Origin of the sequence: Streptomyces dioscori (genome assembly GCF_003024195.1) — a bacterium.
Classification (GTDB): domain Bacteria; phylum Actinomycetota; class Actinomycetes; order Streptomycetales; family Streptomycetaceae; genus Streptomyces; species Streptomyces dioscori.
Genome location: NZ_KZ679039.1, coordinates 344,098 through 401,768, shown reverse-complemented (window position 1 = coordinate 401,768; position 57,671 = coordinate 344,098). Strand labels below are relative to the sequence as shown.

At 70.3% G+C, this 57,671-nt stretch carries 44 protein-coding genes, 1 tRNA gene and 1 pseudogene (2 of these 46 only partly in view); 24 read left to right on the top strand and 22 right to left on the bottom strand.

Annotation, left to right across the window (positions count from 1 at the left end):
* Together C6Y14_RS06415 and C6Y14_RS06410 are read left to right on the top strand one after the other, a co-directional pair.
* Positions 1 to 1,022 carry the 3' portion of a M6 family metalloprotease domain-containing protein gene (locus C6Y14_RS06415; protein WP_107015517.1) on the top strand. The gene continues 268 nt to the left of window position 1, outside the view, so 1,022 of the gene's 1,290 nt are visible here — the last part of the coding sequence; the start codon falls outside the window, past its left edge; it ends in the stop codon at positions 1,020 to 1,022.
* Positions 1,023 to 1,253: 231 nt separating this feature from the next.
* A complete protein-coding gene (locus tag C6Y14_RS06410) occupies positions 1,254 to 2,921 on the top strand; it encodes an IclR family transcriptional regulator domain-containing protein (RefSeq protein ID WP_225890933.1) in 1,668 nt (555 codons plus the stop codon).
* A 212-nt stretch (positions 2,922 to 3,133) separates the two neighbouring features.
* Here C6Y14_RS06410 and C6Y14_RS06405 read toward each other — a convergent pair whose 3' ends face one another.
* The 3 genes from C6Y14_RS06405 to C6Y14_RS06395 all read right to left on the bottom strand — a co-directional run bounded on the left by C6Y14_RS06405 (position 3,134) and on the right by C6Y14_RS06395 (position 6,189).
* Entirely contained in the window at positions 3,134 to 3,832 is a 699-nt protein-coding gene (locus C6Y14_RS06405) for a ScbR family autoregulator-binding transcription factor (protein WP_159074183.1), read from the bottom strand.
* Between the two features lie 70 nt (positions 3,833 to 3,902).
* Positions 3,903 to 5,255, bottom strand: coding sequence for a cytochrome P450 family protein (locus C6Y14_RS06400; protein WP_107015515.1), 1,353 nt, complete (start codon positions 5,253 to 5,255; stop codon positions 3,903 to 3,905).
* 157 nt (positions 5,256 to 5,412) lie between these two features.
* Positions 5,413 to 6,189, bottom strand: a complete 777-nt coding sequence (locus tag C6Y14_RS06395; protein WP_107015514.1) for a ScbR family autoregulator-binding transcription factor — start codon at positions 6,187 to 6,189, stop codon at positions 5,413 to 5,415.
* A gap of 311 nt (positions 6,190 to 6,500) precedes the next feature.
* On the opposite strand from C6Y14_RS06395, the gene C6Y14_RS06390 reads away from it, so the two are divergent.
* Positions 6,501 to 8,378 (top strand): acyl-CoA dehydrogenase family protein, encoded by a 1,878-nt coding sequence (locus C6Y14_RS06390; RefSeq protein ID WP_107015513.1) that lies wholly within the window; start codon positions 6,501 to 6,503, stop codon positions 8,376 to 8,378.
* Between the two features lie 582 nt (positions 8,379 to 8,960).
* On the opposite strand, the gene C6Y14_RS06385 is transcribed toward C6Y14_RS06390, so the two are convergent.
* The 3 genes from C6Y14_RS06385 to C6Y14_RS06375 form a co-directional block, all read right to left on the bottom strand.
* Positions 8,961 to 10,289 carry an enolase C-terminal domain-like protein gene (locus C6Y14_RS06385; protein ID WP_107015512.1) on the bottom strand — a complete coding sequence of 443 codons (1,329 nt, stop codon included), beginning with the start codon at positions 10,287 to 10,289 and terminating at the stop codon, positions 8,961 to 8,963.
* Positions 10,290 to 10,413: 124 nt separating this feature from the next.
* Positions 10,414 to 11,751: a gluconate:H+ symporter gene (locus C6Y14_RS06380; protein ID WP_107015511.1), complete on the bottom strand. Its 1,338-nt coding sequence runs from the start codon at positions 11,749 to 11,751 to the stop codon at positions 10,414 to 10,416.
* Between the two features lie 60 nt (positions 11,752 to 11,811).
* The gene (locus tag C6Y14_RS06375; protein ID WP_107015510.1) at positions 11,812 to 12,822 is read right to left on the bottom strand and encodes a 5-dehydro-4-deoxyglucarate dehydratase; all 1,011 of its coding nucleotides are present in this window, start codon (positions 12,820 to 12,822) and stop codon (positions 11,812 to 11,814) included.
* Between the two features lie 192 nt (positions 12,823 to 13,014).
* On the opposite strand from C6Y14_RS06375, the gene C6Y14_RS06370 reads away from it, so the two are divergent.
* Complete coding sequence (locus C6Y14_RS06370; RefSeq protein ID WP_225890960.1) at positions 13,015 to 13,776, top strand: IclR family transcriptional regulator; 762 nt, start codon at positions 13,015 to 13,017, stop codon at positions 13,774 to 13,776.
* Between the two features lie 291 nt (positions 13,777 to 14,067).
* A tRNA-Arg gene (locus C6Y14_RS06365) sits at positions 14,068 to 14,143 on the top strand.
* Between the two features lie 55 nt (positions 14,144 to 14,198).
* On the opposite strand, the pseudogene C6Y14_RS06360 reads toward C6Y14_RS06365, so the two are convergent.
* Positions 14,199 to 14,396 (bottom strand): annotated as a pseudogene (locus C6Y14_RS06360) (tyrosine-type recombinase/integrase); the annotation flags it as partial.
* Between the two features lie 531 nt (positions 14,397 to 14,927).
* Between C6Y14_RS06360 and C6Y14_RS06355 the strand changes: the two are divergent.
* The 4 genes from C6Y14_RS06355 to C6Y14_RS06340 all read left to right on the top strand — a co-directional run bounded on the left by C6Y14_RS06355 (position 14,928) and on the right by C6Y14_RS06340 (position 20,276).
* Complete coding sequence (locus tag C6Y14_RS06355; RefSeq protein ID WP_107015508.1) at positions 14,928 to 17,567, top strand: NB-ARC domain-containing protein; 2,640 nt, start codon at positions 14,928 to 14,930, stop codon at positions 17,565 to 17,567.
* Positions 17,568 to 17,760: 193 nt separating this feature from the next.
* Positions 17,761 to 18,030 (top strand): hypothetical protein, encoded by a 270-nt coding sequence (locus C6Y14_RS06350; protein ID WP_107015507.1) that lies wholly within the window; start codon positions 17,761 to 17,763, stop codon positions 18,028 to 18,030.
* A 95-nt stretch (positions 18,031 to 18,125) separates the two neighbouring features.
* Positions 18,126 to 18,473 carry a hypothetical protein gene (locus tag C6Y14_RS06345; RefSeq protein ID WP_225890931.1) on the top strand — a complete coding sequence of 116 codons (348 nt, stop codon included), beginning with the start codon at positions 18,126 to 18,128 and terminating at the stop codon, positions 18,471 to 18,473.
* 378 nt (positions 18,474 to 18,851) lie between these two features.
* Positions 18,852 to 20,276 (top strand): FG-GAP-like repeat-containing protein, encoded by a 1,425-nt coding sequence (locus C6Y14_RS06340; RefSeq protein WP_107015505.1) that lies wholly within the window; start codon positions 18,852 to 18,854, stop codon positions 20,274 to 20,276.
* 119 nt (positions 20,277 to 20,395) lie between these two features.
* Here the strand turns inward: C6Y14_RS06340 and C6Y14_RS06335 are convergent, their stop codons facing one another.
* A complete protein-coding gene (locus C6Y14_RS06335; protein ID WP_107015504.1) occupies positions 20,396 to 20,836 on the bottom strand; it encodes a VOC family protein in 441 nt (146 codons plus the stop codon).
* 354 nt (positions 20,837 to 21,190) lie between these two features.
* Between C6Y14_RS06335 and C6Y14_RS06330 the strand changes: the two genes are divergently transcribed.
* Both C6Y14_RS06330 and C6Y14_RS06325 read left to right on the top strand, forming a co-directional pair.
* Positions 21,191 to 22,087: a prohibitin family protein gene (locus tag C6Y14_RS06330; protein WP_107015503.1), complete on the top strand. Its 897-nt coding sequence runs from the start codon at positions 21,191 to 21,193 to the stop codon at positions 22,085 to 22,087.
* 233 nt (positions 22,088 to 22,320) lie between these two features.
* Positions 22,321 to 22,686: a PH domain-containing protein gene (locus C6Y14_RS06325; protein ID WP_107015502.1), complete on the top strand. Its 366-nt coding sequence runs from the start codon at positions 22,321 to 22,323 to the stop codon at positions 22,684 to 22,686.
* Here C6Y14_RS06325 and C6Y14_RS06320 read toward each other — a convergent pair.
* Entirely contained in the window at positions 22,664 to 23,896 is a 1,233-nt protein-coding gene (locus C6Y14_RS06320; protein ID WP_107015501.1) for an MFS transporter, read from the bottom strand. The two genes, C6Y14_RS06325 and C6Y14_RS06320, sit on opposite strands and share 23 nt — an antisense overlap.
* Before the next feature lie 84 nt (positions 23,897 to 23,980).
* Between C6Y14_RS06320 and C6Y14_RS06315 the strand changes: the two genes are divergently transcribed.
* Entirely contained in the window at positions 23,981 to 25,072 is a 1,092-nt protein-coding gene (locus C6Y14_RS06315; protein ID WP_107015500.1) for an ArsR/SmtB family transcription factor, read from the top strand.
* A 9-nt stretch (positions 25,073 to 25,081) separates the two neighbouring features.
* A complete protein-coding gene (locus tag C6Y14_RS06310) occupies positions 25,082 to 25,615 on the top strand; it encodes a glutathione peroxidase (RefSeq protein WP_107015499.1) in 534 nt (177 codons plus the stop codon).
* 159 nt (positions 25,616 to 25,774) lie between these two features.
* On the opposite strand, the gene C6Y14_RS06305 is transcribed toward C6Y14_RS06310, so the two are convergent.
* Together C6Y14_RS06305 and C6Y14_RS06300 are read right to left on the bottom strand one after the other, a co-directional pair.
* Complete coding sequence (locus tag C6Y14_RS06305) at positions 25,775 to 28,117, bottom strand: MFS transporter (protein ID WP_225890930.1); 2,343 nt, start codon at positions 28,115 to 28,117, stop codon at positions 25,775 to 25,777.
* 220 nt (positions 28,118 to 28,337) lie between these two features.
* A complete protein-coding gene (locus tag C6Y14_RS06300; RefSeq protein ID WP_225890929.1) occupies positions 28,338 to 31,586 on the bottom strand; it encodes a D-alanyl-D-alanine carboxypeptidase in 3,249 nt (1,082 codons plus the stop codon).
* A 240-nt stretch (positions 31,587 to 31,826) separates the two neighbouring features.
* Between C6Y14_RS06300 and C6Y14_RS06295 the strand changes: the two genes are divergently transcribed.
* From C6Y14_RS06295 to C6Y14_RS06280, 4 genes are all read left to right on the top strand, one after another.
* Positions 31,827 to 32,582, top strand: a complete 756-nt coding sequence (locus C6Y14_RS06295; RefSeq protein ID WP_107015497.1) for a GOLPH3/VPS74 family protein — start codon at positions 31,827 to 31,829, stop codon at positions 32,580 to 32,582.
* Positions 32,583 to 33,101: 519 nt separating this feature from the next.
* Entirely contained in the window at positions 33,102 to 33,959 is an 858-nt protein-coding gene (locus C6Y14_RS06290; RefSeq protein WP_107015496.1) for a helix-turn-helix domain-containing protein, read from the top strand.
* 240 nt (positions 33,960 to 34,199) lie between these two features.
* The gene (locus C6Y14_RS06285; RefSeq protein ID WP_107015495.1) at positions 34,200 to 34,400 is read left to right on the top strand and encodes a DUF397 domain-containing protein; all 201 of its coding nucleotides are present in this window, start codon (positions 34,200 to 34,202) and stop codon (positions 34,398 to 34,400) included.
* A gap of 457 nt (positions 34,401 to 34,857) precedes the next feature.
* A complete protein-coding gene (locus C6Y14_RS06280) occupies positions 34,858 to 36,033 on the top strand; it encodes an ADP-ribosylglycohydrolase family protein (RefSeq protein WP_107015494.1) in 1,176 nt (391 codons plus the stop codon).
* Between the two features lie 179 nt (positions 36,034 to 36,212).
* Here the strand turns inward: C6Y14_RS06280 and C6Y14_RS06275 are convergent, their stop codons facing one another.
* Entirely contained in the window at positions 36,213 to 37,778 is a 1,566-nt protein-coding gene (locus C6Y14_RS06275) for a sodium:solute symporter family protein (protein WP_107015493.1), read from the bottom strand.
* A gap of 173 nt (positions 37,779 to 37,951) precedes the next feature.
* Positions 37,952 to 38,737 carry an SDR family oxidoreductase gene (locus C6Y14_RS06270; RefSeq protein WP_107015492.1) on the bottom strand — a complete coding sequence of 262 codons (786 nt, stop codon included), beginning with the start codon at positions 38,735 to 38,737 and terminating at the stop codon, positions 37,952 to 37,954.
* Between the two features lie 100 nt (positions 38,738 to 38,837).
* On the opposite strand from C6Y14_RS06270, the gene C6Y14_RS06265 reads away from it, so the two are divergent.
* Together C6Y14_RS06265 and C6Y14_RS06260 are read left to right on the top strand one after the other, a co-directional pair.
* Positions 38,838 to 39,677, top strand: a complete 840-nt coding sequence (locus C6Y14_RS06265) for a hypothetical protein (protein WP_107015491.1) — start codon at positions 38,838 to 38,840, stop codon at positions 39,675 to 39,677.
* 107 nt (positions 39,678 to 39,784) lie between these two features.
* Positions 39,785 to 40,291, top strand: coding sequence for a DUF2165 domain-containing protein (locus tag C6Y14_RS06260; RefSeq protein WP_107015490.1), 507 nt, complete (start codon positions 39,785 to 39,787; stop codon positions 40,289 to 40,291).
* A gap of 298 nt (positions 40,292 to 40,589) precedes the next feature.
* On the opposite strand, the gene C6Y14_RS06255 is transcribed toward C6Y14_RS06260, so the two are convergent.
* Positions 40,590 to 44,057: a tetratricopeptide repeat protein gene (locus C6Y14_RS06255; RefSeq protein WP_107015489.1), complete on the bottom strand. Its 3,468-nt coding sequence runs from the start codon at positions 44,055 to 44,057 to the stop codon at positions 40,590 to 40,592.
* A gap of 209 nt (positions 44,058 to 44,266) precedes the next feature.
* Here C6Y14_RS06255 and C6Y14_RS06250 point away from each other — a divergent pair, with 209 nt between their 5' ends.
* The 4 genes from C6Y14_RS06250 to sigJ all read left to right on the top strand — a co-directional run bounded on the left by C6Y14_RS06250 (position 44,267) and on the right by sigJ (position 47,022).
* The gene (locus C6Y14_RS06250; protein WP_318658051.1) at positions 44,267 to 44,728 is read left to right on the top strand and encodes an ATP-binding protein; all 462 of its coding nucleotides are present in this window, start codon (positions 44,267 to 44,269) and stop codon (positions 44,726 to 44,728) included.
* A 76-nt stretch (positions 44,729 to 44,804) separates the two neighbouring features.
* Positions 44,805 to 45,275, top strand: coding sequence for a hypothetical protein (locus C6Y14_RS06245; protein ID WP_107015487.1), 471 nt, complete (start codon positions 44,805 to 44,807; stop codon positions 45,273 to 45,275).
* Positions 45,275 to 46,075, top strand: coding sequence for an SDR family oxidoreductase (locus tag C6Y14_RS06240; RefSeq protein WP_107015486.1), 801 nt, complete (start codon positions 45,275 to 45,277; stop codon positions 46,073 to 46,075). The genes C6Y14_RS06245 and C6Y14_RS06240 overlap by 1 nt, the downstream gene beginning before the upstream one ends.
* Positions 46,076 to 46,113: 38 nt before the next feature.
* Positions 46,114 to 47,022 carry an RNA polymerase sigma factor SigJ gene (sigJ, locus tag C6Y14_RS06235; protein ID WP_107015826.1) on the top strand — a complete coding sequence of 303 codons (909 nt, stop codon included), beginning with the start codon at positions 46,114 to 46,116 and terminating at the stop codon, positions 47,020 to 47,022.
* A gap of 95 nt (positions 47,023 to 47,117) precedes the next feature.
* Here sigJ and C6Y14_RS06230 read toward each other — a convergent pair whose 3' ends face one another.
* The 3 genes from C6Y14_RS06230 to C6Y14_RS06220 all read right to left on the bottom strand — a co-directional run bounded on the left by C6Y14_RS06230 (position 47,118) and on the right by C6Y14_RS06220 (position 51,368).
* The gene (locus tag C6Y14_RS06230) at positions 47,118 to 47,693 is read right to left on the bottom strand and encodes a hypothetical protein (RefSeq protein ID WP_107015485.1); all 576 of its coding nucleotides are present in this window, start codon (positions 47,691 to 47,693) and stop codon (positions 47,118 to 47,120) included.
* Positions 47,694 to 47,812: 119 nt separating this feature from the next.
* Positions 47,813 to 50,398, bottom strand: a complete 2,586-nt coding sequence (locus tag C6Y14_RS06225) for a bifunctional FO biosynthesis protein CofGH (RefSeq protein WP_107015484.1) — start codon at positions 50,396 to 50,398, stop codon at positions 47,813 to 47,815.
* 124 nt (positions 50,399 to 50,522) lie between these two features.
* Positions 50,523 to 51,368 carry a TIGR03619 family F420-dependent LLM class oxidoreductase gene (locus C6Y14_RS06220; protein ID WP_107015483.1) on the bottom strand — a complete coding sequence of 282 codons (846 nt, stop codon included), beginning with the start codon at positions 51,366 to 51,368 and terminating at the stop codon, positions 50,523 to 50,525.
* Between the two features lie 200 nt (positions 51,369 to 51,568).
* Here C6Y14_RS06220 and C6Y14_RS06215 point away from each other — a divergent pair, with 200 nt between their 5' ends.
* Positions 51,569 to 53,113: a CehA/McbA family metallohydrolase gene (locus C6Y14_RS06215; protein ID WP_107015482.1), complete on the top strand. Its 1,545-nt coding sequence runs from the start codon at positions 51,569 to 51,571 to the stop codon at positions 53,111 to 53,113.
* A gap of 121 nt (positions 53,114 to 53,234) precedes the next feature.
* On the opposite strand, the gene C6Y14_RS06210 is transcribed toward C6Y14_RS06215, so the two are convergent.
* The 5 genes from C6Y14_RS06210 to C6Y14_RS06190 form a co-directional block, all read right to left on the bottom strand.
* Entirely contained in the window at positions 53,235 to 55,070 is a 1,836-nt protein-coding gene (locus tag C6Y14_RS06210) for a protein kinase domain-containing protein (RefSeq protein ID WP_107015481.1), read from the bottom strand.
* Positions 55,071 to 55,192: 122 nt separating this feature from the next.
* A complete protein-coding gene (locus tag C6Y14_RS06205) occupies positions 55,193 to 56,725 on the bottom strand; it encodes an alpha/beta hydrolase (RefSeq protein ID WP_107015825.1) in 1,533 nt (510 codons plus the stop codon).
* A gap of 118 nt (positions 56,726 to 56,843) precedes the next feature.
* The gene (locus tag C6Y14_RS06200) at positions 56,844 to 57,083 is read right to left on the bottom strand and encodes a hypothetical protein (RefSeq protein WP_107015480.1); all 240 of its coding nucleotides are present in this window, start codon (positions 57,081 to 57,083) and stop codon (positions 56,844 to 56,846) included.
* A 201-nt stretch (positions 57,084 to 57,284) separates the two neighbouring features.
* The gene (locus C6Y14_RS06195) at positions 57,285 to 57,566 is read right to left on the bottom strand and encodes a hypothetical protein (protein WP_107015479.1); all 282 of its coding nucleotides are present in this window, start codon (positions 57,564 to 57,566) and stop codon (positions 57,285 to 57,287) included.
* Positions 57,563 to 57,671, bottom strand: the 3' portion of a protein-coding gene (locus C6Y14_RS06190; RefSeq protein ID WP_107015478.1) for a hypothetical protein. 167 nt of this gene lie beyond the right edge of the window; the window shows 109 of its 276 coding nt (coding positions 168-276); the start codon falls outside the window, past its right edge; the stop codon is at positions 57,563 to 57,565. The genes C6Y14_RS06195 and C6Y14_RS06190 overlap by 4 nt, the downstream gene beginning before the upstream one ends.

Genomic DNA, 57,671 nt, shown 5'->3' with positions numbered 1-57,671 from the left:
ACCTGATGGTCGACTTCTCGGACGCGCCCGGACAGGGCAAGGCGCTCGACCGCTTCGGTGAGTTCTTCCCGCAGACCACCGACTGGTTCCGCACCAGTTCGTACGGCCGTCTCGACTACCGACCGCAGGCCCCGATAGGCGACTGGCTGCGCATGCCCAAGCCCTTCAAGGAGTACGGGATAGAACGCGGCGCCCCCTTCGACCCCGGCTACCGCGAGCTGGTCCAGGACATCGTGAGCACCGCCGACCCGAAAGTGGACTTCCAGGACTACGACCTGCTGAACGTCCTGATCACCCCGAACGCCGGCCCCTCCGCCCTGGACACCGTCCTGTCCGTCACCTTCGCCGGCAACACCGAGGCGCCGGTCGCCGACGGGGTGCCCGTCGCCAACGCGTCCTTCGTCTACAGCCGCCAGGACGACGGGTCCGGCACGTACGCCGAGACCGGCTACCGCGTACTCCCCCACGAGAACGGCCATGTCTTCGGGCTGCCCGACCTCTACACCCAGGACGGCGGCGGCGCGGTCGGGCACTGGGACATCATGAGCGAGGACTGGGGCGCCGACAACGACCTGCTGGGCTGGCACAAGTGGAAACTCGGCTGGCTCGACGACTCCCAGGTCGGCTGCGCGGCCTCGCCCGGCACGACCGAGCACGTCCTGACCCCGCTGACCGGGCCCGGCGACGGCAGCAAACTGGTCTTCGTACCGGTCGACACGAAGACGGGGTACGCGGCCGAACTGCGCACGCAGGCCGGCAACGACGAGTCGGTCTGCAAGACGGGCGTACTCATCTACAAGGTGAACGCGGACATCGACACCGGGCACGGCCCGATCTCGGTGATCGACTCCACGAAGGACAGCGGCGGCTGCACCCGCAGCCCGAACGTCCACGCCGAACTCTCCGACGCCCCCTTCTCCCCCGGCCAGTACTTCAAGGACCTGGAATCCGGCATCCGCATCACAGTCGCGGGCAAGGACCCCAAGGGCAACCACCGCGTGTACGTGACCCGCACCCCGTAAGGGGCGCGGGGGTCGCAAGCGGCGCGGGGGTCTTGAGGGGCGCGGGGTCTTGAGGGGCGCGGGGAACAGCGCAATCTTTCGCCTTGAGGGGCGCGGGGAACGGCGCAATCTTTCGCCTTGAGGGGCGCGGGGAACGGCGCGACCAGCCCCCACCGGGCCCGCAGGTCACATACGGCCCGTCCCTCCCCCTCCCCATTCATTACCGTGGTCGGCACACCGTTATGGGGAGCCATGCCACCGACCCACCTCACCCCGCCCAAGCCCGACGCAGTCGAACCCACCGAGGCAGTGGCCCCGCTCATGCGCGGCCTCGCCGTCCTCCACCGCCTCACCGAGGCGAACGGCACGCAGAGCCTCAGCGGCCTGGAGAAGACCACCGGCCTCGCCAGATCCACCGTGGACCGCATCGCGGCGACCCTCGCCCGCATGGACTACCTGCGCCTGGACGGCCGCGACGCCGTCCTCACCCCCCGGCTGATGGAGCTGGGCAACGCCTACCTCGCCGCGCTCCGGCTCCCCCGGCTGCTGGACACCCGCGCCGACGACCTCGCGGACGAACTGGACGAGTCCGTCTCCCTCGCGGTCCCCGACCGGGACGGCATCCGCTTCATCCACCAGGCCACACGCCGGCGCGCGATGTCCCTGAGTTTCCGTATCGGCGACCTGCTCCCCGCCGAACGGACCGCGCCGGGCCCGCTGTTCGCCACCGAGTGGACGCTGGAGGACTGGGCGCGGTGGCGGGACAGACGGGCGGCGGACCCGCAGGACCGGAGCTTCCCGGCCGTACCCCCGCGCGAACGCCCGACCCGGGACGCGGAGTTCGAGGAGCGGACGCACCAGGCGGGCACCCGGGGCTGGGCCCTCGACGACCAGCTGATCGAACCGGGCCTGGTCGCCGTCTCGGTGCCCGTACGGGACCGGGACGGCCGCGTCGCCTGTGTGGTGAGCGTGGTGAGCCACACCAGCCGGCACAGCGCGGAGTCCCTGCGGGAGACCATGCTGCCGCGGCTGCGGGCGACCGTACGCGCCATGGAACGGGATCTGCGCGAGGCGCCCGTCCGGCCGCCCGCCGCGCCGGCCGGGCTCGCCGCCTGGACCGGCGCCTCGAAACAGGAACTGGGCCGGGAGTTCGTCGAGTCGCTGGCCCGCGGGCTGACCGTGATCACGGCGTTCGGCGAGGGGCGGGCCGAGCTGACGCTCACCGAAGTGGCGCAGGCGACGGGGCTCGCGCGGGCGACGGCACGGCGGGCGCTGATCACGTTGGAACACCTGGGCCATGTCACCGCTCACGGACGGCACTTCACCCTCACGCCCCGCGTCCTGTCACTGGGCTTCCCGCCCCTGTCCCGTACGACGCTGCCGCAGATCGCGGCGCCGCATCTCGCCGATCTCGCGGGGCGGCTGCACGACTCGGCGTCCCTCGCGGTCCTGGCGGGCGACGAGGTCCAGTACACGGCGCGGGTCGCCACCAGCCGCATCATGAGCGTCAACATCACGGTCGGCACACGACTGCCGGCGTACGCGACCTCGCTGGGGCGGGTGATGATGGCGGACCTCTCCCCCGCCGGGCGGGGGCCGTTCCTGACCGGCCGCCTGGACGCGCTGACCCCGCGCACGGTCACGGACCCGGAGGCCCTTGCGGCCGTCCTGGACCACGTGCGGTCGGCCGGGTACGCGCTGGTGGACGGGGAGTTGGAGGAGGGACTGCGGTCGATCGCCGCTCCCGTCCGGGACCGGACGGGGGTTGTCGTGGCCGCCGTGAACGTGGCCATGCACAGCTCCCGGCGGACGGTCGAGCGGTGTGTGGCCGAGGTGCTTCCTGAGCTGTCGGCGACGGCGGGTCTGATCGAAGCGGATCTGCGGGTTGCGGGGCGCTTCACCCGCGTCCCTGTCGCCTAGCCGACGGGGGGTGGGGGACGGGGTTGCGGGTGGGGTGGGGGACGGGGTTGCGGGTGGGGTGCGGGCCGGTGGGGGCCGGCCGCGCCGTTCCCCGCGCCCCTTACGGGCCGGGGGCCCGGAGTTGCGTGCGGGTGCGTGGGGGGCCGCGCCGTTCCCGCGGCCCTTTTAGGGGTGCGGGGAACTGCGCCGTCTCTGGTGGGCGGGGCGCGGGATCACGCGCTCTGGCGGGAGATCGGGCGGTGGAGCGGTGATGCCGCCTCCGGCGGTGCCGTGGCCTCGCGGCGGCGGCCCGAGGCGACCAGTTCCTTCAGGATCGGCTCCGTCGCCAGCCGCGGCAGCAGCAGCGCCCAGAAGCGGGTCAGCATCGACTGGGAGAGCCACTGCGCGTTGCGACTGCCCAGCGCCCCGAAGCCGACCGTCGCCGCGACCACCGCGTGCGCGGCGTCCTGCGGCGCCACGTCCCGCGCCAGCGCGCCCTCCCTCGCCGCCTGCGCCAGCAGACTCTCGACCCACGCCTGCCAGCGCCGTCGCAGATCCGCCCCGGGCGCCACCGGCACGGGACTCTCGCTCAGGTCGAACCCGGCCCGCAGGATCACATCGTGCCGCAGCCCCCGCAGCAGGGCGTGCGTCGTGTCGACCAGCACCTGCAGCGGGCCCCCGCTCCCGGCGGCCTGCCCGCGCGCCGCACCTTCGTGGGTGATCTGGCGCAGCCGCTGCGCCGCCGCCTCCCACACCGCCGCGGTCAGTGCCGCCTTGCTGGCGAAGTGGAAGTGCAGCGCGCCGTTGCTGACACCGGCCCTGGTGCTGATCGTGGACAAGGACACGACGTCGAAGCCGTCCTTGCTGAAGAGTTCGGCCGCCGACTCGATCAACGCGTTGCGCGTACGCACCGCTCGCTCCTGCTGGGCCATCAGAACGCTCCGTTGCTGCGAGGGCATGCCGGAAAGGCATAGTCACGATAACAAACCGCACGGGCGGTTTCTATAGCTCCTCCGGGTCCGGCGAGAGCAGCACCGGCAGCGAGCCGTAGCCGTTGACGATGAACGACTCCACGGGCTCGATCCCGTCCACCGCCACCGCGGGGGCCAGCCGGGGAAAGCGCTCGAACAGCGCGGCCACCGCCACACCCGCCTCGATCCGCGCGAGCGGGGCCCCCAGGCACCGGTGCACCCCGTGCCCGAAGGCCAGGTCCTCACGCCGGCCCGGCCGCAGCACATCGAAGACGGCGACATCGTCCCCGTACGCCTCGGGGTCGCTCGAAGCCGCGGCGAAGGAGACGAGGATGGGATCCCCCCGACGGATCGTCACCGCGCCCGCCTCGGTTGTCGCAACCGTGTCCACACCCGCGTCCGTGTCCGCACCCGCACCCGCACCCACGTCCGTGTCCGGCCCGGGGCCGGGCCCGAACCCGGGCCCGCCCTCCTCCAGCGTGATGTCGTCGACCGCGAACCGCATCGGCGAGTACGCCGCCGGGCTGTGCACCCGCAGCGTCTCGTCCACCACGTCCGCCCAGGTCGCCCGTCCTTCGCGTACGTGGGCCAGTTGGTCCGGGTGCGCGAGCAGCGCTCCGACGGCGTTGGTGATGAGGGTGCAGGTCGTCTCCTGGCCCGCGGCGATCATGAGGTAGAGGGTGCCGAGGAGTTCCTGCTCGCTGAGCCCGCCGTCCTGGTCGCGGGCCTCGATCAGCGCGGACGTCAGATCACCGCCGGGGCGCTCCCGCTTCTCGGCGACGACCCGCGCCAGCATGCCGAAGACCTCGACCTGCGCGGCGGCCATCTCCACGGCCGGCACCGCCGTGCCGAACACCAACTCCAGTGCGGTGCACAGGGGTTCGCGCGCTTCTTCCGCCACCCCGAACAGCTCGCAGATCACCCGCATCGGCAGCAGCTTGGCGAACTCGGCCCGTAGGTCGACGCGTTCACCGGCCGGGTGGGCGGCCAGCTCGTCCAGCAGCCCGGCCGTGAGTTCCTCGATCCGCGCCCGCAGCGCCTCGCTCCGGCGTGCGGTGAACGCGCCCGCCACCAGCCGTCGCAGCCGGGCGTGATGCTCTCCGTAGGCGAACAGCATGTTCTCGTTGGCGACCCACGGGTACAGCGGCCACTCGGCGTCTATCCGCCCGTCGACGAAGGCGGGCCAGTGCTGCCGGGCATCCTTGGACACCCGCGGATCGAGGAGGAGTTGCTTGACGTACTTCTGCCGTACGACCGCCCAGGCGGCCACCTTGCCCGGCAGTTCCACCGCGGCCACCGGCCCTCGCGAGCGCAGCTTCTCGGCCTCCGAGGCGAGGTCACGTCCCGTCACGTCCAACGCGTACGGGCAAGCGGGCATGTCCATCCGTGCACTCCGTTCGGTAGGTCGTTCACACGCCCCGCCGACACGGGGAGGCGTCTTACTGGGCGCCTGGCCGGGGCGTCGCATCGAGGGCCGCCGAGCGGAGGGCCGTCGACCGGAGGGCCGTCCCATTGAACGGCCGTCTCACTGAACGGCCGTCTCACTGAACGGCGGTCACGGCCTCCGCATCGATCACGGCTTCGGCGTCACTCACTGCTTCGGCATCACTCACGGATTCGGTCTCCGCCTCGGCCTTGGCCTCCGCCTCGGCCTCGGCCTCGCGCAGCCGCATGGCGTCCGCGTGGACGCGGGCGGCCCGTTCCGGCGAGAAGTCCAGCCGTACGAGGATCCCGGGCACCGCGATCGACGGCATCAGATGGCGGTAGAGGTCGGCCACCCGCTCCGCCAGGTCCGTGCGGCCCGTCATGATCCGCGACAGCACCTGGACGCCGGTGAAGGCGCCGACGAACAGCTTGGCCAGCGCGTCCACGTCGGCGTGCGGCAGCACCTCGCCCTTGGCCTTGGCCTCCCGGAAGAGGGCGTGGGTGTGTTCCTGCCAGGCCTGCATGGGCACCCGGCGGTTGAGACGGTCCTTGGGGGAACCCTGGTCCACGGTCAGCCGCACGCTGCCCTGGACGATCGGGTCACCGGTGTCCTGCTTGAGCAGATACGCGAGCAGCAGCGCCTCGTCCAGCGACTGCTGCAGTTTCAGTTCCTGTTCGGGGACGCGCGGCAGGGAGTCGACCTGTCCCGCGAGGACCGCCTGCGCCAGCTCCTCCTTGGAGGTGAAATGGAAGTAGAGGGCGCCCTTGGTCATGCCGGACTTCTTGAGGACGTCCGAGATGGTCGCCGCCTCGTATCCGACCTCGTCGAACACCTGGGCCGCCGCGACGAGAATCGCGCGTCGCGTCCGAATGGCTCGCTCTTGCCGCGCCACGGGGAACCTCCGTACCATCCCGCTCACCGGGAAAAAGAGACCAAGAGGTCTGTACCGTACGCCCACGACCTCGCGGCCCAGAATAAAACCAGCCGAACGGTTTCTCAAGGATTCCCCCGGCCCGAACTGGTGGCGCCGTACTGAGCTGCGATGATGGCGGCACATCGCCGTCGACGCGCCCCGGCACTCCCCCGCGCTCCCCGATCGAGCTCCCGCACCTCCCCCTGGCACCTTGAAAAGAAAACCGGTTGGTACGTATCTTTGTGGGGCAGTGGTCCGCATCCGACCAGTCCCACACCCTGGGGAGTTCGATGTCCGTGCCCGCACACACGAAGACCCACCCCGTCGCCGACGAACTGGCCCGGCTCCTCTTCGAGGGCGCCGACCGCGAGCGCGTCCACGGGCCCTGGCGCCGGCTCGTCCGCGGCAGGGAGTTCGCCTACCGGGCGGAACTGTCGCCGCAGGAGCGCACGGCACTCTCGTACGAGCGGCTGCGGCTGCTGAACGAGGCGGTGGGCGACCCGGTGGAGCTGGCAGGCGACCCGTACCGCCTCGCGGGTCTGCACGAGTGGACGGGTCCGGTGGACGGCGGGCTGACCACGCTCGCGAGCATCCACTACAACCTCTTCCTCGGCAGCGTCCTCGACCATGACGGCGGCCGTGAGAGAGACCTCTCCCGCTTTACGTCCCTGCAGAGCACAGGAACGTTTCTCTGCACGGAGTTGGAGCACGGCAACGACGTCGCGTCGATGGAGACGGTCGCCGTGTTCGACCGGGCGACGGGCGGCTTCCTGCTGACCACACCGACCGAGGGCGCGCAGAAGTTCATGCCCAACACCAGCCTGGCCGGCGGTCCCAAGACGGCCGTGGTCGCGGCCCGGCTGCTCGTCGACGGCGAGGACCGGGGCACGTTCCTCTTCCTGACCCCGCTCAGCGACGACAGCGGCCACCTCCCCGGCGTACGGGTCCGTCCGCTGCCCCAGCGCACCGGTACACCGGTGGACCACTGCCTCACCGCGTTCGACCGGGTGTGGCTGCCGCGCGAGGCCCTGCTGGAGGCCGGACACGGGCGGCTGTCCGCCGACGGGACGCTGGCCAGCAGCCTCGGCAACAGACGCAAGCGGCTGCTGCGCTCCATCAACCGCGTCACCATGGGCAAGCTGTGCATGAGCGCCGGCACGCTCGGCATGTCCCGCGCGGCCCTGACCATCGCGGTGCGTTACGCCCACAGCCGCCTCCTCTCCGGCCCCAGGGCGGGCGAGCGCATCCCGCTGGCCGCCCACCGCAGCCACCACGGCCGGCTGCTGTACTCCTTGGCGACGGCGTACGCGATGACGTTCCTGCACCGGTCGACGGTGCACCTTTTCGCCACGCACGCCGCGCACGCCGCGGAGGGGCGGACGGAGGAGCGGGCGGAGGTGGAGCGCGAAGTGGCCGTGGCCAAGGGGTGGATCACCTGGCAGGCGCGCGCGATCACCACCGAGTGCCGTGAACGCTGTGGCGCGCAGGGCCTGTTCCCCGCCAACGGGCTGGCCGACCTGCCCCTCAACATCGAGGGCGGCATCACCGCCGAGGGCGACAACCTGGTGATCTGGGTGAAGGCCGCGTCCGAGATGGTCTTCGGTCATCAGGTGGCGCGGACCGACAACGACACCTCTGCCGCCCCCGCCACCCCCGCCGAGCGGGAGATCACCGAACTCCCCTTCCTGCGCTCCCTGCTGGCCGATGTCGAACGCATCTGGCAGGACCGGGCGCGGGCCGCCCTGCGCGAGGGGCCCTCCGGGGACCCGGTCGGCCGCTGGAACGTGACCTCCGACGCGGCGCTGGAGATGGTCTCCGCGCACGCACGGCTCCGTGCGGCGGACGCGTTCCTCGCAGCGATCGCCCGGACCGCGGACGCGTCGCGGGCGGGGCATCTGATGCGGAACCTGTGCCGGCTGTTCCTGCTGCGGGAGATCGGGCCGCACACGGGTGATCTGCTGGCCGAGGGCCGCGTCACGGCCGACCACGTACGGGGTCTGCCGAAGGCCGTCGACACGGTCGTGGGGGATCTGGCGCCGCATCTGATGACCCTGGTCGACGCGTTCGACCTCCCGGCGGAGGTGCTGTCGAACATCCCGATCGCCAGCGGGGGGTATGTCGGCGGGGCCGACGTGTGTGACGGGTTGGTGGGGGTGGGGGGCCGGTGACCCCCGACCCGGCAACCGGGACGCCCCGTCCACCCGGCCCCGACGACGGCTGACCGCGCCGTTCCTCGCGCCCCCCCAAAGCCCGATGCTCGACTGCGGGCACGTCGTGGCTGGCCGCGCAGTTCCCCGCGCCCCTGAAAGGCCGTTGTTCAGCTGCGGGTGCGTCGTGGCTGACCGCGCAGTTCCTCGCGCCCCTGAAAGGCGGCCGCTCGACTGCGGGTGCGTCGTGGCTGAGCGCGCCGTTCCCCGCGCCCCTTAGGGGCCGCTGCTCGACTGCGGGCGCGTAGTCCCCCCGCGGCCCTCAAGGGCAAAGCTGGGGCGCAGCCCCGCTTTTGAGGGGCGCGGGGAACGGCGCGGCCAGCCACAACGCACCCGCACGTACAAACCCACGTCAGCCCCACCCCCTCAGGGGCGCGGGGAACGGCGCGCTCAGCCACGACGCACCCGCACGTACAAACCCATGCGAGCCCCACCCACCCCCAGGGGCGCGGGGAACGGCGCGATCAGCCACGACGGGTCCGCGGTGGGACAGCAGACCCGGGGCCCGCCCCATGAAGGGAACGGCCCCAACCGGACCGCGTGCTAACGGACCAGGCACGGCCGTCCCGCGTCGAACCGCCAGTCCGGGACCAGATACCGCATCCCGACGGCATCGTCCCGCGCCCCCAACGCCTTCTTCAGGTACAGCTCATGCGCCGCGAGCAGGCGGTCCATGTCCAGCTGGACGCCCAGCCCGGGGGCGTCCGGCACGGCGATCTCCCCGTCCACGATCCGGGGCGGGCTGACGGTGAGCCGTTCCAGCCCTTCCTGCCAGATCCAGTGCGTGTCCAGCGCGTTGTACTCCCCCGGCGCCGCCGCCCCGCAGTGGGTCACCATCGCGAGCGAGATGTCGAAGTGGTTGTTGGAGTGGCATCCCCAGGTCAGCCCCATCGCGTTGCACAGCTGAGCCACCCGTACGGACCCCTGCATGGTCCAGAAGTGCGGGTCGGCCAGCGGAATGGACACGGACTGGAGCGCCAGGGCGTGCGTCATCTGCCGCCAGTCGGTGGCGATCATGTTGGTGGCGGTCGGCAGGCCGGTCGCCCGCCGGAACTCCGCGAGGATCTCCCGTCCGGAGTATCCGCCCTCCGCCCCGCACGGGTCCTCGGCGTAGGCGAGCGTGCCGACCAGCGGCTTGCACAGTTCGACGGCTTCGCTCAGCGACCACGCCCCGTTCGGGTCGAGGGTGACACGCGCCCCGGGGAAGCGGTCCTTGAGCGCCCGTACGGCCTCGACCTCCTCCGCACCGGCCAGTACCCCGCCCTTGAGTTTGAAGTCCCGGAAGCCGTACAGGTCGTACGCCGTCTCGGCCTGTCGCACGATCGCCTCCGGCGTGAGCGCCTCCTCGTGCCGGACGCGGTACCAGTCGACGTCCGAGTCGGGCTCCCGTACGTATTCCAGGTCGGTCCGGTCGGGGTCACCGACGTAGAAGAGGTAGCCCAGGACCCGTACGGACGAGCGCTGTTGGCCGTCGCCGAGGAGCGCCGCGACGGGTACGTCCAGGTGCTGGCCCAGCAGGTCGAGCAGTCCCGACTCGACGGCCGTCACGGCGTGCACGGTGGTGCGCAGGTCGAAGGTCTGGGCTCCCCGGCCGCCCGAGTCGCGGTCGGCGAAGCGGTCCCCGATCGTCCGCAGGACGCGCTTGTAGTCGCCGACCTTCGCGCCGACGACCAGGGATTCGGCGTCCCGCAGGGTCCGGGTGATCTGCTCGCCACCGGGCACCTCCCCCAGTCCCGTACGGCCCTCGGAGTCCTTGAGGACCACGATGTTGCGGGTGAAGTAGGGGCCGTGCGCGCCGGAGAGGTTCAGCTCCATGCTGTCGCGGCCGGCGACGGGGTAGACGGCGAACTCGGTGACGGTCGGCTGACTCATGCGTGTCCGGGACCTTTCGGAGTGGGAGGGGAACGGAGGGACGGGGACGGGGTCTCCCGGAGTGGTTCGGAGGCTGACTCAGAGGCTGACTCCGGAGCGGCTCCGGAGCGGCTCGGGGGCCGGCTCAGAGGCTGAGGACGTCCAGGGTCCATTCCATCGCGAGGACCCCGCCCAGGCCGAGGACGGCGAGGACCGTCGTATAGGTGGTACGCACCTTGATCGCTTCGATGACCGAGAGGTTGAAGTACTCCTTGAAGAGCCAGAAACCCGGGTCGTTGACGTGGGAGAAGGCGATCGAGCCGCAGGACACGGCGAGCACCATGATCTCGGGGTGGATCCCGCTGCCCGCGAGGAGCGGCAGCACCACCCCGGAGGCGGTGACGACGGCGACGGTCGCCGAGCCGAGCGCGACGCGCAGGATGACCGCGATGAGCCACGCCAGGATGATCGGCGAGACGGACCAGGTGTCGGTGGCGTCCTTGATGTAGTCGGAGATGCCGCCTTCGACGAGGACGTTCTTGAACGCGCCGCCCGCGCCGATGACGAGGAGGATCATCGCCATGGACTGGGCGGCGGACGTACAGGACGTGTTGACGTCCGCGAGGCTGCGGCCGATGCGCGGTCCGAACGCCCAGATCGCCAGGAGCAGGGTCAGCATGAGCGCGATCGGCGCCGAACCGATGAAGGCGACGAAGTGCAGGACGGGTCCGTCCCCCGAGACCGTCATGTCGACGACGGCGGCGCCCGCGATGAGCACGACGGGGAAGAGCGCGACGGACAGCGACCAGCCGAGGCCCGGCATCTCGCCGTCCTCGAACTCGCGGTCGCTGACCAGGCCCTTGGGGATGGCCGGGTCCATGGCCCTGATGAACGGCAGCCGCGGCCACAGCAGCGCGATGAACGCGCCCACCGGCACGGCGATGAACAGGCCGTAGAACAGGGTGTGTCCGACGGAGGCGTGGAAGGTCGCGGCCACGGCGGTGGGGCCGGGGTGCGGCGGCAGGAAGCTGTGCATCGTGGACAGGGCGATCGACATCGGCAGGCCGACCCACAGCAGCTTCGCCCCGGTGACCCTGACCAGTGTGAACGCGATCGGCACGATGATGATGAACGCGACCTCGTAGAACATGGTCACGCCGATGAGCATGGACGTGACCACCATGGCGACCTGGACCCAGCGCGGCCCGAACGCGTCCAGCAGCCGGCCGGCTATCCGCTGGGCGGCGCCGGAGTCCCCCATCACCCGGCCGACCATGGCGCCGAGCCCGATGGTGAGCATCGTGTCGCCGATCTGGCCCCCGATGCCCTCCGAGAGGACGTCCGGGATGTCGGCCACCGGGATGCCCTGGACCAGGGCGACGCCCACCGCCACGAGCAGGAGCGCGGCGAAGCCGTTGAGTTTCATCCGGGTCATCAGGAACAGCAGCACCAGGACGCTGATCCCGACTACGAGCAGAGGCATGCAGTTCCCCTTTGAACTGGCCGTGTGTCAAGCGGTGGATCGGGCGGAACGTCGGGCGGATCAGTCGGTGGTGCGGTGGCGGGGCGCTCCGACGAGGGCGAGGCCGGTGTCGAGGATCGCCTCCAGTTCGGCGAGGTCGGCGGCCCCGGGATCGGTCAGCGGAGCCCGTACGGGTCCGACCGGCAGGCCCCTCAACCGGGCGGCGGCCTTGACGAGGGACACGGCGTACCCCGGCACGCGGTCGCGCAGCTCGACGAGCGGGACGTAGAAGTCGCGCAGGAGCTTGGTGAGCGTGGCCTCGTCGTTCCCGCGCAGGGCGGTGAAGAAGGCGCTCGCGATCTCGGGGGCGAAGGCGTGGACGGCCGAGGAGTAGGCGGGGACGCCCACGGTGGCGTACGCGCGGGCCTGGATCTCCGCGGTGGAGGCACCGTTGAAGAAGAGGAAGTTGTCAGGGGCGGCGAGCGTCAGCCGCTGCAGCCGGTCGAGGTCGCTGTGCCCGTCCTTGAGACCGATGACGGTGGGAATCTTCGCGATGCGCCGCAGACCGTCCGCGGTGAAGGCGACCTGCCCGCGCTGGTACGCGATCAGCGGCAGCCGGGTGCCGTCGGCGATCCGGCGCAGCTGCCCGACCAGGCCGTCCTGCGGGGCGCCGACCAGGTAGTGGGGCATCACGAGCAGGGCGTCGGCGCCGGCCTCCTCGGCGATCCGGGCGAAGCGCAGGGCCTGCGCCCAGCCGTAGCCGATGCCGGCGACCACCGGCAGGCGGCCGTCGGCGATCTCGACCGTGGCCTCGACGACGGCCCGGTACTCGTCCTCGTCGAGGGAGAAGAACTCACCGGTCCCGCAGGCGGGGAAGACGGCGCCGGGGGCGGCGGCGTCGCGCCCGGGGGCCAACTGGCCGGTCAGGTAGGCGCGATACCCGTCAAGGTCGAGCCCGCCACCATTGCAGTTGCGCTCCCCTCCCTCCCCTCCCTCGTCGCGGAAGCTGGTGAGAGGAAAGGACAGCACCCCGTCCGCCATACCGTCACGCAGCCGCTGGACCACGGCCTCGATCTCCGCGCTGTACCGCATTCCTGATCTCTCATCTCTATATGCAGATGACGTACACGTATGAGAACGGAGGTTAGGTCGGTGAACCGGACACGGTCAATGGGTGCGGCAGCGCGGATTTACGATGAGGCCATGCCGGAGAGCAGCGGGGGCCGTGAGGCACGGGGAGCTCAGGAACCACAGGGCGCGCGCGGCGTACGGGGCGTACGCGGCGTGAAGTCGGCGAGCCGGACGGTCGCGCTGCTCGAACTGCTCGCCGCACGCGGTGACCGCCCCGCCCGCCTCGACGAACTGGCCGAGGAGCTGGACGTACCGCGCAGCAGCATGTACCAGCTGCTCCAGACCCTCATCGACTGCGGCTGGGTGCGCTCCGACACGACGGGGTCCCTCTACGGCATCGGCATCCGCGCCCTGTTCACGGGCACGAGCTACCTCGACAGCGACCCGCACGTGCGCCTGGTACGCCCCTACCTCGACCAGGCCTCGGACGCGCTCGGCGAGACGATCCACCTGGCCCGGCTCGACGGCCCGGACGTCGTCTACCTCGCGACCCGCGAATCGCACGAGTACCTGCGGACCATCAGCAGGGTCGGCCGCCGGATCCCGGCCCACGCGGGCGCGCTCGGCAAGGCCCTCCTCGCCGAACGCCCCGACACCGAACTCCCGCTCCCGGACGGCCCGCTGCCCGCCCTCACCGAGAACACCCACACCTCTCCGGCCGACCTGCTCACCGACCTCGCGCGGGTACGGACCCGCGGATACTCCGTCGACCGCGAGGAGACGGTGACCGGCATCGCGGGCTTCGGCTTCGCCCTGCGGTACGACTCCCCGGCCACGGACGCCATCAGCTGCTCGGTCCCGGTGACCCGCCTCAACGAGGCCCACGAGGCCAAGGTGATCGCGGTCATGAGGGAGACGCGCACGAAGATCGAGGGCGCGTTCCCTTCGGCTTCGGGGGCGCCGGACTGGCGGTGACTGAGATGCCCCGCTCCACGGCCTGCTCCCAGCGGGACTCGTCACAGGACGGACCTACCCGGGACACCGGCCCACCACCGACCTACCGCCCCGACGGGTCACGGAGTCAGCAGACCCTCGGCACGGTCCGATCCGGTACCCTGTGGTGCGAGCGTCCCTGGCAGGCGCTGCGGCACGTGGCGCGGTCCCCGCACCTCATCACCGCGGCAACGACCAGACCGCTCAGGGCTTGACCGCGAGACCTGGCCACGACTCGTCAAAGAGTCCCAGGCAAGGCCTCACACAAGCCCCGCCTTCGTAGCTCAGGGGATAGAGCACCGCTCTCCTAAAGCGGGTGTCGCAGGTTCGAATCCTGCCGGGGGCACCAGACAAAGGGCCCCGGACCGATCATGGTCCGGGGCCTTTGACATCCACTTCTGACATCAACGAGGACGGTCACCCGCAACCGGCCGCCGCTTGAGCAGCCGATCCATGTGGCTGATGGCCTCGCGCTGGGTGTCCTGCACGACGTGCGTGTAGACGTCCATGGTGATGCTGATCTGTGAGTGCCCCAGGATCTCCATCACGACGCGGGGCGCGACTCCGCCCGCGGTGAGGTGAGTCGCCGTGCCAAGGCGGCTCGTTCCGCTCCCCGCGCGCGGCACGGCCCCCGGCCGTGCCTGCGCTCCTGTCTCCGGCGGGGGATCAGCCGGCACCGGGATAGAAGGGGCGCCGTTCCCGACCTCGGGTCCGTACTGGCACGCATGGTGCCCCCATCCCGTACGCCGTCGACCCAGGCAGGGCCGAGCAGACGCGGCCCATGGCGTACGAGATGGGAGTTGGGGTGAGTGGTGAGCGAAGGAGGTAGGTCTGCAGACCGCCCGACGCGCGGAATCTCACGGGTCCACGGCCATCGCTCCAAGCCGTTAAACCAACCGGTGTCAGTGACTGTCGGTAGCCTGCAAGGTTCGCAGCTATCCCCACATCTAGTGGTTGGATGACCTGACGCACCCACAAGTTGTGGTCCCCGTACCCCATTTGAGCCACAAGAGACGCTATTCTTCTCGACAGCGCGAACAACCCCCGGTTTAGGTCACATGCCTGCTGGTGCGGTGGGTCGTTTTGTCGGGTTCTAAATACTTTGACCCGGCTTCTTCACGTTGGGGGGACACATGACGACGTTTGACTCCAAGATTCTCGATCGCATGTGGCAACGCGTTGAGCAAAGTAAGCTCGATTCAGATATCGCTTACTTCCATGATCTCATGCTACTAGGCGAACTTGCGGTAAAGCTGATGACCGTGGCTACATTGGCATGCGTTGAGAGCGATCGCGATCGACAGCGCTACAAAATTGAATACCAACTATCCCGCGCAGACGGAATTGGCGAGTGGAGTCGCGCTTTCAGCGAGGTTCTCGTTGGACCTGCTAGCGCTTTTATTGCCACTGAGGCGCGCCCAATCGTGCGCGAGTTCACGGAGAACTTTTCCCAAGGATCAGATTCATGGCAACGCACCGCAATTGATGCACTAAGCGCTGCAGCGAAATCCATCGATGGCACCCTAGAGGAAGCCCCACGGAAATCCAGCATTCAATGGTGGACTACCGCGTTTGCCGCACTGCGCAACAGGACGCGGGGGCATGGCGCAATCACCGGAGTTAAGTGCTCTGCAGCTGCGCCGTCACTAGAAAAATCAATAACAGCACTTCTGATTGGCAGCTCAATATTTTCCACATCATGGATCTATCTCCATCGGAATATCTCTGGAAAATATCGAGTCTCCTTGATTGCTGGAAAAATTGAGAGATATTCATACCTTAAAAGCGAAAGGGATCACGCGTACCAGGACGGCGTTTACATTGGAATAGCTGATCGCCTACTGGCCGTTCCGCTGATTTCAAGCGATGTGGACGTCCAGGATGTATTTGTTGTCAACGGCGGGTATAAGTCTAAATCTTCCCAGATTCCCACTGCAAGCTATGAATTGCTCTCCTATATTTCGGACACTCGGCATCGGCAAAGCGCAGAAGCTTACCAAACGCCACCTGAGTCGCTTCCCCCCAGCGAGACCGAGGGGAAGCCTAATCTCGATGTCGACGGCAACTCATTTGCCAATATTCCCCCAGGCCTGCCGGATTACATCAGACGACCTGACATAGAAAGTGAGGTAATCGGCCTCCTGAAAGAGGCTGACCGCTACCCAATTGTGACTCTAGTTGGACGAGGCGGGATCGGCAAAACTTCACTCGCACTCGAGGTTCTTCATGAGCTAGCCGACATCGGCGACTATTTCGCCATTCTTTGGTTTAGCTCTCGCGATATTGACCTGCTATCTACTGGGCCCAAGCCGGTTCGCCCTGCGGTCCTCTCTAAAGAAGACATTGCAAAACAGTTCGCCGCGCTGATGCATCCCAGCTCGTCCAAGGAGAAGGGATTTAAAGCAACCGAGTATCTAGCCAGCAGCCTCTCCGATCGCGATCCGAATCGACGCCTCTTGCTGGTATTCGACAACTTCGAGACGGCTGCGCATCCAATGGAGCTTTACCAATTCATCGATTCCTATGTACGGAGCCCCAACAAGGTTCTCATCACCACGCGTATGCGAGATTTTAAAGCGGACTTCCCAGTGGAGATCCGCGGACTCAAACGCGACGAGTTTGAAGACCTCGTGATGAACACCGCTCGGAAATTGGGTATAGAAGGCCTGCTTAATCACGCCTACATTGAGTCGCTTTATGACGAGACAGATGGGCATCCATACTTTGCCAAAATACTCCTAGGTGATGCCCAGCGAGAAGGTAAGGCCGTACCCGTTAAGCATCTTTTTCTGAATAAAGAGGATTCACTCAGGGCTCTATTCGAACGATCTTACGGGCTCTTGACCCCGGCGGCGCAACGCGTCTTTCTGACCCTCAGCAACTGGCGGTCGCTTGTTCCACGCATGGCTCTCGAAGCAGCGCTACTCAGGCCGCAGAATGACACAATCGATGTAAGCGATGCGCTAGGCCAACTTGAACGTTATTCGATGATTGAAGTTGTCACAGACCAACAAGGAGACGAATTTCTCCGCACGCCTGTCACAGCCAGCGTCTTTGGTCAGAGCAAGCTTAAGCTCAGCCCCTTTAGAGCTGCAGTCCTCGCCGATACAGCCCTAATTCAGCAATTCGGCCCAATGCAAGTCATCGATGTCGCCCGTGGCATGGCTCCTCGTATCGAGCGAATGATTCGGGTCATCGATGCGCTCCGCTTGCGCGGCGAAAACTATGAGACTCAGATGCGTGCACTGCAGTACGTTGCTGACCAGTATCCTGATGCTTGGTTGCGAATTGCAGAATTCTATATGGAGAGCTCGAAGGAAGACGACTGGGTAATCGCCCGAACGTCAATTGAACGATTCCTGGAGAAGGACAGCGAAAGCGTTAGAGCTCTTCGAAAATTGATCGGGATTAATCGGCGATTGTCGGATGTTTCTGGCGAATTGAATGCACGCACTCTCTTGGCTGAGATTCCCGGGGTTGAGTATTCAGAGATCGCTAATGCGGCTAGCTGTTTTGCCCATGCGCAGAGCAATCAACTGATTCAGATGGACCTTGAAGCCCGCCATCTCGCCATTATGAACCTCATCAGTTTGATGGACGACCGAATTGACGAGGCTACCCCCTCCGAACTCGGGTTCCTGGCATGGCTTTTCATCTATGCGAAGAATGCGACGCGAGCGAACGAAATCGTGCGGAAGGGATTGGATCGCGACCCGTCGAACCCTCACCTCGTCAAGCTGAGTCGCACGCTCAAGGATCAGGGAGAGGTCTAGACCTTAAGAGCATCCGAGGCACAGTCCCAGGTACCCGCCGAAGATGACGGCAGCTCCGGGAACGTGCGGCGTTAGCCGGTGTGGCGCCACACCGAGATCGCCAGCCCCTGAGAGGCGTCACGAGGACGGACCTGAGCAGTTGAGGTCCCGAACAAGCCAGGCCAGCCCGGAGAAGAGCTGGCATACTTGGAGTATGGCAACTCGGAAGATCACCATCACCGTGCCGGAAGAGCTGGTGGAGTCGATCAAGGAGCGTGTTGACGCACGCGGGGTGTCCGGGTACATCGCGGCAGCCGCGGCTCATCAGGACGCCATGGACCGGCTGCGTGAGTTGGCCGGGCGTCTCGAAGATGAGCACGGCGCTGTGACGGACGACGAGCAGCAAGCAGCGCTGGACCGCATCGCCGCCATCGATGGTTGGCATGACGAACAACGATCGAGTTCGTCGAGCGACGCCGCGTGAGCCGGACCGCCCGAGCGAAGCTGCACCGGCCGCGGCAGCGCGTTTTCGTGTTCGACTCAGAGCCCCTCTCCAGGGCTGTTCAGGGCGATCGGGAGATGGCCGCGCTGATCAAGACGGCTCCGCGACTGGACATCCCGATCGTCACCTCGGCGCTCACGACCTTGGAGGCATGGGATCCTCGCGAAGCGTCGAGGCAGGAACTGTGGAACTGGACGCTGTCCCGGATCCGCGTCGTGCACACCGACGACCAAGTGACGACCATGGCGCGTGACATGCTGAAAGCGGCCGGCCTGCACGGGCACAAGTACGCCATCGACGCCATCCTGGCCGCAGTGGCCGGGCGGGAAGCCCTACAGGGAGCTCAGGCGACCGTCTTCACCTCCGACCCAGATGACATGAACCAGCTCCTCGCAGGGCACGCCGTGCGAATCGAGAAGGTCTGACGAGGCGGCGACCGCGCCTTGCCCTCCACTCGCCGGCCCCTCCGAGCAAGCCGTCCGTCCATCGGAGATGAGCCGCCCGACACTGTGAAGCGGGTGTCGCAGGTTCAAAATTCAGATCCTGCCGAGCACCAGTTCAAAGAGGGGCATCCCCGATTCTCGGAGGTGCCCCTCCTGATGTGACTGATTTGGCGTCGGCGGCTCCAAGGAGCGTTGTCGTGCAGAACGCCACAGCTCACGTCAGCGCTGGGGCTGTTGGCGGACGCGGCGGTCGTGGCCGCGCAGGCGTACCCCCCGTCCCGTACAACCCTTCCCTCCCATGAGTCGTCTACGGCATCGCCCGGCGCTTTGCCAGTCTCAGCAGCCCAGGAGAAAATCTCTATGCCCTTGCCCTTCCGTACCGTTGTCGCCGTCGCGACCGTGACCGCTCTGGCCGGTGGTCTGTTGACCATCGCAGCCGCGGCGCCGGCGTCCGCCGCTCCCGCCAAGTACGCCGACGACTTCGATGGCGACGGGCACCGGGATCTTGCGATCGGTGCGCCGTACAAGGCCGTGAACGGTGCTGAGGCGGCGGGTTCCGTCGTCGTGTCCTTCGGGTCTGCCGCCGGACTGACCACGCGGAAGGTCGAGCTCACCCAGAGTTCCGCCGGGGTGCCGGGTACGCCGGAGGACAGCGACAACTTCGGTATATCGATCGCCGGCGGAGACCTGGACTCCGACGGTTACGCGGACCTGGTCGTCGGCGCCGACGGGGAGGACGTGGGCGAGTACGAGGGCCAGGGCAGCGTGACCATCCTCTGGGGTGGCGCCGAGCCGTTCACCAGCAGCACCACGACCACGGTGCACAATCCGCGCCAGTGGCAGGGGCACGGTCTGGACGTGGCCGTGGGGGACTTCACGGGTGACAGCGCCGCGGATCTCGCCGTCATCGAGCCGAACGCGGTCGTCGTCTACAAGGGCGGCTCCTCCCGGGTGACCCAGCCGACCTCCGCCTACACCCTGACGGTCCCGGGTGCCCCGCTCCTGAATTGGGAGGCGGCCGTCGGCGATGTCAATGGCGACGGCAAGGACGACCTGGCCGTGACCGGCGATCCCGGCACCGGGCGGCCGGGCACCGACATCTGGAGGGGCCAGGAAGGCCGTCCGAGCCGGCTGGAACGAGTGCAGGACGGCGACACCGCGGTCGCCCTCGGCGACATCAACGGTGACGGCTTCGACGACATGGCCACCTCACTCACCTGGCCCGGCACGTTCTTCATCGACGACCCGAGCAACGGCGCCGGTTACGTGACCGTCCGCTACGGCAGCCCGACGGGCTTCGGCGACCCGGTGACCCTGCACCAGGACAGCACCGGCGTACCCGGCGCCAACGAGGACGACGACGGCTGGGGCGCCTCGGTGGCGATCGGCGACATCACCGGCGACGGCAGGGCCGAACTCGTGGTCGGCGCCAACGGCGAATGGCTCGGCGACCTGGAGAACGCCGGCGACGTGACGGTGTTCCGCGGCTCCGCCTCCGGTGTCTCGCAGTCCGGCGTCGTACGCATCTCCCAGGACACCGCCGGAGTTCCGGGCGCCGCCGAGACCAACGACCTGTTCGGCGCCCAGGTCCGGCTCGCCGACTACAACAACAACGGCAAGGCCGACCTGGCGGTGACCGCCTCCTTCGAGAACGACCGCAGCGGAGGTCTGTGGACCCTGCCGGGTACCGCGTCCGGTCTCACCGGTACCGGTTCCGCGTCCCTCAGCTCCGCCGACTTCGGTCTCGCGAGCGGATCGCGGTTCGGGGAGTCACTGCTCGACTGAGCCGGGCGGGCGGCTTTGATCGGGCGCGGCCGGGGCGGGGCGGGGCGGGTGCAGATCATTCTCTGCCTCGCTCCCCGTCCGCCCGGTTGCGCCCTTCCCGTCGGCCCACTCACTCGGCGTCAGCCCAGTTGCTCCGCCAGTCCGACGATGATGCCCTCCGGGCCGCGGACGTAGCAGAGCAGGTAGCTGTCCTCGAACCGGGCGATCTCGCCGAGGAGTTCGGCGCCGTGAGGGCGTAGGCGGGCGACCGTGTCCTTGATGTCGTCGACGGCGAACATCACGCGGTGCGTGCCGAGGATGTTGTGCGGCTTGTTGCGCGGGCCTGCGCTGGTCGCCGCGGGGCTGAGGTACTTCGCCAGTTCGAGGCGGCTGTGGCCGTCCGGGGTGCGGACCATCGCGATGTCGCAGCGGACGCCGTCGAGTCCGGTGCACCGGTCGGCGACGAGGCCCTCGACCTGCGCCCGGCCCTCCAGCTCCATACCGAGCTCCACGAAGTACGCGATGGCGGCGTCCAGGTCCTCGACGACGATGCCGACATTGTCCATCCGCTGAATCGTCATGCTGGTCTCTCCTTATAGGTCGAGCCTCTGTGTCATAGATCGAGCAACTGCGTCGAACGCCCGGCGGTGGTCGCTGATGTCCCTGGGACGGAGCCGGTGCCCCGTTCTCGACATCCACAGACCACAGACCAGAGACCACCGACCGTCGAATGTCGTCGGACTCCGATCTCAGCCGTGAGGTAGCCCCACCAGCCCTACCAGCCCCACCGGAAGAACTGAGGCCTGAGGCTCGCCCCGTTCCGATCCCTCCCGATCATCCAGCCACCCCCCTCCCGTCACCCGCCCCCGCTACGCTGCGCCGCGCCGCGCCTGGGGGGCGCGGGTGGGTGGTTCATGGTTCAGAGGGGGAAAGCCGTGTTCGTACTGTCCGTTCTGCTGCTCATAGCCGCAGTCGTGCTCTTTCTCGTCGGGCGGGGTAAGGAGCGGAGCGCCTCGGGCTGGAAGCTCGGGGCCGCGCTCAGTGCCGTGGCGGGGCTCCTGGCGGGCCTCTTCGCCTGTGTGCATGTCGTGAGTGCCTACGAGGTCGGTGTCCCGGTGGCCTTCGGCAAGGTCGGTTCGCCGTTGACCTCGGGCGTGCATTTCAAGTCTCCGTTCACCGATGTCACGTCCTTCTCCACCCGCCCGGTGGACCTGAACCTCAACGACGACGACGTGGTCGAGGTCCGCTCCTCGCAGGGCGGTGTGCTCTACGCGGACGTCACCATCAAGTGGGCCGTGGTGCCCGCGAAGGCGGTCGGCCTGTACCGGCTGGCGGGCAGCGAGGAAGCCGTCGAGGAGCGGCTGGTACTCCCGGACAGCCGCGAGATCATCCGCAACGTCTTCGCCAAACACACCAGCGAGGAGGGGTACGCCTCCGCGCGTGAGCAGATCGGCTCCGAGATCGCCGACCTCGTCAAGGAGCGCCTGGCACCGCGCGGGATCGACGTCACCTTCGTCAATCTGCGCAATGTGCGGCCCTCGAAGAAGCTGCAGGAGCAGATCGACAAGAAGATCCAGCAGGAGCAGGCCACCGAGCGGGCCACGGAGGCGTCGCGTACGGCCACGGCGGAGGCGGAGCGCAAGCGGATCGAGGCGGAGGGCGTCGCCCGCGCCAACAAGATCATCGAGAGGTCGCTGAGTGACAAGGTGCTGTACAACCAGTGCCTGGAGGCATACAAGGAGGCGGCGAAGGCCCACCCGGTGTACGCCGTCCCGTGCGGGACCGACTCGAACGGCACGCCGGTCATCGTCGACGGCAGCAAGAGCGGCTAGAGCGGCTAGAGCGACAAGAACTGACGCCATCGCCGCCCGAGGCGCTCCTAGGCGTGGGCGGCCTCGTTCCCAGGCTGTCGCGCCCTTGCGACAGCCTGGAAACAGAGCATTGCTCCGCATGAGTCCCGGTGCGAGGATCTTGGGACTTCACGCATCCAGGGCTACACACATCCAGGACCTCACGCATCCAGGGCTACACATCCAGGACCTCACACATCCCTTGGGGGTTTGTCATGGCGCTGTTCGGAAACGCCCACACCGTCGATCCGGCGAAGGCCCAGAACGACTACGCGCGACTGCTGGGGCAGAACGAGCAGGTGTACGCCGCCTTCCAGCTGATCCGCGACACCATCCTCTTCACCGACCGCCGTCTCATCCTGGTCGACAAGCAGGGCATCACGGGCAAGAAGACGGAGTACCACTCCGTTCCGTACCGCAGCATCACGCACTTCGCCGTCGAGACCGCCGGGACCTTCGACCTCGACGCCGAGCTGAAGATCTGGATCTCCGGCACACCCATGCCCATCGAGAAGACCTTCACCAAGGGTGTCGACATCTACGAAGTCCAGGCGATCCTCACCCAGTTCGTCGCCCGGTAGGCGCACCGACGGGCGGCGGTGACTGCGGTCGCACGGGCCTCAGACCCCTCGTCAGCAGCAGCGTGACCGTGATCGACGCGGCCGCCGTCGCCGTCATCGCCGTTGCCGGTGACGTCAGTTGGGCCGCCGAGCCCGCCAGCGCCGCGCCCACGCCCTGCATCGCCAGCATCCCGGACGAGTGCAACCCCAGCGCGTGGCCGGCCAGTTCGGGCGGTGTCACGGCCATGAGGCGTTCCTGCTGGAGGAGGCTCGCGCCGAAGCCGACCGAGGCCAACGCGGCGAGCAGCGCGGCCAGGGACGGACGCGGGTGCAGTACGAAGAGGAGATACGGGGCCGCCAGCAGCAGGAGCAGCGGTACGCCCAGGCGGCGGCGCAGGGCCGGTCCGGCGAGGCGGGCCACCGCCACGTCCCCGGCCAGCATGCCCAGCGCCGCGCACGCGAAGAGCAGGCCCGCGTGCCCGGGAGCGTACGGGACGTAGAGGGACTCGCAGCCGACGATCAGGCCGTTGGGGATCCAGAGCGCGAGGTAGAGGTGGCGGCGGGAGGGCGGGGCGAGCAGGGTTCGGTTCGTGTGCCAGGTCGCGCGGATCGACGGGCGGCCCTTCGCTCTCGGCGGGCGGGCGGTCAGGGCCCAGCGGGACACCGCCCCGGCGGTCGCGTACAGGGCCGCCGCAGTGAGCAGCGTGCCGCGCGGGGACAGCAGCGTGATGAGGACGCCTCCGGTGGCGTAACCCGTGATCTGTGTGATGCCGTTCGCCATGTTGAAGACCGAACGGCCCACGATGTACGCGTCCTTGGGCAGGATCTCGTTCAGCAGGCCCCAGCGGACGCCGCCGCCGAGGGAGGCCACCAGGCCGAGGGTGAGGATAAGCGCGAAGACCGTCCAGAGGGGGGCGGGGAGCGCCAGCAGTGCCGTACCGGCCGCGAACGCCAGTGCCGTGCCCGTCATCGTGGCGCGCGGCGGCAGCCGGTCGGCCGCCGACAGGAGCGTGGTCGCGCCCAGGACCTGGGCGAGCGAGGGCCCGAACATGCTCAGGGCCGACAGGAGGGGTGAGTCCGTGGCCCGGTAGACCAGGGTGCCGAGCGCGAGCCCGCTCATCGTCTGCGCCGCCACCTGCGCCGAGGCGGCCAGGAAGAGCGGGGTGAACTCCGGGGTACGGAAGAGGGACCGGTACGTCGTTCGAGACGTCGGGCCGTACGTCGATCGCATGCGCCGGAGTCTCGGGTCCCCGCCGGGGCGACCGTTAGTGTTTCGCGTCTGTGCGAAACGACCACGAACCGGGAGGGGGCGGAAATGGGCTGGTGGCAGGTCAGTGCCGACACCCTCGCCGGCAGCCGTTTCGTGCTCTCGCCGCTCGCCGAGACCTTCGCCTGTCTGAAGGCGCTGCACACCCGCAGCGCCGCACATCCAGGTGAGCGCAACTGGCTGAACGCCCATCTGCCCGCCTACGAGGGGTGGTTGGCGAGCGATCCTGTCACCGCCGCCCTCGTCCGGGCCGGGTTCGGACGCGAGTGGATCGCCGACTTCCTCACGCCCACCCCGCGCGGTGACGAGGACTTCGCCACGGAGGTCGCCCGGGTGCGCGAGGCCTGTCCCGAGGCCGCCCGCGCCCATCTCGCCGTCGCCCTGCGCGGTCCGCTCCCCGACGTCCTCCGGGGCCGCGACGACCTTCCCGAACGTGCCGCCGACCTGCTCGCCCGCGTCTGGGCCGAAGCCGTACGCCCCGACTGGCACCGGCGGCGGCTCGTACTCGAAGCGGATGTCGTGGCCCGCACCGCCCGGCTGAGCCAGGAGGGCTGGGCGGCCGCGCTCGGGGCGATGCGGCCGGGAATGCGCTGGCTCGGCGAGAACCGGCTGCAGGTCAATCTCCACGAGTACCCGCCCCGCGAGATCTCGGGCGCCCGGATCGTCTTCGTACCGGTGACTCCGCAGCGGCACGGGTGGGTGTCGTGGGAGGAGCCGCACCCGGACTCGGCCCCGCGCCGGTACGGGGTCGTGTACCCCTGCTCGGGCGTGCTGGCGCAGACCGGCCGGCAAGGGTCCGCGTCCTCGCTCGGGTCCGTGCCCGCCCCCGTCGCCGCCGTTCCGGACAGTCTCGCCCGGCTGCTCGGGGGCGCCCGGGCCCGCGTGCTCGTCCTCCTCGGGTCCCCCATGAGTACGAGCCAGCTGGTCGCCGTCACCGGGCAGGGACTCGGCTCCGTCGGCCGCCATCTGAGACTGCTGCTCGACGCGCGCCTGGTGGGACGGCGACGCTCGGGGCGGTCGGTCCTCTACTACCGGACGGCCGAGGGCGATGTGCTCGTCGGGGCCCAGACCCCGGGGAACTCGGGGAACTCGGGGCGCGGGGCGCAGGGTGCCGATCCGGCTCCGGCGGACCGGAGCTAGCATCCGTTCATGACTACTGACACCCCCGGTACCTCTGCTTCCTCCGGTTCCTCCGCCTCCTCCGCTCTCGACGTCGACATCGACGCACTGCAGGGCGGTTCCGCGGATCTCGGCCAGTACAAGGGACAGGCCGTGCTCATCGTCAACGTGGCGTCCAAGTGCGGGCTCACCCCGCAGTACGCGGGTCTGGAGCGGCTGCAGGAGCGGTACGCGGCGCAGGGCTTCACCGTGCTCGGGGTGCCGTGCAACCAGTTCATGGGCCAGGAGCCCGGCTCGTCCGAGGAGATCGCGGAGTTCTGCTCGGCGACGTACGGCGTGACCTTCCCGATGACCGAGAAGGTCGACGTGAACGGCGACGCGCGCCACACCCTCTACGAGCGTCTCACCGGCTTCGCGGACGGCGAGGGGCACAGCGGCGACATCCGCTGGAACTTCGAGAAGTTCCTGATCGGCCGGGACGGCACGGTGGTCGCCCGCTTCTCGCCGCAGACCGAGCCGGAGTCCGCGGAGCTCGTGTCCGCGGTCGAGGCCCACCTCGGCTGAACGCCGATCCACCTCGCCTGAACGCCGGTCCACCTCGGCCGAGCGCCGGTCCCTCACGGCTGAGGCGCGGGCCCGCATCAGCGGCTGAGCCCGGCACCCGCCCGCCCTCCTCAGCTGCCCGGCGCCCACCCGGCCCCCTCAGCGGCCCGGCGGCGCGCGCTACCCCTCGCTGCCGCGGACCTCTTCCCGCAGCTCCTCGGGGCATCCCGTGCCCCGGGGCAGCTGATAGGGCGCCGCGAGACGGTACGTGCCGGCCCTGGGCGCCAGCAGCTCCGTCCACTGGTCGCCCTGGGCGTCCTCCTCCGTCTCCATCAGGCAGCCGTTGACGTTGTCGTACGTCTTCGGCGCCCCGTCCTCCCGCTGCTTGGACTCCTCGGTCTCCTGCGGGGGCTTCACGCTCTTGCCCTCCGCGTCGACGAGTCCGAGCCACGGCGAGTACGGGATCCGGATGAGCACACGGCCCGCCCGCTTCACCTCCAGGGTCAGCTCCCCCTGCTCGGCACGGTCGACGACCGCGGGCGGGTCGGCCATCGGCGTGGGGTCGGTGACCTCGAAGAGCTGCCAGTTGGCGTCGCCCCAGACCTGCTTCAGATACGGCATCCCGCGCTGGACCAGTTCGCGCTCGCGCTCGCCGCCGTCACCGTCGGGCTCACCCTTGGGGACGACGACGTAGTGGACGGCCCAGCGCTGCAGCCACTCGTGGTAGTTCGCCGAGTTGAGGGTGTCGTCGTAGAAGAGGGGGTTGCGCTCCATGTCCGCCTGCCGGTTCCAGCCGCGGGCGAGGTTGACGTACGGGGCGAGGGCGGACGCCTCCCGGTGCGAGCGGGCCGGTACGACCTCGACGCGGCCCTTCTCGGCGCCCGCCACCTGGAGCTGGTTGACGAGGGGGGCCAGTTCGCGGGCCCAGGACGCGGCGGGCGTGGTGTGCACGATGTCGTCGACGGCCTTGAAGGCGATCCAGCCGTTCACGGTGACGAAGGCCAGCAGGATCGCGTACCACTTGCGTGAACGCGGCACCGTGAAGGGCAGCGCGGCGATCAGCGTGACCCCGCCCAGCAGCATCGGCAGCCGGCTGATGTTGGAGCCGATCTGCGAGTTGATCAGCCAGACGAGGACGACGGCCAGGCCGTACACCGCCGAGGTGATCCGGACCGTCTTCCACTCCTTGGGGACGAGGAAGAAGGCGCAGGCGGCGGACGCGAACGGCAGCAGGACCGAGCCGAACATCATCGGCTGCGTACCGGAGAACGGGAACATCCAGGCCGATACGCCCACGACCGCGGCGGGCGCGAGGCCCAGCGCCCACGCTCCCGGGCGGCGCTTCTGCAGGAAGAGCGCGACGGCCACGAAGCCGACGAAGAGGCCGGCCACCGGGGACGCGGCGGTGGCCGCCGCGGCGAGGGGGGCGGCGCACAGGGCCTTGGCCCAGCGCTTGTAGCGCCAGCGGTACGGCCAGCAGAAGACGACGGCGGCGGCACCGAGCGCGAAGACCATGCCGAGGCCGAAGGTCACGCGGCCCGAGATCGCGTTGCACAGGAGCGCGAACACTCCGGCGGCCGCCGCGGCCACGGGGTTCCGTACGGCCCGGCTGCGCATCAGCACCAGCATGAGCAGTCCGGCGGAGAGCGTCCCCGCGATCATCATCGTGGTCCGCACACCGAGCACGGCCATCAGGTACGGGGACACCACGCTGTACGACACCGGGTGCATGCCGCCGTACCAGGCGAGGTTGTACGCGGACCCGGGGTTTCGCCCCACGAACTCCGCCCACGCGTCCTGCGCCGCGAGGTCGCCCCCACTGTTCGCGAACGTGAAGAACCAGATGATGTGGAGCACACCGGAGAGGGCGGTGGCGAGGATCGCGGGATGCCGGAGGAACCGGCGCAGCCGGGTGCTTTCACGGCCACCGACGCCGACGCCGGGGCCGGCGCTGGCGCTGGCTCTGGCGCTGGTGTCGAGGCCTGAGCCGGCGTCCGGGGCCGTGTCCGGACGGTCGTCCGGGTGGGCATCCGGGACGGCGTTGGGGCTCGGGACGGCGTCGCTCTTCGGGCCGGCCTCTGGGATCGGCTTGGGGTCAGCGGCAGAGTCCTGTCCGGGGTCCTGATCCCGTTCGGGGCCCTGATCCCGTCCGCGGTCACTGTCCCGTGCGGGGTCACTGTCCCGTGCGGAGTCGTCGTCCGGGCTCGCGTCGCTGTCCCGTGCGGCGTCGGGGCCTCCGGCCGTAGCGGGTGTCTCCGCCGCGCTGGGGCTGCCAGTCGTGTCGGGGCTCTCCGCCGTGCCGGGGACCTCGGCCGTGCCGGACGGCGGTTCGGACGCGTTGCCGGGGGTGCCGGCCCTGTCGGACGGCGGTTCGGCCGTGTTGCCGGGGATGCCGGCCGTTTCGGGTGGCGGTTCGGCCGCGTTGTCGGGGGGATCGACGTGCCGCGTGCGCACGCTTATTCGCGGGCCGGCCTCTCGGCCCGGCTCGGCGTCGTCGGCATGCGTCGGCTCCGCTGTCGCCACGTGCTGGCACTCCCGTGTCCCGTTGTTCCACTCTCGGCCGGGCCCCGCGGCGGGCGGCCTTGCCCCATCCTGGCGACGCTAGCACGCACCCCGCCGTTGGAGCTCCTGGGTGGGGCTCCGTGGGCGGGGTGCGGTCGGTTCTTCTGTTTGCCGGGTCTTCCGTTGTCTGCCGGGTCTTCCGCTCTTGCGCGCTTACGTCCCCGTGAGGACGTAAGCCCCGTCAGGCGACCCGGGTCAGCTTGGCGCCGAATCCCGGTTCGGCGAGATCCGACTGGAGCGCGACCGGAACCTCGACCGCGTCACCCGTACCGTCACCGACGCTCAGCGAGCCGACCTCGGTTCCCGCCTTCGCCTCGTGCGGGATGGCCGTGCCGCCCTCGTCCAGCTTCAGCTTGACCGTCTGTCCGGCCCAGCCCACCGCGGAGACGTCCTTGGTGGCGACGACCGGGACCTGACCGCCGAGCCCGTCGTCCACGTACCCGACGACGTCACCCTTCTTGAGGATCTTCTGCGAGGTCAGCGCGTCCTGGGCGGCGATCATCGCCTCCTTGCTGACCGCGTTGACCGTGTCGATGATCGGCGGCGTGTGCTGGCCGAGGATCGCGCCGACGACGATGACGTTCTCGCCGCCGACCTCCTGCGTGGCGGCGAAGAGCAGGTTGCCGCCGGCCTTGGTGGTGGAGCCGGTCTTGATGCCGATGGCGTTGTTGTACGGCACGAGGCGGTTGTAGTTGTCCCACTTCTTGCCGGACGGGTCCACCCAGGTCGGCAGCTTGGTGATGTCGACCAGCGCCTTGATGTCCACCAGCTCGTTGCCGAGCTTCACCTGGTCCTCGGCGGTGGAGACGGTGGTCTCCTTAAGGCCCGAGGGGTCGGTGTACTTCGTGTTCTTCATCCCCAGGTCCTTGGCGGCGGCGTTCATCTTCTCGACGAACTTCGCCTCGGACCCCGCGTCCCAACGGGCCAGCAGCCGCGCGATGTTGTTCGCGGACGGGATCATGATGGCCGCGATGGCGTCCTTCTCGGTGAGGGTGTCGCCCTCCTTGACGGTGTTGAGCGTCGACTCGCCCTGCGCGTCGAAGCCGCCCTCCGTCTCCGCCTTCGCGTCGACCTCGATCTTCGCGCCGTCCGCGCCGGCCTTCAGCGGGTGCTCCTTGAGGATCACGTACGCCGTCATGGCCTTGGCGACCGAGCCGATCGCGACGGGCTTCTGGTCCCCGAACGAGTCGACCGTGCCGATGCCGTTGACGTCCATCCAGCCCTGGCCCTCCTCGGGCCACGGCAGGGAGACCTTGCTGCCCTTGAAGGCGTAGGTCTCGTCGGCGGTCAGCGCGAGGGTGGGGGACGGCAGCGGACGTACGGCCTGTACGACTGCAAACACCACGGCCAGCAGGAGTACCAGCGGCGTCCAGATCTTGACCCGGCGCACGATGGTCCGGACCGGGGTCTGGCGGGGCGGCGGGGTGTTGGTCAGCTCCGCCAGCAGGTCCAGCGGGGGCCTCGGCGGGAGGGGCTGCTGGGTCGTCCGCTCGGGGCCGACCTGCGGAGCGCCGGCGGCGGGCGGGGCCGAGGGCGAGACGGACGGTCCCGGCGGCGGGACGGCGGGCCGCGCCTTCGGCGGGGCGGGCTCGTCGAGCGGCTTGAGCGCGACGAACTTGCTGGTGCGCTCGGCGGGGGCCTCGGCGGCCCCGGCCCCGGCCTCGGCGGCCGACTCGCTCGCGTCCCTCGGTTCGCCGCCCTGGTCCGACCCGGCGGCCTTGTCCAACCCGGCGGCCTTGTCCGACCCGGCCGTCGTACCCGGTCCGGCGGCCTTGCCGGGTCCGGCGTCCGGCTTGGCGCCGCCCAGCTTGAGCATGGTCGTGGGCTGGTCCACCGCCGCCGGCCGCTTGAAGATCGCGGTGGCCTGATCGACGGCAGGCTCGGACTTGCCCACGCCGGACGAGGACCCCGACTTCGGGGCGGGCGCGGCGTCGGCGGCGGAGCCCGGCTTCGGGGCGGGCCCGGCGTCGGTGACGGAGCCCGGCTTCGTCGCAGGGCCCGCGTCAGTGGCGGAGCCCGCCTTCGGGGCGGGACCCGCGTCAGAGGCGGAGCCCGCCTTCGCCGCGGAACCCACGTCGGCCGCGGAGCCCGACTGCGCCGCAGGGCCCGCGTCGGTGGCAGAGCCCGGCTTCGGGGCGGGACCCGCGTCAGTGGCGGAGCCCGCCTTCGCCGCAAAACCAGGCTTCCCGGAGGAGTCCTGCTTCTCCGCGGTATCCGGCTTCCCGGTGGAGTCCGACTTCGCCGCAGAGTCCGCGTCTGAACCGGAGCCCGCGTCGCGACCGGAGTCGCCGTCGGAACCGGAGCCCGCGTCGGGACCCGAGCCCGGCTCTGACGCGGAGCCCGCGTCAGCGGCGGGAGCCGCGCCCAGGGGCGGCTTCGCCGCGGGGACCGCCGCCTCCGGGCCGTCCGCCGTGCGCTTGGCATCGGCCTTCGATCCGGCCGTCGAGCCGGGCGTCGAACCCGCTGTCGAGCCGGCCTTCGCACCCGCCTTCGTACCGCCGACACTCCCGTCGGCCACGGCCTTCCCCGCACCCCCGCCGGAGGCAGACGTTCCGCTGCTCGGCGGGGCGTCGGCGTCCTCGGCGGAGTCGGCCTGCGGAACAACGCGCCCGGCCGGTGCGTCCGCCGGAGCGGCACCCTCCGACCCGCTCTTCGCCTCATCCGCGGCCTTGGCCGCGGTCTGCGCGGCGCCGCCGGCAGCAGCGGTGCCGGCACCGGCACCCACCGCCGGTGCCTCCCCAGCCGCGAAACCCTCCGGCTCGGAGCCCGGGTCCGCAGCCGCATCCGTACCGGCGCCCGAGCCCGCTTCGCCAGAGTCGGCGTCGGACTCGGACTCGGCGTCCGGGCCTCCCCCGGTCAGGCCCGCGCCCGCACCCGCGCCCGACGCCTCCGGCTCCACGCCGCTGGCGTCACGGCCACCGTCACCGTCACCGTGGGTGTCGGCGTGGGCGTCGGCGTCGCCGCCACCCTCGCGCCGCCCCGCGCCCTCTTCCGCGCCCGGCGCAGCCGAATCCGCAGGAGCGCCCTCAGGCGCCTCCTCGTCCGCTGTGGCGACCCAGGCCGCCACGGCGGACCGGAGGCGCGTGTCGCCGCCTCCCGTGCCCTTCCCGGCGCCCTCCGCGGAACTCTCCGGCTCCGCAGAACCGTCACTCCCCGGGGAACTCCCGGCAGCCGGCTCCGCCGTCTCCGTCTTCTCCGCGTCGGCGTCCGCGTCCGCGGAACCCGCCGAGCCTGCCGCGTCCGCGGAACCCGCCGCCTCCGCGGAGCGCTTCGTCGAGAACACCGCCGTCGCCGTGTCCGCCCGGGCAGCCGCCGTCACGGTCTCCCGCGCGACCGCCAGCCGCGGGTCCGGAACCGGAACCTTGCTCCCCGACGTCGGTTCTGCCGACGACTCGTGCTGCTTCGACCTGTCGGGGGACTCGCCCGCCACCGATGCCTCCTCCGTGCGCCACACACCGTGCGCCCAACCGAACCATGAACCCGTTAAACAGTGCACACGCGGCCCGGACACTCGTGTCCGAACCATCTACCAGTGTCCTGTGTGAGGGATTGACCCCTGCGGTAGACGAGAACGACATATCTACTGGTTCCACTACGAACCGGTCACGTGCTCTCGACAGACCAATGTGAGAGGGGTCACCCTGTCATTCATCCACGCGGGGAGGCATGGATGGGCAGGAGCCGCAGAACACTTCCGGAGGAGCTTCTGCTGCTGGCGTTGGACCCGACCACGGGTACCACCGCACAGCCGCAGTCGCTCGACCTCGGTCTGGCCGGAGCACAGCTAGTGGAGCTGGCGCTGGCCGGACGGATAGCCCCAGACGGGGATCGTATCGCCGTGGTGGCACCACGGCCGACCGGAGATCCGACCTTGGACTGTGCGCTGGAACTACTCCGCAGGCGGGGTGCTCCAGTACGCGCTGTGAACTGGATCGGCGGGCCCCGACTGGGGTTGCGCCAGACATATCTCTCACATCTGGAGCGATGCGGCATGGTTCATGCCGTGGCGGGCCAGATGTGCGGGGTGCTTCCGACGACTCGCTACCAGGCGACGGACACGGAAATCAGCCGGGAGATCAGGGCCCGGCTGGACAGCGCGATCCGCACCGGCGTCCCGCCGGACCCGCGGACCGCCGCTCTGGCCGCACTGGCGCATGCCGTCGGCCTGGGCAAGCACCTCTACCCGGGGAACGAAGGGCGCTCGTCGCGCTCCCGCCTCCGGGACCTGATCAGGCACGACCCCATGGGCGGACTCGTGGCGCACGCCGTGATGGACGTCCAGAACGGAGTGGCCGCACAGCCACGCCGCAGCCCGGCACCGACCGGCCGTCAGGCCGCCCCCGGAGCCAGGCCCGCACCGGAGCCCGCCAGGGGCGTCCCGATGCAACCGCACCGCAGTTCGATGGCACGCGCCGTGGCCCACTGAGTCCACCGGTCCACGGCACACACCCACCGACATGACGCAGCACCGCGAACCCGCAGCGCTGCGCCGCCGCACCACCGCAGTCCCCGAAGTACCGCTGTAACCGCCGTATCCGCAGCACCCACCGTGCACCACGCCTCGCGCGTCACGCACGTCAGCGCCGCACCGCAGTCCCCATGACCCGGTTCGGGAGCCGCTGGGCCGCGCGGGGCGGCGGGCCGTACGTCCGGACGACGACACGGCCCGCCGCCCCGCGCGTCCGCATGTCCCCCTGCAGGCACATCCGTTGCAGGCGTGTCCGTTGTAGACATGTGCGTTACGCATGTCCGTGAACGCGTACGTCCATGGTTGCCCGGCGTCCTGTCCGCCACCAGGTGGCGGCAGGTGGCGTGAGGTGGCGACAAGTGGCGCGTACACACTGCATATCCGCTGTTTCCCAGCGGTAGCAAGCACCTTGGTGGCAATCTGCTCAACAGCAGATACGCAAAGTACAGGCAGTCCGCAGCCGGAGGTGCACGTCCCGTGGCGTCCAACGTCAATCCCACCGTCAGGCGTCGCCGGTTGGGCCAGGAGCTGCGAAGGCTCCGGGAGCTCAAGGGCATGACGGCCGAAGAGGTGGCCGAGCGGCTGCTCGTCTCGCAGTCGAAGATCAGCCGTCTGGAGAACGGGCGGCGCAGCATCAGCCAGCGCGACGTCCGCGATCTGTGCGGGGTGTACGAGGTGGAGGATGTCCGGATCGTCGATTCGCTGATGCAGATGGCCAAGGACTCGCGCCAGCAGGGCTGGTGGCACTCCTTCGGCGACATCCCGTACAGCGTCTACATCGGTCTGGAGACCGACGCGGCGAGCCTGCGCGTGTACGACCCGCTGGTCGTGCCGGGCCTGCTGCAGACCCGTCCGTACGCCGAGGCCCTGATCCAGGGCGCGCTCCCGGAGGCGGCGGCCGGCGACATCGACAAGCGCGTACAGGTGCGGCTGCGGCGACAGGAACGTATCTCCGACCTGGAGAACCCGCTGCGGCTGTGGGCCGTCCTCGACGAGGCGGCGCTGCGCAGGACCGTCGGCAACAAGCAGGTGATGATCGAGCAGTTGGAGCATCTCGTCGAGATGTCGCACGTGCCGCACGTGACGGTTCAGGTCATCCCGTTCGCGATGGGTGCCCATCCGGGGGTCAGCGGCCAGTACGCCATCCTCGAATTCCCCGACGCGGCCGACTCCAGTGTGGTCTACATCGAGGGCGTCACCAGCGACCTGTACCTGGAGAAGGCGAACGACGTCCAGAAGTACAGCGTCATGTACGAGCATCTGCGGGCGCAGGCGCTCAACGCCGACCAGTCGCGGGAGTTCATCGCGGATGTCGCGAAGGACTACGCCCACTGAGGTAGCTGGGAAGGTAGGTAGCTGAATGGCGGCGGAAAGATACACCATTCTCCTATCCCGGCGGAAGACTCAGCTGGCATATGTCACCCGGTCGAGTGAATAGTCGCTTCGTACGCCGATGTTGGCGAGTAGCGTCGATCACGCCAAGGAGGAACAACCTTGGCGCAATCCGAACCGTGGGTTCCACAAGGACCCCGCAACTCGGTGACAGCCACTCAGCAACTCGCCACCGGAGTGAACATGGCAATCAAGCAAGGCGTCACGGACACGTGGACGAAGTCCTCGTACTCGCAGGGGAACGGCGCGTGCGTCGAGGTCAAGTCCCCCGTCACGGCGGCGATGGCCGTCCGCGACTCGAAGGTCACCGACGGGCCCGCGCTGGCCTTCCCGGCGGAGTCCTGGAACGCGTTCGTGGCAGAAGTGAGCCGGGGCACCGTCTGACGAAGACGGAGGCCTCGCACAGCACGACCGCGTCCACTTCGTCCCCGTCCGTAGAAACGACTGCATCGACAACTTCATCGACAACCGCGTCCACAACTGGATCAACAACTCCATCAACAACTGCATACGCACCGTGAAAGAGCCCTCTCGACTGGCCCGCCGTCCTGGCCGAGGGGGCTCGACCCTGTCCGCACCCCGCCTCGAAGATCCTCCCGCAATTGTGCGCATGCTGCGCAGGTATTGCGTATGAAAGTCGTCGTCATTCGCGTGGATCTTCATTTACCGCGGGCCGCGCGGGGGCAGCCCGCCGGAAATGCGTACCGATCGCTGACAAACACGCTCACTCGGCCCACTGTTCGCATACCGATCCGGCCCTCAACCGACCGTTCCCGTTCGATTACAGTGCTGAGTTGTCGGCCGTACGGACGGAATCGGATCGGGATCTCGGGAGGCCTCGGTGGGTGCGACAGCCGGTGCCGTCTGGGGCCGCGCCGAACAGCAGGATTTCCGCAGCCGGGTGCGTGGCACGCTCCTCGGCGCGGCCGTGGGCGACACGCTCGGCTCCCCCGTCGGCAACCTCTCGATGGCACAGATCCGTGCGGCGCACGGCGCGGAGGGCCTCACCGACCTGACTCACGGATACGGCAGACGCGGGGCCGTCTCCCATCTCACGCAGCTGACCCTGTTCTCCATCGACGGGCTGATCAGGGCCCAGGTCCGCCGGGACACCGGTGCCTGGCATCCGCCGACGGATCTGCACCGGGCGTATCTGCGCTGGGCCGCCACCCAGCGCGACTGGGGCCCGGACGAGCGGCGCAAGGAGGACGGCTGGCTGGCCCGCGAGGAGTGGCTGTACGCCCGCCGCGATCCCGCCCGCGCCAATCTGCTGGGCCTCGGCGACGAGACGATGGGCACCCTGGACGCGCCGAAGAACCCCGACCAGCGGGGCGTCGAGGCCGCGACCCGCTCCGCGCCCTTCGGACTTCTCGTCGGCTGGGAGCCACAGCTCGTCATGCAGCTCGCGGTGGAGTGCGCGGCACAGACCCACGGCCATCCGCTCTCCTACCTGTCGGCGGGCGCGTACGCCGTCGTCGTGCACGGTCTCGCGCGCGGCGAGAGCCTCGACACGGCCGTCCAGCGGGCGCTGCAGCTGCTGGCGCCGCGCCCCGGGCAGCAGCAGGTGGCCGAGGCGCTGCAGCGGGCCCTGGGGGCCGTACGGCAGGGCATGCCGTCGCCGCAGCGGGTCGAGGATCTGGCCGGGGAGGGCACGGCTGAGAAGCTGCTCTCCGCGGCGGTGTACTGCGCCCTGGTCGGCGAGGACACCCGGCACGGGCTGTGCCTGTCGGTGAACCACGGCGGCGCCTCGGGTGCCACCGGCGCCCTGACCGGTGGGCTGCTCGGCGCCCTGCACGGCGAGACGGCCCTGCCGCCGGGCTGGCTGGCCGAGTTGGAGGGCCGTCCCACCATGCTCGTCCTCGCCGACGACTTCGCGATGGAGATGACCCAGGGTCCGGCCCTGCACGGCCCGGCGGGCTCGTCCCCGGGCTGGCTGGCCCGCTACCCGCGCGGTTACGCGGCCCTGTCGGGCACGGGTGCCGTCCCGGTCCCGGCCGGCCTGAACGCCCACGCGTGACCGCCCAGGCCTGACCGCCCACGCGTGACCGCCCCCGCCTGACGCACCTGGGCGAGGCTCCCCTGTTCCCGCCTTGGCGCCTTCCCACCTTCCCGCCTTCCCGCCGCGTACGAGTGAGGGTGGCCGCTCGTCAGGAAGCGGCCACCCTCACAGTCGTACGTACGCGTCGAGCACCCGGTTCAGTCCTTGGCCGGGGCGCCCACCACGTCGTCCGCCGGGCCGGCGGGAGTCGGGATCGCCGCGGCGGTGGATCCGCCGTCGTCGCTGTTGATCTTCGCGATGAGCGCGTCCCGTTCCGGGGTGTCCTCCGGCTTCACGTAGCCGATGAGGATGTAGAGGACGAGCGACACCGCGAGCGGGATCGACACCTGGTACTGGAGCGGGACTCCGCCGTCGACGTTCCAGCTGATCGGGTAGTTGACCAGCCAGAAGGTGAGCAGGCCGACGCCCCAGCTGATCAGCGCGGCGGTCGGACCGCTCTTGCGGAACCACGGGAGCAGGCCCAGCATCAGCGGGATCGCGATCGGGCCCATCAGGCCGGCCACCCACTTGATGACGACGGTGATGATGTCGCCGAAGAAGGCGGAGTTGACCTGGGTCGCGATGGCCATCGACAGACCGAGGAAGAGCAGCGTGGCCCAGCGCGCGGCCAGCAGCCCCATCCGGGTGTCCCACTCGCGGGCCTTGCGGGAGACCGCGGGCATGATGTCGCGGGTGACGACGGCCGCGATGGCGTTGGCGTCCGAGGAGCACATCGCCATCGTGTGGGAGAAGAATCCGACGATGACAAGTCCCAGCAGTCCGTGCGGCAGCAGGTGTTCGGCCATCAGCGCGTACGAATCGGACGGCACGTCGGTCTTGATGATGAGCGGCGCGACCCACATGGGGAAGAACAGCACCAGCGGCCAGATCAGCCAGAGCGAGGCGGACAGGATGCCCGAGCGCGTGGCGGACTTCGCGGAGTCCGTGGCCATGTAGCGCTGGGCCTGGTTCCACATGCCGCCGTTGTACTCGAAGGTCTTGATGAACAGATACGCGATCAGGAAGACCATCATGTACGGGCCGGCCAGCGGCTTGGTGTGGCCGTCGAGGGCGGGCTCGTCCCAGACGCTCCACAGGGTGCTGAAGCCGTTGAGCTCGGCCATGACGGCGACGAGCATCGCGATGCCGGCGACGAACTGGATGATGAACTGGCCGAGTTCGGTCAGCGCGTCCGCCCAGAGGCCGCCGACCGTGCAGTAGACCGCGGTCACCGCGCCGGTGATCAGGATGCCCGTGTTGAGCGAGACGCCCGTGAAGACGGACAGCAGGGTCGCGATGGCGGCCCACTTGGCGCCCACGTCCACGATCTTCAGCAGGACGCCGGACCAGGCGAGGGCCTGCTGGGTGGGCAGGTTGTAGCGGTTCTTCAGGTATTCCAGGGGCGAGGACACGTGCAGTCGTGAGCGCACCCGGTTGAGCCGGGGCGCGAACACCTTCGCGCCGATCGCGATGCCGATGGCGATCGGGAAGGACCAGGTGACATAGGAAGTGACGCCGTACGTGTAGGCGATGGCCGCGTACCCGGTGAACATGACCGCGCTGTAGCCGGACATGTGGTGCGAGATGCCCGACAGCCACCACGGCATCTTGCCGCCGGCCGTGAAGAAGTCGCTCACGTTGTCGACCCGTTTGTGGGACCAGACACCGATCGCGACCATCACGCCGAAGTAGCCGATGAGCACGGCCCAGTCGAGACCGTTCATATGCCCTCTCCCAGGATCGTCAGGGTCGTGAAGCGCCCGCTCATCGTGGGTTCGATGGCATGACTCCGACAACAGCCTGGGCAGTCAAAGGGAGGTAAAATAGTTCTGCTTACTGACCTCGGTTCATGTCCCTGAACATTTTCGATCAGCTCACCGATCGGGACATGTGGGCGCTATCGCATCAACTCCCCCGCGTTGACCAGCAAGGACTGGCCCGTGATCGCCCGCGCCCGGTCCGACGCCAAGAACACCGCGGCATCCGCAACGTCCGCGTCCGTGGCCAGCTCCGGGAGCGCCATCCGCGAGGTCAGCCGCTCCAGCACCTCCGCCTCCGGGACACCCTCGGTGTACGCCGTGAACTGCACGTACGCCTCCACCGGCGGGCCCCACATCCAGCCCGGCAGCACGGTGTTCACCCGGATCCGGTCCGGCCCCAGCTCCCGTGCCAGCGAGTACATCGCGCTGGTCAGCGCACCCTTCGAGGCCGCGTACGCCGCCTGGCGCACCTGGGAGGGGGCGGCCACGGACGACTGCGTGCCGATGACGACCACGGAACCGCCGCGCTCCTTCAGAGCGGGCAGACAGGCGCGGGTCATCCGCAGCGTGCCGAGCAGGTTCACGTCGAGGACGGCCTGCCAGGTGGTGAAGTCGGCGTCCTGGAGGCCGCCGAAGTAGCTGTCCCAGGCGGCCACATGGACGACCGCGTCGAGCCGCCCGAACCGCTCCCGGGCCAGCGCCGCGAGCGCGTCGCACTGGCCCTCGTCGGTGATGTCCGTGGCGCGGTACGCCGTGTGCGCGCCGTCCGGGTCGAGTTCGGCGGCGGCCTTGGCGAGGTTCGCCTCGGTGCGCGCCCCGAGCACGGCGTTCCCGCCGTCCCGCACGACGGCCGCCGCGACCTGATGGCCGAGCCCGGCCCCGACCCCCGACACGACGACGGTCCTGCCCTGGAGCAGTGACATTACGGCCCTCCCGGCTCTGGCGATCGATCTGACGGTCCGTCAGAGTAGGGGCGTCCGGCAGATGACGGAAGAGCGCGCGAAGCGGTGGAAGGGGAGCGTCATGCTCGACGACACGCGCAGCGAGGTGTACGGGGAGCTGGCCGCCGTCGGCCCCTACGGGGTGCGCCCCGGCCACGCGCTGATCACGATGGTGGAGCCGCATCCGGGGCACGAGTACGCGTACAACCGGTGGTACGAGGACGACCACTACTACGCGGGCGCGATGGCGATGCCCTGGATGTACGCGGGGCGGCGGTGGGTGGCGACCCGCGATCTCCAGCTCCTGCGCCGGCCCGAGAAGTCGGCGGTCGCACAGCCGGTCACCGCCGGGTGCTACCTCTCGACGTACTGGGTCACGGACGGCCGCTACGACGACCACATGAAGTGGACCGTGGGCATCAACAAGCGGCTGAACAGGGACGGGCGCGTCTACCAGGACCGTACGCACGTCTTCACGGCGTTCCAGGACCACGAGGCGACGGTGTACCGGGACGGGGCCGCGGGGCCGCGCGACTTCCATGCGCTGGACCACCCGTACCAGGGGCTGGTGCTTCAGGTCGTCGACGCCGAATCCGCCGCCGGACGCGCCGAGTTGCTGGAGTGGCTGCGCTCCCGGCACCTTCCGAAGCGGCTCGCGGGCTCCCCCGCCGCCATGGTCACGGTCTTCCGGCCGACGCCGCTGCCCGGCGACCGTATGACCTACGTGAAGCAGGTCGAGGGGGTCGATACACGGCTGACGCTGCTGTGGTTCCTGGAGGCGGATCCGCGGGAGTGCTGGGAGGAGTACTTCACCGGGCTGGAGGCGCCTGTGGCCGAGACGGGGCTGGGGCGGGTGGAGTTGGTGGCGCCCTTCATTCCCACGGTTCCGGGGACCGATCGGTATGTCGATCGGTTGCGGTGACGCCGCTCAGCCGGTCCGGCGGAAAATCGGTGGTTCGCGGGGCTTGGATGGTGTCTGGTGTCAGGTGTTCCGTTCGGCGACACACCTGACAGCTTGGGGACTTGAGGATGGCGGCAGCACGGGCCTTACCGATCACCGCGACTCTGCTCACCGGCACGGTCGCGCTCTACACCACGCTTGTGGCGTTCGGGAACATCACCGACTTCGGCACCAACCAGCAGTTCGTGCAGCACGTTCTGGCCATGGACACCACGTTCAAGGACGACGACCTGATGTGGCGGGCCGTCGAGTCCAAGGGGGTTCAGGACGCTGTGTACGTCGCGATCATCGCCTGGGAGACGGTGGCGGCGCTCGTGCTGATCCTGGGCACGGTTCAGTGGGTGCGGCGGGATGCTGCGCGGGCTCGGCGGACGTCCACTGTGGGGTTGCTGATGTTGATGCTGCTCTTCGGGGCGGGGTTCCTTGCGGTGGGGGGTGAATGGTTCGCGATGTGGCAGTCGGAGGACTGGAACGGGCTGGATGCGGCTATGCGGGTGTTCTTGTTGAGTGCGGTTGTGTTGATCGTGATCCACCTGCCTGTGGATCGGGGCGCGGGGATGGGGGCGGACGTCTAGGGGGCCTCCCGGGGAGGGTGGCAGGGTTGTCGGGGGCTGCGGGCCGGTGGGGGCTTGTCGCGCCGTTCCCCGCGCCCCTTGGGCGGGGCTTCGCCCCGGAGGGGTTGTCGGGTGGGTGCGGGTTCGGTGGGGGCCGTTCGCGCCGTTCCCCGCGCCCCTGAAAAGCGGGGCTGCGCCCCTGCTTTTCGCCTTTGGGGGCGCGGGGAACTGCGCGGCCAGCCCCCACCGAACCCGCAGCCGCATCCGCATCCGCACCCGCACCCGCACCCGCACCCGACGGGAGTCCCCCTTAAGGGCCTTACGGGGCTTGGCGGGAACTGATCTGTTCGGTGGCCCTTGTTGCCTCTGTCAGCAAAGGGGCTATGCGTCGAGCGTCTGCCTCCGGGGACGTGTGGAGGTCCTTGAGGATCTGGGTGAGGGTGGTCAGGTCGTCCCAGTCGGGGGGTGGGGACAGGAAGTCCGTCAGGGCCTCCTGGGCCGTCGGCCAGTTCGACAGGGCGCAGGCCAGGAAGCAGCGGGCCTGGGCGCGTTCCAGGTCGCCCAGGGCGCTGTCCGCGGCGGGCAGTTCGGCGTCGGCGGCCACCAGGGACGCCAGTTCCCGCCACAGAGGTTCCGCGGCCGGCAGGCCCTGCGACTGGCTCACCGTCATCGCCAGTTGGAAGGTGCCCGCGAGCGGGGCCGTCGCGCGTAGCCGTTCGGCGAGGCGCAGGGCCTGCGGCCACTGTCCCGCGTGGCGGTGTGCGTCGCAGCGCAGGTCGTCGAGGTCGTCAGCCTCATCCGTCCCGTCCGCCGCCGACAGGCGGGTCGTCGCCTCCTCCCAGCGGTCGCACTGCGTCAGGAGTTCTATCGCCGTGCGGCGCGCCCAGGCCGCCTGTGACGCCGGTTCCAGCGTGGCGCAGCGGTCCAGGTCGGCGAGGGCCTGGTCGGTCCGGCCGGTCGCCAGGCAGGCCCGCGCGCGCAGGGCGTACGTCCAGCTGTCGTCCGGGCTCAGTGTCAGGGCGCGGGAGAGCGGGTGGAGAGCCTCTTCGTGTCGGCGCATGAGGAGGTGGGTGCCGCCCAGGCCGGTCAGGCAGGCCGACATGGTCTCGTCGTCCGGGTTGCCGTCCAGTACACGGCGGAAGACCGCGACCGCGTCCTCGTACCGGCCCTCGTCGCGGTACTCCAAGGCCAGTTCGTGGCTGATCCAGTCGATGTCCGGAGCCGTGTCGACGGCTCGCTCCAGGTAGGTGAACATGGCCGGCCGGTCGCCGAGTTCGTTCTTCACGCGGGCCGTCATCACCAGCGCCCACGCGTAGTCGGGCCGCAGTTCGACGGCTCGGGCGAAGTCGGCCAGTCCCTCCTCGTAACGGCGCAGGTCGCACAGGGCCGCGCCGCGGCTCGCGAGGGCGGAGGCGTAGTCGGGTCGCAGGGTGAGCGCGCGGGTCAGTTCGGTGACGGCCTCCTCGGGGCGGTCGGCGAGCCGGTAGGCGTCCCCGCGTTCCGAGGCGACCCAGGCGGCGTCGGGCGCGACGCGGACCGCCCGGTCGAAGTCGGCGAACGCCTCGGCCGGTTCGCCCCTGGTGCGGCGCAGCCGGGCCCTGCGCACCAGCGCCCAGGCGTTGTCGGGCTCGATGCCGAGCGCCCGGTCGAAGTCGGCGAGCGCCTCGTCGTACCGTCCGAGTGCGTACCGGGTCACGGCCCGGCCGGTCAGCGGGTCGGCGTCGGCCGGGACGAGGGCGACGGCGCGGTCGAAGTCGGCGGCGGCCTCCTCGAAGCGGCCCGCGAGCCGGTAGGTCTCCGCGCGCGCGGAGAGGATCCACCCGGTGCCGGGGGCCAGTTCGTCCGCCCGGTCGAGGGCGGTGAGGGCCGCCGGGAAGTCGTCCAGCAGCTGGTGGGTGTAGCCGCGGCCGTAGTGCGCCCAGGCGAGGTGGGGGTCCAGCTCCAGGGCCCTGCCGTACTCCTCCAGGGCGCGGCGGTGCTCCCCGCCGTAGCGCAGTTCCCGGCCGCGCAGGGTGTGCGCGAGGGCCCGGCCGGTGGTGTCCGGGCCGGGGCGGGCCAGGAGCAGGGCCATCGCGCCGGCGATCCCGGCCGTGTCGTCGTCGAGCGCCTCACCGAGTCGTATGCCCCAGTCCGCGAGGTCGGTGTGGTCGGTGTCGCGGCCCGCGTCCTCCAGCATCCGCGCCCAGGCCCGGCCGAGGGCTGCGTCCTCGCGGCAGGCCTCGACCAGCGCGCGCAGGGCCGCGCCGAGCGCCGCGGGCGGGCGTGCGCAGAGCAGGTGGTAGGTCTCCTCCAGGCGCAGCTCGCGCCATTCCTCGTCGGCCCACAGGTTCTCGGTCTCCCGGCCCGCCTCGGTCTCGGTCCGCCAGCGGGCGAACGTCTCCGCGAGGCGCCGGTGCCGGCCGGCCCACGCGCGCGGGGAGCGGCGTCGCTCCAGCCGCAGCATCGGGGCCCGTACGACGTCGTGGTACCGCACCCGGCTCCCGCGCTCGCCGACGAACGGCAGGCCGGTCAGCCAGTCGTACAGCGCGTGCAGTTCGTCCGGCGCGTGCAGTTCGTCCGAGGCGTGCGGTTCGTCGGGTGAGTCCGGGCCGCCGCCGGGGTGGCCGACGAGTGCCCGGAAGACGTCCGCGTCCAGTTGCCGGGGCAGCGCGCAGACGCGGGCGACCTGGCGGCGGGTGTCGTCGGGCTCCCACTGCAGGAAGCGTTTGACGGCTCCGGCGCTCGGGTCGTCCACGTCGTCCGGGCCGCCGGGGCGGGTCTCCGCGAGGGTCGACACGAGGACGGGCAGGCCGCCGGTGAGGCGCAGCACCTCCTTGACGACCGGTTCGGCGACGACTCCCTTCCCGGCGAGGAGCCCGCGTGACTCGGACTCGGTGAACGGTGCCAGCGGCATGTCCGCCACGGAGCCGATGCCGCTCCAGCGGGCGGTGTCCAGGGGGCGCTGTCCCGAGGTGACCACCAGGACGGCGGCGGGCAGTCCGCCGTCCGCCTCGTGGCGCGTGACCAGGTCGTACAGCCACGGGTCGAGGAACGGGCCGGTCCGTTCGTACGTGTCGAGGAACAGGACGATCCAGGGGGTGGCGGAGGCCGCCGCGCGCAGGTCGCGGAGCAGGACCGGGGTGAGGACCTTCTCCGGTGACATGACGAGTTCGATGTCGTCGGGGTTGCGGAAGCGGGCGCTGAGGCCGGTGCGCAGCCGGTCCGCGCCCTGGGCGAGCAGGTCGGCGGGCAGGGCGCTGGTGAGGAGACCGGCGCCCGGTACGGCGGCCTCCACGGCAGCGAGGCCGAGCCCGACGGCGGCCCTGCTCCCGGCGGACGCCGGCTGCGGCTGCCCCTGCTGTCCCGGCAGCCCCGGCTGCCCCGGCTGCCCCGGCTGTCCCTGCTGCTGCGCCTGCTCCGGGGCCAGGGCGGCGAGGGCCGCGGCCTCCGCCTCGTGCCTGCGGTCCCGGTACACGGCGAGCCGCCGCTCCAGTTCCTTCAACCGCCGTCCCTGGTCGGCGAACTGGCGGCACATCTCGGCCATCGCCTCCGGCACGCTGCCGGCCCGCTCGTCGACGTACGCGGTCAGCGCGCCGCGTTCGCGGGCGAGCTGCCGCAACTCCTGGACCAGGAACGTCTTTCCGACACCCGCGGTGCCGTGCACATGGAAGCGGAAGCGCTGCCGGGTGTCGCCCACGGGGAGGTCGAAGTTCGCGAGGAACGCGGCCCGTTCGGCGTCCCGGCCCACGAATCCGGCGCGGTTGCCCTGCTGGATCAGCTCCTGCCACGACGGCCCTGCCTGCGCCACCGGTCCGCCTCCTCGCCCGCCGGGTCATGTTCGGGTCCCAGTGTGGATCAACTCGGGCTCGGCGCGACAGGAGTCGCGGGACTCGGCGGACGACGTGCCGTCTCGACCGGTCGGCCCACGGCTGCGAGAGTCGTAGGGAGAGAGCCGTGGAAAGCGGACCGTGTCAGGAACCGGGGCGGTACGGGCGAACGCGAAGGCGGGCCGAGGTCGTGCAGTCAGTCGACGGTGAGAACGGATCGGGCGCGCCTGAGATATCCACTGTCATGGAGCTGAGCGGTGACACCTCGTGCATCGCGGCGGCACGCCGTCTCGCGGCCGAGTTCCTCGCCCGCGCCGGCACCGAGCAGCACGTGGACGTCTCCGACCATGCCCTGGGCCTCACGCAGCTGGTCGTCAGCGAACTGGTCACCAACGCCCGCAGACACGCCCCAGGTCCCGCGCTGATGGAACTGCGCATCGCGGACTCCACGGTGGAGGTGACCGTGCAGGACAGCGTCCCGGTACGGCCCACCATCCACGCCTCCGACCCGCAGCGGATCGGCCGGCACGGACTGGAGATCGTCGCGGCCGTCGCCGCGGACTTCTACGTACGCCTCGAAGACACCGGCAAACGTGTCACCGCCAATATCGCCCTGACCGACCCTTCGGCCCCCCGGCCGCCAGAACCCTGAGCAGCCGGAGAACCCTGAGCAGCCGGGTCGGACGGGCCCCGCCTCACACTTTCGCGGGCCGTCTCGTCATAGAGGCATGAACACGAAAATCCGGTACGCCGCCCTGGGCTTCCTGGGCGTGACCGCGCTGTACACCGGGGTCTGGGCCTACTTCGCGCCGAAGGAGTGGCACGCCAGTTTTCCCGGGTTCGGGATGAGCTGGCTGCCCCAGCTGGGCCCCTACAACGAACACCTCGCCAAGGACGCCGGGGCCATGTTCCTCGCGCTGGCCGTGCTCACGGCGATCGCGCTGCGTTCCGTGCGTTCCGTGCGCGACAACCGGCTGGTGCAGACGACCGGCGCGGTGTGGCTCGTCTTCAACGTGCTGCACCTCAGCTATCACATGCAGCATCTCGGTATGTACGGCACGCGTGACCAGATCCTCAACGTCGTCGTGCTGACGGCCCTGGTGCTCGCGTCGGCCGTCCTGCTCGTACCGGTGAAGGCCGTGAGATCCGCGGATTCCGTCAAGTCCGTGAAGTCCGTGACGACTGAGGGAGATGCGTGATGCGTGTCGCGGTGGCCGGTGGGACCGGGCTCGTCGGCGGATACGTCGTCCAGGAGCTGACAGCGGCCGGGCACGAACCGGTGGTGCTGGCCAGGTCACGGGGTGTCGACCTCGTGACCGGTGCCGGGCTCGACGCCGCCATGGCGGGGGTCGAGGCGGTCGTGGACGTCAGCAATCTGGACACCACCCGCGCCAGGACGGCGATCGCGTTCTTCGAGAGCGCCGGTCGCCATCTGCTGGACGCCGGCGCCCGGGTCGGCGTACGCCACCACGTCGTCCTGTCGATCGTCGGCCTCGAACGCGTCGGTCTCGGCTACTACCAGGGCAAGCTCCGGCAGGAGGAGATCGTCGTCAAGGGCGAGGCCGGAGGCACGGCCGAGGGCGGGGCCGTCCCGTGGACCGTGCTGCGTGCCACACAGTTCCACGAGTTCCCGCTCCAGGTCCTCGACCAGGTTCCCGGGCCGCTCGCCGTCGTCCCCCGCATGCGTACGCAGCCGGTGGCGGCCCGCGAGGTCGCCCGCCACCTCGTGGAACTCGTCCTCGGACCGCCGCGGGGCATGGCGCCCGAGCTGGCCGGGCCCCAGGTCGAGGAGCTGGTCGACATGACACGGCGGCTGCTGCGGGCCCGCGGGCAGCGCCGGCTGCTGCTGCCGGTGAAGATGCCCGGAAGGGCGGGCACTGCCATGGTCGAAGGGGGCAACCTGCCGACCGGGTCCGCCGGGCCCCGTGGCAGTCAGACCTTCGACGAGTGGCTGGCCGAGCACGTCGGGCAGGGAGAGAGGGAGGTACGGGGAGAGTGAGCGGTGGCGGCGGTCCCGGCCCCGGCCTCGGGGACCTCATGGCCGAGCGGCGGCGGCTGCTCGGGCTCGGCTATCGGATGCTCGGCTCGGTGCAGGACGCCGAGGACGTCGTCCAGGAGACGTACGCCCGCTGGTACGCCCTGTCCGAGGCCGAGCAGGAGGCGATCGTCGCTCCGCTGGCCTGGCTGACCCGGGTCGCCTCACGGATCTGCCTCGACCAGCTGGCCTCGGCGCGCGTGCGCCGGGAGCGCTACACCGGTGAGTGGCTGCCCGAGCCCGTCAGGGGCGGCGCCGCCACCTGGACCAGCGCGGGCGGCGGCGGGTACGGAGGGGACGGCGCGGACGGCAGCGATCCCGCGGACCGCGTCACGCTCGACGAGTCGGTGAGCATGGGCATGCTCGTGGTGCTGGACTCGGTCACCCCCGCGGAGCGCGTGGCCTTCGTCCTGCACGACGTCTTCGGGGTGCCGTTCGCCGAGATCGCCGAGACGGTCGGCCGCTCCCCGGCGGCCTGCCGCCAGCTCGCCTCCTCGGCCCGGCGGCGGCTCGCCGAACGGCGGCCCGTCGGCGCGACGACGTCGGAGCACCGGCGGGTCGTGTCCGCGTTCCTCGCCGCGTGCGGGACCGGCGATCTCGACACGCTCGTCGCGCTCCTCGACCCCGCGGTCGAGGCGCGCAGCGACGGCGGCGGCAAGGTCCGCGCGGCCCTGCGGCCGGTCGTCGGCCCGGACAAGGTTGCCCGGTTCCTGCTCGGGCTGCTGCGCAAGGAACCGGGGCTCGACGTCGTGGAGGAGGACGTCAACGGCTCCCCGGGCGTCGCGGTGCGGATCGCCGGGACGACCGTCGCCGTGGTCGGCGTGGGCGTTCGCGCGGGCCGGGTCAGCGATCTGTGGCTCGTGGTCAACCCGGACAAACTGCACGCGTGGACCGACGCCGGACCGGGCTGAAAACCTCTCCCGGGACCCCTTCCGGAACCTCTCCCTTCCGGAACCCCTCCCGTCCGGGACCTTTCCCGGAACCCCTTCCGGAGCCTCTCCCGGGACTACTTCACGACCGCGACCGTCGTCCCGGCCGTGCCGAACTTCCACACCGCGTCCCCGTCCGCCGCCTTCATCCGGACGCCGCCCGTCGTCGCGCCCGACGCGGGCGGCGGCGGGGAGGAACCGTCGAGGGCGTTGGAGAAGGCGACGTCGGTGCCGGACGCCAGGGCGAAGTAGACGATGTTCTCGATCTCCACGCCGTCGCTGCCGGTCCCGGTCTCGCGCCGGGTGCCGACCGTGTACGTGCCCGGGTCCGGGCTCACCGTCCCCTGCCACACCTTGAAGGTGCGCCGGGGCGCGTCGCTCGCGTCGACCAGCCACACCCGCTTCTGCGCGAGGGAGTAGACGATCCGCCGTCCCGTGCCGGAGCCGTCCGGTACGGCGACCGGCGCGGACTCGTCGGGCGAGGCGGAGGGCTTGGGGCTCGCGGAGGGGCTGCTCGTCTTCTCGCTCGCCGACGCGGTCGGCTGGGGCCCGTCCCCGGCCTTGACGGCCAGCACGGCCACCAGCACCAGGGCGGCGGCGGTCAGACCGGTGACCCAGGCCCACGAGGGAAGCCGTCGGGCAGGCACGGGCACGCATCTCCTCAGCTGTGGCTCACCCCGTCGGAGACACCCCGTCGGAGGTCCGATCATCCTACTCCGACGGGGAACTCCCTCCGGAACCGGAGGCCTGCCCTCACCGTGGAACGGCCCGTCTACTCCAGGACCGGCAGCAGCTCCGGCAGGTGCCCGTCGGAGACCGCCGCGGCCTGCTGCCGCTCGTCCGGCACCTCCCCGTACAGCGTGGTCCGCGGCTTCGCCGGGCGGCCCGCCGCCTCCGCGACGGCGATCAGGTCCTTCACGGACTTGTACGAGCCGTAACTCGACCCGGCCATACGGGAGATGGTCTCCTCCATCAGTGTGCCGCCGAGGTCGTTGGCGCCGGAGCGCAGCATCTCCGCCGCGCCCTCCGTGCCCAGCTTCACCCAGCTGGTCTGGATGTTGGGGATGTGGGGGTGCAGGAGGAGCCGGGCCATCGCGATCACCGCGCGGTTGTCGCGGGTCGTGGGGCCGGGCCGGGCGATCCCCGCCAGGTACACGGGCGCGTTGGTGTGGATGAAGGGCAGGGTGACGAACTCCGTGAAGCCGCCGGTCTGTCGCTGGATCCGGGAGAGCGTACGGAAGTGGCCGAGCCAGTGGCGGGGCTGGTCCACGTGCCCGTACATCATCGTGGAGGACGAGCGGATACCGAGTTCGTGGGCCGTGGTGACGACCTCGATCCAGGTCGCCGTCGGGAGCTTGCCCTTGGTGAGGACCCAGCGGACCTCGTCGTCGAGGATCTCGGCGGCGGTGCCGGGGATGGAGTCGAGGCCCGCCTCCTTGGCGGCCGTCAGCCACTCGCGGATGGACATACCCGTACGGGTGGCCCCGTTGACGACCTCCATCGGTGAGAAGGCGTGGACGTGCATGCCGGGGACCCGTTCCTTCACCGCCCGCGCGATGTCGAAGTAGGCGGTGCCCGGCAGGTCGGGGTGGATGCCGCCCTGCATGCAGACCTCGACCGCTCCGACGTCCCAGGCCTGCGCGGCCCGGTCGGCGACCTGGTCCAGGGAGAGCGTGTAGGCGTCGGCGTCGGTGCGGCGCTGGGCGAAGGCGCAGAAGCGGCAGCCGGTGTAGCAGACGTTGGTGAAGTTGATGTTCCGCGTGACGATGTACGTGACGTCGTCGCCGACCGCCGCCTTGCGGACGTCGTCCGCGATCCGGCAGAGCGCGTCGAGAGCGGGCCCGTCCGCGTGGAGGAGGGCGAGCGCCTCGTCGTCGGTGAGGCGGGTCGGGTCGTCGGCCGCGGTGGCGAGGGCCGCCCGCACGTCCGTGTCGATGCGCGACGGGACCATCCCGGGCGCCGCCGCCTCCCGCAGCGACTCCCAGTCGCCGTACACGTGGTCGTAGTCCTCGCGCCGGTCGGAGGTGCGGCCCTCGGTGTCGATGGACGCGTGCAGATCCGTACGCCCCGACGACGTGAACGAATCCTCGGGCTCCTGCCACGGGTGGCCCTCCACGACCGCGTCCGGCAGGGCGAGCCCGGTCTCCGGGTCGGCGAGGGCCCGTACGTGCGGCAGCAGCCGCGGGTCCAGCCACGGCTCGCCGCGCTGCACGAACTCCGGGTAGACGCAGAGCCGTTCGCGGAGCGTGAAGCCCGCTTCCGCCGACTGCTCGCGCAGCAGGTCGATCTGCGGCCAGGGGCGCTCGGGGTTGACGTGGTCGATGGTCAGCGGCGAGACCCCGCCCCAGTCGTCGATCCCGGCGCCGATGAGCCGCGCGTACTCGGAGTCGACGAGGTTCGGCGGTGCCTGGAGGCAGGCGGCGGGGCCCATGATGTGCCGGGCCACGGCGACCGTCGCGATCAGCTCGTCCAGTTCGGCATCCGGCATGCCGCGCATCGCCGTGTCCGGCTTGGCGCGGAAGTTCTGGATGATCAGTTCCTGGATGCCGTGGTAGGCCCGCGACACCCGCCGCAGTGCGAAGAGGGAGTCCGCGCGCTCCTCGTACGTCTCGCCGATGCCGATCAGCAGCCCACTGGTGAAGGGGACGGAGGAGCGGCCGGCGTCCTCCAGGACGCGCAGCCGGACGGCCGGCTCCTTGTCGGGGGAGCCGTAGTGGGGGCCGCCGGGCTCGCTCCACAGGCGGGTCGCGGTGGTCTCCAGCATCATGCCCATGCTCGGCGCGACGGGCTTGAGCCGCTGGAAGTCGGTCCACGACATGACACCCGGGTTGAGGTGGGGCAGCAGGCCCGTCTCCTCCAGGATGCGGATGGAGATGGCCCGTACGTACGCGATCGTGTCGTCGTAGCCGTGCGCGTCGAGCCATTCGCGGGCCTCGGGCCAGCGGTCCTCGGGCTTGTCGCCGAGGGTGATCAGGGCTTCCTTGCAGCCCTCGGCGGCGCCCTTGCGGGCGATGTCCAGCACCTCGTCCGGGGACATGAACATGCCGTGCCCGGCCCGGCGCAGCTTGCCCGGGACGGTGACGAACGTGCAGTAGTGGCACTTGTCCCGGCACAGCCGGGTGAGCGGGATGAAGACGCTCTTCGAGTACGTGATCACGCCGGGGCGGCCCGCCGCCGCCAGGCCCGCGTCACGCACCCGGGCGGCGGACGCGGTGAGGTCGTCCAGGTCGGCGCCGCGCGCCTGGAGCAGCACGGCGGCCTCGGTGACGTCGAGGGCGACGCCGTCGCGGGCGCGTTTGAGGGCGCGGCGCATGGCGTTCTCGGTGGGCCCGGTTCCGGAGGTCGCGGAAGTCGTCATCCTTCGAGCATACGATCGCAGTGATCAGGCATTACCGGTGTGCCGCGTCACAAACGACACACCGGCGGCGGCCCACGGGGGCGAGCTGCCCAGGCGTCCTACAAGGACTTCGTCCAAGGCCTCCCTACAAGTAGGGCGTGAACTCGTCCAGTACGCGCAGTACCTCGGCCTCGCCGGCCGGCGGCAGCTGCAGGACGACCTCCTCGATGCCGAGGTCCGCGTAGTGCGCGAGCTTCCCGGCGCCGGGCAGTACGGCGTAGGGCACGACCTGGAGGCTGTCGGCGTCGCGGCCCGCGTCGGCCCAGGCGGTCCGCAGCACGGGCAGCGACTCGGCGAGGCCCCGGCCGCCGATGGGCAGCCAGCCGTCCGCGTACTCGGCGATGTGCGCGAAGAGCTTGGGTCCGGCCGCTCCCCCGATGAGCGTGCGCGGCCCGACGACCGGCCCGCGCGGCTTCTGCGCGGGCTTGGGGTACACGTGGCTGGCCCGCACCGAGCCGAACCGCCCCTCGTACGCGGTCGGTTCGGCGGCCCACAGCGCCCGCATCAGGGCCATCCGGTCGCGGCCCAGCTCCCGCCGCGTACGCCACTCGACGCCGTGGTCGGCGGCTTCCTCGACGTTCCAGCCGAAGCCGATCCCCAGGGTGAAGCGGCCCCCGGAGAGGTGGTCGAGGGTCGCGACCTGCTTGGCGAGGTCGATCGGGTCGTGCTGGGTGACGAGCGTGATGCCGGTGCCGAGCGCGAGGGCCTCGGTGACGGCCGACGCCTGGCCGAGGGCGACGAAGGGATCGAGGGTGCGGCCGTACTCGGGCGGCAGTTCACCGCCCACCGGGTACGGGGTGGTCCGTTCCACGGGGATGTGGGTGTGTTCGGGCAGATAGAGCCCGGCGAAGCCGCGTTGCTCCAGCTCACGGGCGAGCCGGGTCGGAGTGATCGTCTCATCGGTGAGGAAGATCGTCACGGAGATGCGCATGCCCCATCTCTACCGGCCCGCAGCACAAGTGTCGATACCGACCGGTCGGCATTCACAGGGGCGGGTATTCACAGAAAGCTGTCGGTTCCCTTCCCTTGCCCCGAGGTTCACGGCTGAATACGAGGATTGCCGGTACCACTCCTGCACCGCCATGCACCCCATGCACCGCCCATGACCCACGAGAACCGGGAGCAGCAGACATGTGCGAGGACGACCACAGCGGTGACCACGGCGTCGGCAGACGCGCCCTGTTCGTGACGGGGGCCGCCGCCGCGCTTACGTTGGGAACCGTGAGCTTCCCGAGCGAGGCCGCCGACGCGGCCCAGGCCGCCGAGACCCGGACCGTCCGCGGCACCCTGCCCACCGGTTCGCCGGACTTCGTGTACCTGCCGGTCGAAGTCCCGTCCGGTGTACGGGAGATCAAGGTCGCGTACACCTACGAGCGGCCGACCGTCCCGGCGGGCACCGTGGGCAACGCGCTCGACATCGGGATCTTCGACCAGCACGGTACCGAGCTGGGCGGACGGGGTTTCCGGGGCTGGTCGGGCGGCGCGCGCACGGAGTTCTTCATCCGCGCCGACGACGCGACGCCCGGCTACCTCCCGGGCCCGGTCCGCGAGGGCACCTGGCACATCGCGCTGGGCCCCTACACGGTCGCTCCGCAGGGCCTCGCGTACGAGGTCACCGTCACGCTGACGTACGGGGAGCCCGGCGAGACGGTGAAGCCGGTGTACCCGCCGTCGCGGGCCAAGGGGCGCGGCCGGGCCTGGTACCGGGGCGACTGCCATCTGCACTCCTGGTACTCGGACGGCCGCCGTACCCCGGCCGAGATCGCGGCGCTCGCGCGGGCGGCGGGCCTCGACTTCATCAATTCGTCCGACCACAACACGCACTCCGCGCACGCCCACTGGGCCGACCAGGCGGGCCCCCACCCGGACGGCGAGCTGCTGATCCTGCTGGGCGAGGAGGTGACGACGAGGAACGGTCACGTCGTGGCGCTCGGCACGGACCCGGGCACGTTCGTCGACTGGCGCTACCGGGCCCGCGACAACCGCTTCGGCAAGTACGCGCGCCGCATCCGGCAGGCGGGCGGTCTGGTCGTCCCCGCCCATCCGCATGCCACCTGCGTCGGCTGCAACTGGAAGTTCGGCTTCGGCGAGGCGGACGCGGTCGAGGTGTGGAACGGCGCGTACGGGCCCGACGACGAGGTGTCGCTCGCCGACTGGGACAGCATGCTGGTGGCCTCCGTACGGGAGGGTCGCGGGAGCCGGGACTGGATTCCGGCGATGGGCAACAGCGACGCCCACCGCGATCCCGACCCGGTCGGCACCCCGCAGACCGTCGTCCTCGCCGACGAACTGTCCCGCGAGGCGATCCAGGAGGGCATCCGCGCGGGCCGGTCGTACGTGGCGGAGTCGAAGGCGGTGTCGCTGTCGTTCTCGGCGACCGGCCCGAAGGGCGAACACGCGGGGATCGGCGGCCGGTTGAAGGTGGACGGCGACGACCCGGTCACGGTCCGGCTGGAGGTCTCGGGCGCACCCCGCTGCACGGTCCGCTTCGTCACGGACCAGGGCGTCCTGCACACCGGTGCCGTCCTGCCGGTGGCGGGCTCCGGCACGGTGGAGTGGCGTACGACGGCCCAGTACGCGGCGTACGTACGCGCGGAGGTGCGGCACGAGGCGGCGGCGGGTCCGCTGCCGGGAGCGCTGGCGGCGTTCACGAACCCGATCTTCCTGGGCCGCTAGAGCTCTGACCGGTCGGACGCTGGTTGGTCGGACGCTGGTCGGTGGGGCATTTGGTCGGCCAGGTCGGTGGGGGCCGGGTTTCGGGTCTGCCCGGCCCCCTCTGACGCGGGTGGTCAGACGGTCAGGCGGTCCCGATGCCCCGGGCCGCCTCGTCGATGCGCTTCTGCTGCATGGAGGTGAGCCGCTTGACGAAGAAGACGGCCACCACCGCGCTGATGACGCCGGTGGACGCGGTGATCTGCGTGTCGATGATGTCGGACATGGCCGCGGAGACGGTGTCGTGGCTGTACCAGCTGCTGAAGAAGCTGTTCGAGTAGGCCAGGACGTAGAGGATCCAGCACCACCACCAGGTGTGCATCAGCCACCGCCCGGCGCCCCGGGCCCGGCCCGCCGTCGCCGTCCAGATGTCGTTCGTCATCTGCTTGGGCATGAAGAGGTTGACGAACGGGATGAACCAGGCGCCGGCCGCCAGGCCGGGCGCGAAGCGCAGGCGTACGGGCGCGAAGGTGTCGGCGTTGTTGCGCATGCGCTGGAACCAGATCGGCCACAGGATCAACAAGGCCAGCGCCAACGCCGATTCGAGGGCGTCCAGCGCGTCCGTCGCGAAGTTCAGCGCCCCGTAGTCCCTGATGACACCGGGGGAGGCCGTTCCGTCCTGCGCGTCGAGCCGGAGGTAGACCTCTCCCAGGACGGCGCCTCTGAGCAGCAGGGGCAGGGTATAGAGGCCGAGCAGGACGGCCAGCCCGATACCCAGTCCGCGGGCCGAGCGGGCCGGCGGGCGCGGCGAGAAGTAGTGCGGCGAGGGCTGCAGGCTGCCGGGCGGGGGGCTGCCCGCGTGAAGACTGCCCGGCGGAGGGCTGGGGCTGCCGGCGTGGAAGCCGCCCGGCGCTGGACTCTGCTGCCAGGGAGGCGGGGGCGGGCTGTGGGCCGGGTCGTACGAGACGGGCGGTCCGAAACCCTGGAACGGGGCGGGTGCCGGGGGCTGCGCGGCTCCGGCCGGCGGCGCCTGTGCGGCGAGCGCGTGGCTCTGCAGGCGCTGGGGGCTCTGCGGGTCCTCGCTGTTGAGGAGCTGCACGGCGTGGCGGCCCAGCTCGGCCAGCACCTCGCCCGGCAGCCAGGCGCCGCCGGTGTCCTCCATGCTCTCGATACGCGCCGACAGCGTCTCCAGCGAGGGCCGTTGGGACGGATCCTTCACCAGACACCAGGCGATCAGCTGATCCCAGGGCGCGGGAATCCCGGTCAGGTCCGGTTCCTCGCTCGCGATCCGGTAGAGCAGCGAGTGGATCCCGCCCTCGCCGGTACCGAACGGCAGCTTGCCCGTCGCGGTGTACGCGAGGACGGCGCCGAGACAGAAGACGTCACTCGCGAACGACACGCGCTCGCCGCGCACCTGCTCGGGCGACATGAAGCCGGGCGAGCCGACGACGGCGCCCGTCATCGTCAGCCCGTCGGTGGACTGCATGGCGGGGTCGAGGGCGCGGGCGATACCGAAGTCGATGACGCGGGGGCCGTCGATCGTGACCAGAACGTTGGACGGCTTGAGGTCGCGGTGCACGAGCCCGGCGCCGTGGATGGCCTGGAGCGCGCGGACGAGTCCGATGCCCAGGGCCCGTACGGAGTTCGCGGGCAGCGGGCCGTACTGCTTGTCCACCACTTCGGCGAGGGAGGGCCCGGCGACGTAACCGGTGGCGACCCATGGGGTCGGCGCCTCCGTGTCGGCGTCCAGGACGGGGGCCGTCCACTCGCCACCGACCCGCTGGGCGGCCTTGACCTCCTGCGCGAACCGCCGCCTGAAGTCCGGTTTGCGGGCCAGTTGCTCCTGGACGACCTTGACCGCGACCGTACGGCCGCGGTCGGAGCGGGCCAGGTACACCCGCCCCATGCCGCCCTCGCCGAGTCTGCCGAGCAGTCGGTAATTGCCTATCCAGCCCGGATCGTCCGGGCTCAACCCGTCCATGCGTACTTCCTCTATCCCCGACACCCGCCGAATCGCCGCCGCCGCATCGCCGCCGACGCCTTCGCAGCGAGGATAGGAGATGGGACGGCAGTGGCGCGCGTGAACCCGGCCTCAACCCGGCCTCAACCCTGCTTCTGTCGGCAGTACTTGTCGCCCGCGGGCCGCTGGCCGGTGACCAGGAAGCGGGTGACGGCACGGTCTCCGCAGGCGTTGCCGTTGCCGAGATAGGCGTCGTGGCCGGTCGCGTCCACGGTCACCATGACGGCCCGCTGCCCCAGCGCGGCCCGGACGGCGCGGGCGCCGGCGAGGGGGGTGGCGGGGTCGCGCTCGTTCTGCACGAGCAGCACGGTGGACGGCCCGCGGTCGGTGATCCGAACGGGGGCGTCTTTCGGGTACGTCGGCCAGGCGGCGCAGGCGGTGGCGTTGCGGGGCATCCCGGCGGTGAGGGGGTACGCGGTGCGGCTGCGCGCGACCTCGGCCTCGTACACGGCGGTCGCGGTCGGCCAGTCCCCGTCGTTGCAGAAGGTGGCGGTGGCGACGGCGATACCGTTCTGCAGAAGGGATTCCGGGGCGGGCTCGGGCGCGGGCGGGGCCTCCCCCTTCCGGGCGGCCTGGATCAACTGGGCCAGCCCGGCGAAATCGTCGGGCTCGTACAACGCGTAGACCATCGCCTGCCGCAGGACGTTGCCGTTCAACTCGGCCGGGTTGGCGCCGGGCCACGGAACGGGCTCGCGATCGAGCCGTTCGGCGAGCCGCAGGAAGAGGGCCCGTACGTCGGCGGCTGTATGGGCGAGCCGGTAGGGATTCTCGCGCTGGGAGGCCCACTTGGCGAACTCCGGAAAGGCGTCCTCGACACCGGTCTCGAACGCGGCCCAGGCACCCCGGGCGAACTGGCCGCCGCTGCGCGCTCCGGTGGCGTCCGGGTTGCTGTCCAGCACTAGCCGGTCGGTGCGGTGCGGGAACAGTTCGTTGTAGACGGCGCCGGCGTAGGCCCCGTACGAGACGCCCCACGCGGACAGTTTCCGCTCGCCGAGGGCCGCGCGGACACGGTCGATGTCGCGGGCGTTGTTCGCGGTGCTGATGTGGCGGACGAGGTCGCCGCCGTTGCGGTCGCAGGCGGCGGCCGTGCGGCGGGCGGTCGCCATGTTCGCGGTGACGGACCCGTCGGCGGCGGGCCAGGGCCAGAACGTGGTGAGGGCGAGGTCGTCCCGGTCGAGCCCGCAACTGACGGGCGAGGACCGCCCGACCCCTCGCGGATCGAACCCGACCAGGTCGTAGGCGTCCCGCACGGCCTGCGGCAACCGCTGCCCCTTCCCGGAAACCTCGTCGAGACTGCCCCCGCCGGGCCCACCGGCGATCATCAACAGGGCGCCACGCCGGACCTCCGCCTTCTCGGCGGGAATCCGCGACACGGCGATCCCGATCCGGGGGCCTGCGGGGTCGGAGTAGTCGAGGGGCACGTGGACGGTGGCGCACCGCTGCCGGGGGTCGAGGCCGGTGCCCTCGCACTTGCCCCAGGTGAGGGGGCTGGTGCTGTGGCCTCCGGCTGCGGCCGGGGCGGCGGTCGCGGCAACGGGCAGGGTGAGCCCGAGGACCACGCCGGAGGCGGTGAGGAGGGCGGTGTTCCGCTTGGACTTTCGCATGGACTTCGTCATGCGGACGAGCTTCACGGCTGGAGACGCACGGCCCCATCCGGCCAACTGGCGTCTGCGAAGGGCGGTTTCCCGTACCGGTACGGGAAACCGAATCCGCGCGGGGCCACCACGACAGGGCCTAGAGCGCGGGCATCCCAGGGATGCCGGGCGGGTTGCCGTTGCCCGAGTCACGCAGGCGAGGAGCCCACGCGATCACCGCGTCCCGCCCGAGCGCCGCCACCGAGACGACGACCACCCCGGCGATGCTCGATCCGTCGTGGACGACACCCGCCGCGATGAGCGCGATCGCACCCGACGCGTTGACCGTCCCCAGACTCACGCCCATCCGGCGGATCTTGACAGTGAAGTACTCGGCCATGGCCCCAGCTTTCGTGTAGGTCGGTTACCCGAAACGCTAGAGCGACCTTCGAATCGGCAAACGAGTTTCTCAGCGACCCGTCGCAGTGCGGGCGAATCGTGTAAAGTCCCCGCGCTTTTGGCAAACCCAGCTTCACCCGTCCGAGTGAACGGATTACGTTCCCCTCCGGACGGGCCGGACCACCGGTAGGCGACCGCCCACTCAGTCCACCACTTGCGGATCCCGGAAGTAGTACACGACGGTCACTCCGAGGCCGGGTGTGTGCGTGTACACGACGGTGATCGCCTCGGCGGAGTCCCGGGCGAGCGGTGTCGTGTAGGTGTACTCCACGGATGGAGGGCGCCAACCGGGGATCTCGCGGCCGACCGCCGGCTCGCCCTTGATGAGCGTGAGCGCGTCCAGGGCCACTTCCTGCTCGCCCTCCGTGAGATCGACGAACGCCTTCCTGGCGGGCTCGGCCTCCTCCAGCGGGACTTCGCTCATGGGCCGCCGTCCCCGGCACGTGCGTCTTCGAGGGCCGCCATGACCTCCGGCGAGTTCCTGATCCGTACGCGATGACGGTAGGCCCGCACCACGGCCGCGGCGCCC

Coding starts and splice junctions, on each gene's coding strand:
- C6Y14_RS06375 (WP_107015510.1), bottom strand. CDS start 12,822: ATGCGGTACAGCGCGGAGATCGAGGCCGTGGTCCAGCGGCTGCGTGAC.
- C6Y14_RS06390 (WP_107015513.1), top strand. CDS start 6,501: ATGTCCGTGCCCGCACACACGAAGACCCACCCCGTCGCCGACGAACTG.
- C6Y14_RS06405 (WP_159074183.1), bottom strand. CDS start 3,832: ATGGCCCAGCAGGAGCGAGCGGTGCGTACGCGCAACGCGTTGATCGAG.
- C6Y14_RS06220 (WP_107015483.1), bottom strand. CDS start 51,368: ATGCGCATCTCCGTGACGATCTTCCTCACCGATGAGACGATCACTCCG.
- C6Y14_RS06310 (WP_107015499.1), top strand. CDS start 25,082: ATGACTACTGACACCCCCGGTACCTCTGCTTCCTCCGGTTCCTCCGCC.
- C6Y14_RS06205 (WP_107015825.1), bottom strand. CDS start 56,725: ATGACGAAGTCCATGCGAAAGTCCAAGCGGAACACCGCCCTCCTCACC.
- C6Y14_RS06260 (WP_107015490.1), top strand. CDS start 39,785: ATGGCGGCAGCACGGGCCTTACCGATCACCGCGACTCTGCTCACCGGC.
- C6Y14_RS06385 (WP_107015512.1), bottom strand. CDS start 10,289: ATGAGTCAGCCGACCGTCACCGAGTTCGCCGTCTACCCCGTCGCCGGC.
- C6Y14_RS06265 (WP_107015491.1), top strand. CDS start 38,838: ATGCTCGACGACACGCGCAGCGAGGTGTACGGGGAGCTGGCCGCCGTC.
- C6Y14_RS06345 (WP_225890931.1), top strand. CDS start 18,126: ATGGCCGCGCTGATCAAGACGGCTCCGCGACTGGACATCCCGATCGTC.
- C6Y14_RS06270 (WP_107015492.1), bottom strand. CDS start 38,737: ATGTCACTGCTCCAGGGCAGGACCGTCGTCGTGTCGGGGGTCGGGGCC.
- C6Y14_RS06410 (WP_225890933.1), top strand. CDS start 1,254: ATGCCACCGACCCACCTCACCCCGCCCAAGCCCGACGCAGTCGAACCC.
- C6Y14_RS06355 (WP_107015508.1), top strand. CDS start 14,928: ATGACGACGTTTGACTCCAAGATTCTCGATCGCATGTGGCAACGCGTT.
- C6Y14_RS06295 (WP_107015497.1), top strand. CDS start 31,827: ATGGGCAGGAGCCGCAGAACACTTCCGGAGGAGCTTCTGCTGCTGGCG.
- C6Y14_RS06200 (WP_107015480.1), bottom strand. CDS start 57,083: ATGGCCGAGTACTTCACTGTCAAGATCCGCCGGATGGGCGTGAGTCTG.
- C6Y14_RS06400 (WP_107015515.1), bottom strand. CDS start 5,255: ATGGACATGCCCGCTTGCCCGTACGCGTTGGACGTGACGGGACGTGAC.
- C6Y14_RS06240 (WP_107015486.1), top strand. CDS start 45,275: ATGCGTGTCGCGGTGGCCGGTGGGACCGGGCTCGTCGGCGGATACGTC.
- C6Y14_RS06335 (WP_107015504.1), bottom strand. CDS start 20,836: ATGACGATTCAGCGGATGGACAATGTCGGCATCGTCGTCGAGGACCTG.
- C6Y14_RS06380 (WP_107015511.1), bottom strand. CDS start 11,751: ATGCCTCTGCTCGTAGTCGGGATCAGCGTCCTGGTGCTGCTGTTCCTG.
- C6Y14_RS06275 (WP_107015493.1), bottom strand. CDS start 37,778: ATGAACGGTCTCGACTGGGCCGTGCTCATCGGCTACTTCGGCGTGATG.
- C6Y14_RS06285 (WP_107015495.1), top strand. CDS start 34,200: ATGGCAATCAAGCAAGGCGTCACGGACACGTGGACGAAGTCCTCGTAC.
- C6Y14_RS06215 (WP_107015482.1), top strand. CDS start 51,569: ATGTGCGAGGACGACCACAGCGGTGACCACGGCGTCGGCAGACGCGCC.
- C6Y14_RS06195 (WP_107015479.1), bottom strand. CDS start 57,566: ATGAGCGAAGTCCCGCTGGAGGAGGCCGAGCCCGCCAGGAAGGCGTTC.
- sigJ (WP_107015826.1), top strand. CDS start 46,114: ATGGCCGAGCGGCGGCGGCTGCTCGGGCTCGGCTATCGGATGCTCGGC.
- C6Y14_RS06350 (WP_107015507.1), top strand. CDS start 17,761: ATGGCAACTCGGAAGATCACCATCACCGTGCCGGAAGAGCTGGTGGAG.
- C6Y14_RS06325 (WP_107015502.1), top strand. CDS start 22,321: ATGGCGCTGTTCGGAAACGCCCACACCGTCGATCCGGCGAAGGCCCAG.
- C6Y14_RS06340 (WP_107015505.1), top strand. CDS start 18,852: ATGCCCTTGCCCTTCCGTACCGTTGTCGCCGTCGCGACCGTGACCGCT.
- C6Y14_RS06245 (WP_107015487.1), top strand. CDS start 44,805: ATGAACACGAAAATCCGGTACGCCGCCCTGGGCTTCCTGGGCGTGACC.
- C6Y14_RS06320 (WP_107015501.1), bottom strand. CDS start 23,896: ATGCGATCGACGTACGGCCCGACGTCTCGAACGACGTACCGGTCCCTC.
- C6Y14_RS06210 (WP_107015481.1), bottom strand. CDS start 55,070: ATGGACGGGTTGAGCCCGGACGATCCGGGCTGGATAGGCAATTACCGA.
- C6Y14_RS06225 (WP_107015484.1), bottom strand. CDS start 50,398: ATGACGACTTCCGCGACCTCCGGAACCGGGCCCACCGAGAACGCCATG.
- C6Y14_RS06315 (WP_107015500.1), top strand. CDS start 23,981: ATGGGCTGGTGGCAGGTCAGTGCCGACACCCTCGCCGGCAGCCGTTTC.